A 57,671-nucleotide genomic window follows, 5' to 3' on the forward strand; every position below is an offset into this window, starting at 1 on the left:
TCGGCGCGGGCGAGCGCCTCATCGGCGGTGAGGTCGGGGACCTCATCGATCTGCACGCCGGTGGCCGGGTTGATCACAGCAAGGGTGGAGGTGCTCATCTGCGCTCCTTCGGGGGAAAGTCTCTGCACACGCGGCCGGCCGCCCCTGCGGTTCGCGGACGGCTCACTGCCTGGGGTCTCAGCCTGACACTGCCGCGCCCATACGGTCCAATACCTGTTTCTTATGACGCGTATGCTTACCAGGCATGGACACCCGTCTGCTGCGCTATTTCGCGGCGGTGGTGGAGGCCGGCACGGTCTCCTCCGCCGCTGATCAGCTGCACCTGACCCAGCCCTCGCTCTCCCGCCAGATCCGTCAGTTGGAGCGCCAGGTGGGGCTGCGCCTGTTTGCCCGGCAGCGCGGACGGCTGGTGCTGACCTCTGAGGGCCGGGCGTTCTATGAGGCGGCGCGGGCGCTGCTGGAGCATCACCATGAGACTGCCGAGTATGCCGCTCAGCTGGCGGGCGGGCGCATGACCACGGTGCGGCTGGCGGCCCCTGCCACCACGCTGACCGATGTGGTCGCACCGTTTGTGGCGACCTTCCTGCCGGAGGACCCGGTGCCTGCGGTCTCAGAGATGGAGATTGACGCTGAGCTGGGGCCTGCGCTGGCGGAGTTCGACATGCTGGTGGCACCGGTGCGCTGGCCCGCCGGGGCGCACAGCCTGCATCTGGTGAATCTGCCGGTGTGGGCCTATGTGCCCCGGCGGCACCGATGGGCCGGCCGGGAGGCGGTGAGCTTGGAGGAGCTGGCTGAGGAGACCCTGATCCTGCCGACTATGCAGTTCAAGGCACGCCGGGTGCTGGAGGCGGCCTTGGCTCAGGCGCAGACCGCGGGGAAGACGCTGGGCCCGGCCGCCACGGTGGAGACCCGGCACAGCCAGGTGGCACAGGCGCTGGCGGCGGCCGGGCGTGGGGCGGCGGTGCTCACCGATGATCCGCGCTATGACCTGCACGGGCTGCGCATCCTCAGTGCGGGCCAGCCCCTGGAGATTCAGCTGTGGGCCGGCTGGCGTGCAGGCCACCACGCCGCAGCCACCCTGGAGGCCATGGCGCAGCGGCTGCGCGAATTCTGCCGAACCCGCTACCCGCAGTGAACGCCCGGGTGGACTCAGCGAGCACCGGGGTGGGCGCCGGGCCGATGCTCAGCGTCCCAGCAGGGCGCAGGCGTGAGCAGTGGTCTGCTGGATCAGCCGTTCGGCCTCACTCTGCAGCTGGGCAAGCTCTGCGGGGCCATCGGCAATGGAGAACGCCGCTGTCAGCCCGGCGTCGCGGCATTCGGCGGGGCTGAGCTGCAGGGCTCCGGCGATGACGACGACGGCGGCGCGCTGGGGGGCCCGGGAGGCGACGGCGTCGACGACTTTCCCGCCCAGGGACTGACTGTCCAGCCGGCCCTCGCCAGTGAGCACCAGGTCAGCTTCCTCCAGGGCCTCCTGCAGCCTGACGGCTTCGGCGACCATGGCGGATCCGGGCACCACCTCAGCGCCGAACAGGGTGACCAGCGGCAGCGGGATTCCTCCGGCGGCCCCGAAGCCGGGCACGGTCTCCAGCTGCGCTGGACCGGTCTGCGCAGGGCTGGTTGGCTCTGGGCTGGTTTGCGCTGGGCTGGGCTGCTGCGCTGCCTCGGCATCTGAGTTCTGCTCAGTCTCGGTGTGCTCGGCCAGCACAGCGGCCAGCTGGCGCAGTCCGGCGTCGAGGACGGCGATGTCCTCAGCGTCCGCACCCTTCTGCGGGCCGAAGACTGCGGCCGCCCCGCGCTCACCGGTGAGCGGATTGTCCACGTCCACCGCGATCCGCCAGCGCACCTGCCGAGCACGGGGATGCAGCCCGTCCAGATCGATCCGGACGATATCGGCCAGCCCCTGGCCTCCCGGCGCTACCGGGGCGCCGTCGTCGTCGAGCAGCTCGGCCCCCAGCGCGGAGAGGATCCCGGTGCCGCCGTCGGTGGTGGCCGAACCGCCGATGCACAGCAGGATCTCCTCCACTCCGGCGTCGAGCACATGGGCCAGCAGGCGCCCCACCCCGTAGGTGTCGGCGCGCAGGGGCTGCAGCGGAACGTCGGAGACCTGGGGCAGCCCGTTGGCCTCGGCGGCCTCCACCACAGCGGTGCGCCCGTCCGGGGAGAGTCCGTAGCGGGCGGTGGTGGGTCTGCCCAGCGCATCGACGGTCTCCACCTGCGCGGCCGGCCGACCCCAGACGGCCAGCAGCGCGTCCAAGGTTCCCTCGCCGCCGTCGGCGAAGGGCAGTTCCAGGATCTCTGCGGCGGTGCAGATCTCGCGGGCGCCGCGGGCCATAGCGGCGGCAGCCTCCGCGGCGGTCACCGAGCCTTTGAACGAGTCGGGGGCGCAGACAATACGAGTGACCTCCATGGCTAGAGCATCACCACCGTGAGCAGCAGAACCACCACGAAGGCAGTCACGCCTTGGATGGCTGTGGCCACCGTCAGGGTTCGGTAGGCGGTGGCCACCGGAATGCGTGAGAGCTGGGAGACCACCCAGAAGAAGGAGTCATTGGCGTGGGAGACCACCATCGCCCCGGACCCGATGGCCAGCACGGCCAGCACCGAGCCTGCGGTGGAGTCCAGACCCAGAGAGCCCAGCATCGGGGAAACCAGGGCCGCGCTGGTGACAATCGCCACGGTGGAGGAGCCCTGCGCGGTCTTCAGCGCCGCGGCGATGAGGAACGGCACCGCAACGCCCAGGCCCATAGTCGCAATGTTCTCCGCCAGATAGTCAGTCAGCGGGGAGGCGTTGAGCACCGCGCCGAATGCTGCGCCGGCCCCGGTGATGAACAGGATGGGTGCGGCCACACGGATCGCCTCGGTGATCTGCTCGTTGAACTGTCCCAGCCGACCGGGCCCGGAGAGCAGGGCGGTGGCGATGAGCAGACCGATGATCAGGGCGATCACCGGGGTGCCAAAGAACACCAGGGTCTCGGTCAGCGCGCCGGCGCCGAAAGGCTCGCCGGGCAGCTGCGCCACCGAGCCGAAGCAGATCAGCAGCAGCGGGACCCCGATGGGAGCGAAAGCCGCGGCCGGATGGGGCAGCGTCCCGTAGGAGGCGCGCAGCTGCTCATAGTCCTGGACCTCGATATCGTCCTCCCGTTCAGCCGGAAGGGCAGCAAACTCGCGGTGGCTCAGCCGGGAGGCGAACAGCAGGGCGGCCATCGCTGAGATGAGCGAAACCACCAGACCCAGGCCGATCACCAGGCCCAGATCAGCCTCTGCGCCCAGCTCGGATGCAGCCGCCAAGGGCCCCGGGGTGGGCGGCACCAGCGAGTGGGTGGCGAAAAGCCCGGTCATCAGCGCCGTGGCGGTCGCCAGTCCAGAGATCCCGGCGCGGGTGGTGATCGCTTTGCGCAGCGAATTGAGGATCACATACCCGGAGTCGCAGAACACCGGGATGGAGACGATGTAGCCGATCAGCGACATCGTCAGGTTCGGGAACCTGTTGCCGATGACCCGGATAATGGCATCGGCCATGGAGATCGCCGCACCCGAGCGCTCCAGAATGACTCCGATCATGGTGCCGAAGATGATCACCAGTCCGATATTGCCCAGGGTGTTCCCGAAGGCCTCGGTGACGGTGGGCACGCTCTCGGCCAGCGGGATCCGGTAGAGGAAGGTGGCCAGCAGAGCCGCCCCCAGCAGCGCCAGGAACGGGCTGATCTTCCAGCGGGCGGTGACCAGCACGATGCCGGCAACCAGCACCAGCAGTATGAGCAGATCGATCATGCGGCGGCGTCCTTGCGTCGAAGGGGCAGAGCAGCCCTGAGACGGGCATCACAGCCAGCCTAGACCACCTCGGAGCCTGCTCGGCGGCACTCGTGCGACCATAGTGTGCGTTGTATTCCTACCCCATAGGGCAAGAGAGGACTGCATGCCGGCACTGCACATCATCACCCTGGTCAAGTGGGTGCCCGACGCCCAGCTGGAGCGCGGGTTCACCGCCCAGCGGCGGATCGACCGCACAGAAGGCATCCTCGGGGAGCTGGACGAGCATCCCCTGGAGGCTGCCCTGCAGATCAGCGAGTCCCTGTCCGACCGTCAGGTCCGGGTCTCTGCGCTGACAATCGGCCCCGCGGGCGCCTCAGCAGCGTTGAAGAAAGCCCTGCAGATCGGGGCCGACGACGGCTACCACCTCACCGACGACGCCCTGGCCGGGGCCGATGTCTCCGCCACTTCCGCGGCCGCTGCGGCTGCCATCCAGCATGTGCGCAGCCTGGCCGGGCTGGACGCCGAGTACCTGGTGCTCACCGGTATGGCCAGTGAGGACGGCGAGACCGGGGCGGTGCCGGCCCAGCTGGCGCAGCGGCTCGGAGTCCCGGCACTGACCCAGGCTACGGCGCTGGGGATCGACGGGGCGCGGCTGAGCGTGACCCGCACCGCCGGCACCCGGCAGCAGAAGCTGGCCTGCGCCCTTCCGGCGGTGGTCTCGGTGACCGACCAGGCCAATGAGCCGCGCTACCCGAACTTCCGGGCGATCATGAAGGCCCGGAAGAAGCCGGTGACCACGTTCAGCCTGGCGGAGACCGGCCTGGACGCCGCGGCGGTGCAGCCGAAGGTGCAGCTGCTCTCCGCCGCTCCCCGTCCGGCCCGTGAGCCCGGGGAGATCATCCACGACGACGGCACCGCCGGCCGCCAGCTGGTGGACTTTCTTCAGAAGGAGCGTCTGCTGTGACACAGGTTCTGGTTTTCTTCGAGGAGCTGGGCGCCGAGCTCAGCATCAGTCAGCAGGAGCTGCTGACCCTGGCGGGCCAGCTGGGCGAAATCAGCGTGGTCACCACCTCGGCCGAGCCGTCCCCGGCGCTGGCCGTCCAGGGCATCGGCTCGGTCTACGCTCCACAGGCTGATGTGCCGCCCGGGGATCCGGCGCTGGCCGACCTGCTGGCTGAAGCCGCCGCCCAGGCAGCTCCCGATCTGGTGCTCGGCGCTGATACCGCTGATGCCACCGACGCTCTGGCGCGGTTGGCCGTCCGGCTTGAGGCGGGCCTGATCACCTCGGCGGAGAGCATCGAGGGCACCACAGTGACCAAATCGGTGCTGGCCGGGGCCTACACCACGTCCGCGCAGCCGGTGGGCGGTCCGCTGATCGCCACGCTGCGGCCCAACAGTGTGCCCGCCGCCGTGCAGCCGGGGAGCCTTCCGCAGATCACCACGCTGCCGGTCTCCCCCAGCGGTGCGGTGGAGCTGCTGGAGGAGACCGAGCTGCCCAGCACCGGGCGCCCGGCGTTGTCCGAGGCGCGGGTCGTCGTCGCCGGCGGCCGCGGTGTGGAGGGCGACTTCAGCCTGGTGGAGCAGCTGGCCGACGAACTCGGCGGGGCGGTGGGTGCTTCCCGCGCAGCCACAGACGCCGGCTGGATCGACCATTCCGCCCAGGTGGGCCAGACCGGGGTGATCGTCTCCCCGCAGCTCTACATCTCGGTCGGGATCTCCGGGGCGGTGCAGCAGAAGGCCGGCATGCAGACCTCCGGGACCATTGTGGCCATCAATAAGGACGAGGACGCTCCGGTGTTCGAGATCGCCGACTTCGGAATTGTCGGCGACCTCACCGAGGTGATTCCACAGGCGATCGAGGAGCTGCGGGCCCGGCGGCAGTCATGAGACGGATGTTCAGCGCCCTAGGCGTCCGGAACTACCGGATCTATGCCCTGGGGGCGCTGATCTCCAATGTGGGCACCTGGCTGCAGACCACGGCCCAAGCCTGGCTGGTGCTGGAAATCACCGGCAGCGGCACAGCACTGGGAGTGACCCTGGCTCTGCAGCTGGTGCCTTCGCTGCTGTTCTCGCCGGCAGCCGGCGTGCTGGCCGACCGGTTCCCCAAACGCACGCTGCTGCTCTGGTGGCAGGCGGCCATGGCCCTGCCGTCGGCGGCCCTGGGGACGCTGGCCATCACCGGGGTGGTGGAGCTCTGGCACGCCTATGCGCTGGCGTTCCTCTTCGGCACCGCCCGAGCCTTCGAAGCTCCGGCCCGGCAGTCTTTCGTCAGCGAGATGGTCGATGCGGACCGGCTCTCCAATGCGGTGGCACTGAACTCGGCCTCGTTCAACTCAGGCCGCCTGGTGGGTCCGGGGCTGGCGGGGCTGCTGATCGCCGCCCTGGGCTCGGGAGTCGATGCCACCGGCTGGGTGATCACCGCCAACGCGGTCAGCTACGGCTTTGTGGTGCTGGCCCTGGTGCTGCTGGACTCCAACCGGCTGCAGCCGGCACCGGTGACCGGCAGAGCGCGGGGGCAGATCCGCGATGCCGTGCGGTACGTGGTGGGCCGCCCCGATCTGCTGCTGCTGTTCAGCTGCGTGTTCTGTCTGGGCGCATTCGGCATGAACTTCCAAGTCACCTCTGCGCTGATGGCCACCCAGACCTTCGGCAAGGGTGCCGGGGAGTTCGGGATCCTCGGCTCGGTGCTGGCCATCGGCTCCCTGGCCGGGGCGCTGCTGGCCGCCGGGAGGCAGCGGCCCCGGCTGCGGTTCGTCGTCGGGGCTGGACTGGTCTTCTCTGCCGCGCAGATTCTCTCCGGCCTCATGCCTTCCTACCTCACTTATGCCGCCATGCTGCCGCTGGTGGGTCTGAGCGTGCTGACCACGGTGACGACGGCGAACGCGCTGATCCAGATGACCTCAGCACCCTCGATGCGCGGCCGCGTGGTGTCCCTGTACCTGATGGTGTTCCTGGGCAGCTCTCCGCTGGGAGCTCCGATCATCGGGGCTATCGGCGAGCACATCGGTGCCCGGTGGGCGCTGGTGATCAGCGGTCTGGCCGCCGGCCTGGGGGTCGCCGCGGCCGGACTGGCCTATACCCGGATGCGCCGGATCAGTCTGCGCTCAGTGCTTCGCCGCGAACCGCGGTGACTGACTCAGGCGCCACGATGCGTGGGGAGTCGGCTCCCTTCGGAGCTGCCCGGTTCAGCGCCGCTCGCCTCACCAGTGACGCCGCCGGTGGTGTGGGCCACAATGGGTGCATGAGTCACAGCCGCTTCGATGAGCACGGCAGAACGCACCGGGGGTACGCGCCGTCCGGCTACGGCTACTCCGGGCACCACCAGCAGTCTCCTCAGCCCAGTCAGTATCCGACCTACGCCGACGGCTCACCCGCTGGGTACGCCGCCGGTGATGTGCACCACCCGGTGCGGCAGCAGGAACTGATGCAGGCCCAGTCCTGGGCGACCGCCGCCCTGGTCCTGGGCATTGTGGGGCTGTTCACCGTGCCGTTCATCCTGGGTCCGCTGGCGCTGTGGCAGGCGTCCAAGGCGCGCCGAGTCGGTCACGACGCCTCAGCCGGCTGGGTCCTCGGCTGGATCTGCACCCTGTGGGGCGCTGCCGTGCTGCTGGCGCCCCTGATCCTGGCCGCACTCTTCCTCGGAGCGGTCTCCTCCTGAGTCAGGCCGCTCAGCGGCTGCGCGGCACCAGGCGCTGCAGCTGGGTGACATGGCGCGGACTCAGCTCCTCCAGGCTGGAGACCTCCAGCAGCTTCATGGTCCGCACCACCTGATCGGTGAGGATCTGGATGGCGCGGTCCACGCCGGGGCGGCCGCCGGCCATGAGCCCGTAGAGGTAGGCGCGACCGACGAACGTGAACTTCGCCCCCAGGGCGACGGAGGCCACGATGTCGGCACCGTTCATGATGCCTGTGTCGAGGGTGACCTCCAGATCATGGCCGACCTCGCGGACCACCTCGGGCAGCAGGTGGAAGGGCACCGGCGCCCGGTCCAGCTGGCGTCCCCCGTGATTGGAGAGCACGATGCCGTCCACACCGAGGCCGGCAAGCTTCTTGGCGTCCTCCACGGTCTGCACCCCCTTGACCACGAGCTTGCCGGGGAAGAGCTCGCGGATGGTGTTGAGGTCCTCGAAATTGATGGAGGGGTCCATGGCCTTGTCCAGCAGCTCACCGACCGTGCCTCCGGTGGAGCTCAGGGAGGCGAACTCCAGAGGCGGGGTGGTGAGGAAGTCGTACCACCACCAGGGCCGGGGGATGGCGTTGACGATGGTGCCCAGAGTCAGCGCCGGGGGGATTGAGAACCCGTTGCGCTTATCGCGCAGGCGGGCCCCGGCCACCGGAGTGTCCACGGTGAACAGCAGAGTGTCGAATCCCGCGGCAGCGGCCCGCTCGGTGAGGTCATAGGAGATCTGCCGGTCCTTCATCACGTAGAGCTGGAAGAAGTTTCGGCCTTCGGGGTTGGCTGCCCTGACGTCCTCGATCGAGGTGGTCCCCAGGGTGGAAAGGCAGAACGGGATGCCCGCGGCGGCAGCTGCGGAGGCTCCTGCGGTCTCTCCCTCGGTCTGCATCAACCGGGTGAAGCCGGTGGGCGCGATGCCGAACGGCAGGGCGGAGGGGCCGCCGAAGATTTCGCAGGAGGTGTCGACTTCGGAGACGTCCCGCAGGATCGAGGGGTTGAACTCCACGTCCTGGAAGGCCTGCCGGGCCCGGGCCAGGGAGATCTCTGCCTCGGCGGCGCCCTCCGTGTAATCATAGGCGGCCTTGGGGGTGCGTCGTTTGGCGATGCTGCGCAGATCCTCGATGGTCAGGGCAGCGGCCAGGCGACGGCGTGAGGCGTTGAAGTCGAACTTCTTGAACTGCATCAGCGGGGCCAGATCCTTCGGCTTGGGCACCCGGCGCTGCACTCGCCGTCGTGCCTGCCGCACAGGGTTGTCAGGGCCGGCAGTGTCTGGGCCCGGAGTCTGCTCTGTCATGGGTTCTCCTCGCTGACAAGGACGCCGTGGACCGGCGCGCGGTTCAGGATCCGGTGGATCGGGGGCGGTAGGTGATGAGGTTATGGGTACGCGCGATGAGGCTGCGCAGCTCGGCCAGCCCGCCGCTGAGAGTCCCGGCGGTACGGGCCTGGACGAGCAGGTTGCCCAGCGCGGTGGCCTCAACGGGCCCTGCGATCACAGGGTACCCGGAACGGTCCGCAGTGGCCTGGCAGAGCAGCGCGTTGAGGCTTCCGCCACCGACCATATGGACCACGTCGATGCTGCGCCCGGAGAGGCGGGAAGCCTCGGCGAGCGCCTCGGCGAACTTCACGGCGATGGATTCGACGATGCTGCGCACAATCTGCGCCGGGGTCTGTGGTGCCTGCTGGTCGCGTTCGGCGCACAGCGCGGTGATCCGGGCCGCCATGTCTCCCGGCGGCAGGAACCGCTCGTCCTGTACATCGAAGACGACGACCTCGGCATCGGGGACTTGCGCGGCCGCGTCGAGCAGCAGCTGGAGGTTCTGCTCGACGCCGGTCTTCTGCTGCCAGGCACGCAGAGTCTCGGAGAGCAGCCAGGTGCCCATCACGTTGGTGAGGAACCGGGTACGGCCGTCGACACCGCCTTCATTGGTGAAGTTCGCCTTCCGGCTGGCCTCGGTGACCACCGGTGAATCCAGTTCGAGTCCGACGAGCCCCCAGGTGCCGCAGGAGATGTAGGCCGCATCGGGGGTGGAGAGCGGAGTGCCGACGACGGCGGATGCGGTGTCGTGGGAGCCCACCAGGGTCACCGGGAGCCGGTGCCCGCCGAAGCGGTCGGACAGATCCTCGCGGGTCTCACCCAGGGCGGTGCCGGGCTCGGCGACCGCGGCGAAGAGAGCCTCGTCCAGGCCCAGCCGGCTCATCAGCTCGGTGTCCCATTGACCGGTGTGGACGCTCAGCAGTCCGGTGGTGGAGGCATTGGTGGCCTCGGTGCGCTGGACGCCGGTGAGCCAGTAGCCGAGCAGGTCGGGGACCAGCAGCAGCTTTTCGGCCTGGGCCAAGAGGTCCTCTGCAGCCAGCTGGTAGAGGGTGTTGAAGGGGAGGAACTGCAGACCGTTGCGTCGGTAGAGCTCCTCGAACGGGGCGATGTCGTGAACCCTCTGCACCCCCTGAGCGGTACGGGAGTCCCGGTAGTGGAAGGGCGTGCCGAGCAGTCGCATCCGCTCTGGGTCACCGCCGCTCAGCAATCCGTAATCCACCGCCCAGGAGTCGATGCCCACCGAGGCGAGTCCGCCGTCCTCGCCGGTCTCACGCACTGCGGCGGCCAGGCCGTCGAGGGCATGGGCATAGAGTCCCACAAGGTTCCAGTGCAGTCCGTCAGGCAGCGGAACCGCTCCATTGGGGAATCGGGCTGCTTCGCGGATCTGCAGAGTGTCGGGACCGATGCGGCCCAGGACCACCCGCCCGGAGGAGGCGCCCAGGTCGACAGCGGCGTGCCAGCTCGTCGCGCGCGAGGTCGTGGTGCTCATCGCAGGCTCTCAGCGCAGGAACGCGGCAGCCACGCCGGCGTCGACCGGAACGTGCAGACCGGTGGTGTGGGAGAGATCCTGGCTCAGCAGCGCGAAGGCGGCGTTGGCCACGTTCTCCGGCAGCACTTCCCGCTTGAGGATGGTGCGCTGGGCGTAGAACTTGCCGAGGTCCTTCTCCTCGATCCCGTAGGTCTTCGCACGATTGGCGCCCCAGCCGGAGGCGAAGATGCCGGAGCCCTGCACCACGCCGTCGGGGTTGATGCCGTTGACCCGGATCTGGTGTTCGCCGAGCTCAGCGGCCAGCAGGCGGACCTGGTGCGCCTGATCGGCCTTGGTGGCGGAGTAGGCGATGTTGTTGGGCCCTGCGAAGACGCTGTTCTTCGAGGAGATGTAGATGATGTCACCGCCCAGTCCCTGGTCGATCAGCACTTTGGCGGCGGCTTTCGAGACCAGGAAGGAACCCTTGGCCATCACGTCGTGCTGCAGGTCCCAGTCGGCCGCTGTGGTCTCCAGCAGAGACTTCGATAGCGAGAGTCCGGCGTTGTTGATCACGATGTCGAGTCCGCCGAAGGCCAACAGGGTCTCGTCGATCGCCTGTTTGACCGCCTCCTCGTCGGACACATCAGCGGCGACTCCGATCGCCTTGTCCGGTCCGCCGATCTCCGCGGCGGCCTGGCGCGCCTTCTCGAGGTTGAGGTCGGCGATGGCCACCACGGCCCCTTCGGCCGCCAGCCGCTTGGCGATGGCCTTGCCGATGCCCGAGGCGGCACCGGTCACCAGGGCAATGCGGGTAGCCAGTTCTTTGGGCTGCGGCATCCGCTGCAGCTTGGCCTCCTCCAGCGCCCAGTACTCGATGCGGAACTTCTCGCGCTCGTCGATCGGGGTGTAGCGGGACAGGCCCTCTGCCCCGCGCATCACGTTGATGGCGTTGATGTAGAACTCCCCGGCCACCCGGGCGGTCTGCTTGTCCTTGCCGAAGCTGAACATGCCGACCCCGGGAACGAGGACGATGGCCGGATCGGCGCCGCGGAGAGCGGGCGAATCGGGTTCCGCGTGGCGGTTGTAATAGGCCTGGTAGTCCTCGCGGTAGCTGGCGTGCAGTTCTTTGAGCCTGCTGATGGAGTCCTCGACGCTGGCCGTGGCGGGCAGATCGAGGACCAGCGGCTTGACCTTGGTGCGCAGGAAGTGGTCGGGGCAGGAAGTGCCGAGCGCGGCCAGGCGCGGATGCTCGGCATGGGCGAGAAAATCAAGGACGACGCCGTCATCGGTGAAGTGCCCGACCTGCGGCTTGTCTGCGCTGGCGATGGCGCGGATGGTGGGGATCAGCGCGGCCGCCTTGGCCCGCCGCTCAGCCTCGGGCAGCGGAGCGTAGCCCTGGAGGGCTGGACCGAATGGTTCCGGCTTGGAGTGCTCAGCGATATACGCCTGGGCGGTGCGGGTGATCCACAGCGAGTTCTGCTCGGATTCCTCGGAGGTGTCGCCCCAGGCCGTGATGCCGTGGCCGCCGAGGATGCAGCCGACGGCCTGCGGGTTCTGCTTCTTGATCTCGGCGATGTCCAGTCCGAGCTGGAAGCCGGGACGGCGCCAGGGCACCCAGACGACCTTGTCGCCGAAGATGGTCGATGTCAGCTCCTCGCCGTCGGCGGCGGTGGCGATGGCGATGCCGGAGTCGGGGTGCAGGTGGTCCACATGGGCAGCGTCGACCAGCCCGTGCATGGCTGTGTCGATGGACGGGGCCGCCCCGCCCTTGCCGTGGGCGCAGTAGTCGAAGGCGGCCACCATCTCGTCCTCGCGCTCCACTCCGGGATAGGTGTTCACCAGGGCACGCATCCGATCCAGGCGGAGGGTGGCGAGGCCAGATTCCTTCAGCGTGCCGAGGTCGCCGCCGGATCCCTTGACCCAGAGCAGTTCGACGTCCTCGCCGGTGACCGGATCACGGTCAGTACCTTTGGCGGAAGTGTTGCCACCGGCGTAATTGGTGTTCCTCGGGTCCGCACCGAGCCGGTTGGAACGGGTGATCAGTGCGTCGACGACGGGGTGACCGGCCATGAGAACTCTCCTGAGCAGTTGGTCCGATGGGCAGCGGACGGGAAACCTGGCCCGCGCACCTGAGATGTTCGATAGCGATTAATCGAACACAAAGTATCACGCAGCTGTGTGGGATACAACACCCCAGCGCACCCAGCACCGGGCGGACCCGCTAGCGGATCTCTGCGCTGCGACGATAGGGATCCAGGCGGGCGTCGTCGGGGTCAAGGTCGGTGATCAGCACGTCGACGTCGTCGAGCGCGAGCGCCCGGGCACTGGCCTGCGAGCCGAGCTTGGAGGAGTCAGCGAGCAGGATCGTCAGGTCGGCATGCCTGCTGAGCGTCCGTTTGAGCGCGGCCTCCTCGGCGGTGGCCTCGGAGGTGCCCCATTCAGGGTCGACCGCGGCCGCCGAGGTGAAGAATTTGCCGTAGTGCAGTGAGGAGGCAAGCAGATCGGCCAGCGGCCCCACAAAGCTCTGCGTGGTCTCGTGGCGGTGGCCGCCCAGCAGAATCGGGGAGATGCCGGGCTTGCCGGAGACTGCCTCGAAGTTCTCCGCCGAATTGGTCACGGCGGTGAGTTCGGCAGCATCACCGATCGCGGACAGCAGCACCCCCGCGGTCGAGGACGCGTCGAAGGCGCAGGTTCCCTGGGAGGGGACCAGCGGGAGAGCTTTCTGCGCGATGGCCTTCTTCGCCGCTGACCGGCGGGCACTGCGCTCAGCAAAGCTGCGTGGCTGGAGGGGTGCCACAGCTCCCCCGCGGACCCTGCGCAGCTGGCCCATGCCTTCGAGGTCGGCCAGGTCCCGGCGCAACGTCATCTCGGAAACACCGAGCGCGCCTGCCGCCGCACTGACCGTGATCCGCCCCTGGGCGCCGAGCATCTGCAAGAGATGCGCACGCCGTGCCTCAGCGTCCAGCGAGGAAGAGATAGCCATGGCTCCGCATGCTACCGGAGCCCGCGGAGACGGCAGGGAGGGCGACGCTGCGCTTGATTCAATAAACCACATCCTGCACGAATGCTTTCTTGTCCTCCTCATACTTCCCTGCGACCACGCACACGAAGTCTTGACATGATCCGACTTCTGTGACTAAGGTCACTCGCATATCGAGGTTCAATGAACCAGTCCTAGTACCGCTAAGGGGATCACAGATGACCACAGCAGGGCCGTATGAGGGACTCACGTCCTCGGAGAAGGCCATGGAACGCGCTATGCAGGCCGGCAACGGCGTGCTCCGGCTGGCGCCGGCCTGGGTGCCGCGAGCCTTCTGCACTCCGGGCAAGCGCATCCGCCTGCATCCCGATGACTATTACCCCCTGGGCAAGGACCGGGGCGGCATCGATGAACGCTGGCTGGCCTCAGCCATCCGTGCAGAGAACGGTCCGCGCACCGACCCCTTCGAGGGACTCAGCCTGGTGGTCGACCCCGAGGGCGGGGTCATCCCCTTCGACGAGCTCATTGCGCACTTTCAGCACCAGGTGGTGGGCACACTGTGGGACACGCATACCGGATGGCCCATGTACTCGAAGTTCTTCGACAACCAGGCACCGCTGCCCTTCCACATCCACCATCGGGACGAACATGCGGCCCTGGTCGGCAAGCCGGGCAAGCCGGAGGCCTACTACTTCTCGCCCCATATGAACAACCACATGGGGGAGTTCCCCTACACGTTCTTCGGCCTGCACCCGGAGACCACCAGAGAAGATGTCCTGGACAAGCTCGAAGCCTTTCTCTCCGGTGGCGACAACAACATCACCAGCCTCTCCCGGGCCTACCGCATCACCTTGGGCACAGGGTGGGACGTTCCGGCCGGCATCCTCCATGCCCCGGCCAGCGTGTGCACCTATGAGCCGCAGGCCGCCTGCGACGTCTTCGCCATGACTGAATCCTGGTCCAACCACCGCGAAGTGCCCGACGAGCTGCTCTGGAAGGACGTTCCCGAGGACCGCCACGGCGATCTGGACTTCATCGTGGAGCTCATCGACTGGGAGCGAAATGTGGAAAGCACCTTCTACACCAGCCGCCTCACTCCCCCGGTGGAGACCTCTGCCTCACGCGCACAGTCCGGGTGGACCGAGAAATGGATCACCTACCGGTCGGAGAGCTTCAGCGCCAAGGAGCTCACGGTCCCGCCGGGCTCCTCGGCGACCGTCACCGAGTCCGACGCCTACGGGCTGATCTGTGTGGGCGGGGCCGGGACCATCAACGACCAGCCACTGCTGACAGCCACGACCATCCGCTACGGGCAGCTCAGCAGCGACGAGTACTTCGTCACAGCGCCCGCAGCTGATGCAGGAGTGCAGATCACCAACACCCACCCCACCGAAGACCTGGTGATCCTCAAGCACTTCGGACCCGGCAACGTCGAACTCTCCGCCGACCGCGCCAGGCTGGGACTGCGCTGATGACCAGCGGCACGGAAATATCCCATGACCTCTACGGCGCCACCCCCCAAGAGGTCGCCCGCCGGACCGGGTCCCTGGACCAGCTGGCCCGGATCGATCAGTTCACCGAGGAAGACGGCAAGGCCCGCGGGGCGCGTCGGCTGCGGTTGGTCACCGGAGGAGGGCTGGAGGCCGACATCCACCCCGACCGGGCACTGGACCTCGGCCAGGTCACCTACCGCGGCGTGCCGATGACGTGGGTCTCTCCGACAGGGACCACCGCACCCGCCCTGGCGGAATCCCGCGGGACCGAATGGCTGCGAAGCTTCGGAGGCGGGTTACTGGCCACCTGCGGGCTGGACACCTTCGGCCCGCCCTCGACCGTCGACGGCAGGGACTTTCCCATGCACGGCCGGATCGGCGCCACCCCCGCCTCGCTGCAGGAGACCAGCGTGGACGCTGGCTGGCTGAGGGTCCGCGGCGAGGTCCGCCAAGCCTCGGTCCTGGGCGAGAATCTGGTGCTGCAGCGCACCATCAGCGCCGAGATCGGAGACTCCCGCCTGACGGTGGAGGACAGGGTGACCAATCAGGGCCTCGACCCGGCCGGGCACATGGTGCTCTACCACGTGAACCTCGGATGGCCGCTGCTGAGCGAGCGCGCCCATCTGGAGATCTCCTCCAGCAAGGTGACCCCGCGGGATGAGGTCGCCGCCGCCGGCGTGGCCCGCTGGCACGAGCTGGAACCACCGCAGGAAGGGTTCCGCGAGCAGGTCTTCCTTCACGACGTCACCCACACCACCGAAGCCGTCGCCGGCATCGACAACCCGGAATTGGGCATCTCCTTCACCCTGCGCTTCGACACCACCGCGCTTCCGGCGCTGCACCAGTGGAAGATGGCCGGAGTCGGGCACTACGTCATGGGGCTGGAGCCGGCCAACACCGCCCATATCCAAGGCCGGCGCAGCGCCCAGGAGACCGGAAGCCTTCCCCTCCTGGGAGCGGGGGAGAGCATCACCTATCGGATGAGCTTCGAGTTCGGCCCGGCCAGAAGGGAGCAGCCGTGACCAGAGAAGACAGCTCTGCACCAGCTTTGGTGATGGAAGGGATCACCAAAGCCTTCCCCGGGGTCAAAGCCCTCACCGACGTGGACCTCACGGCGCGCGCCGGAGAAGTCCACGCCATCGTCGGTGAGAACGGGGCGGGGAAATCCACGCTGATGAAGATTCTCGCCGGAGTCCACACCCCGGACGAGGGAACCATCACGCTCGACGGCGAACAGGTCCGCTTCGGCTCCCCCCTGGAGGCCAAGCAGAACGGGATCGGCATGGTCTACCAGGAGATCAACCTGGTGCCTGATCTCAGCGTGGCCGAGAACATCGGCCTGGGAAACATGCCGGCCTCGGGCGGCATGATCAGGCGCAAGGCACTCCATGACCGCGCCCGGGAGGTGCTGGAGGAGCTGCACACCAGGATCCCGCCACAGGAGCTGGTGGGCCGGCTCTCGGTGAGCCAGCAGCAGCTGGTGGAGATCGCCAAGATCTACGCGCGGCAGCCGCGCATCGTGGTCCTGGACGAGCCCACCTCCTCGCTCAGCCACCATGAGGCTGAGGCACTGTTCGCAGTCGTTGAACGCATGCGCAACAGCGGCATCGCCATCATCTATATCAGCCACCGCCTGCGGGAAGTGCTGGAGATCTCGGACCGGGTCACCGTGCTGCGCGACGGCCGCATGATCGACTGCCGCAGCGCCCAGGGCCTGACACCCAAAGAGATGATCAGCCTGATGGTGGGGCGAGACCTCGATGACGTCTTTCCCAAACAGGCGGTGGAGATCGGAGAGCCGGTACTCGAAGTCCGCGGTCTGACCAGGCTGGGGGTCTTCGAGGACGTCTCGCTGACGGTACGCGCCGGTGAGATCGTGGGCCTGGCGGGCCTGGTGGGCGCCGGTCGTACCGAAGTCGCCCGTGCCATCTTCGGCCTGGACCGGCTCGACGCCGGCCAGATCCTGGTCGGGGGTGAGGAGATCCGGGTCCGCAGTCCCCGCTCCGCGGTCCGGGCCGGCATCGCCTACGTGCCCGAGGACCGCAAGCGGGACGGCGTGGCCCTGTCACTGACGGTGAAGGACAATATCGCCCTGCCCGTCCTGCATCGGGTGTCGACGCTCGGCTGGGTCCTCAGGCGACCGGAAAGGGAGCTGGCACAGCAGAAGGCGGAGGATCTGCACATCTCTCCGCCGGTCGTCGACCGCCCAGCCGCCACGTTCTCCGGGGGCAACCAGCAGAAGGTGGTCCTGGCCAAGTGGCTGGCGACCAATCCCAAGGTCCTGATCCTGGACGAACCAACCCGCGGCGTGGATGTGGGAGCCAAAGCCGACATCCACACGATCATCGGTGAACTCGCCGCCCAGGGAGTGGCGGTGCTGATGATCTCTTCCGAGCTGCCTGAGGTGCTGGCTGTCAGTGATCGGGTCTATGTGCTGCACGAGGGACGGCTCACCGCCGAACTGTCACGGGACGACGCCGACGAGGAGTCCGTGATGACCGCAGCCACCGGGGAAGGAGCAGCAGCATGACCTCCGCACATACCCTGCCCCCGCGGGTGACCGATGAGAAGAGAGGGCGCAAGCTGCTGGGCGGCATCGCCCTTCCTGTGGGCATCCTCGCGCTGCTCATAGCCGGATCGGTGCTGAGTGAGCAGTTTCTCACCGCCCGCAATCTCACCAACGTCCTGATCAACATGTCGATCGTCGGCATCATCGTGGTGGGGATGACGTTCGTCTTCATCGTCCGGGGGCTCGCCGACCTCTCGGTGCCAGCGATGGTGGCGATCGGCGCGCTGCTCGCGCTGGGGCTGCAGCCGGCACTGGGCAGTCTGCCGGCCGCCATGTTCGGAGTGGCGGCCGCCTCCTGCGCCGGGCTCATCAACGGGCTCCTCATCGGGTACGCCCGGTTGAACCCGGTGATCACCACGCTGGCCACCGGCACCATCGTGCTGGGCGTCGCTCAGGCAGCAGTGGGCGGCGTCATCGTCTACGGGGACAGCCCCGGACTGCAGTCCTTCCTCACCGGGCGTCTGCTCGGGGTCCCCGTCATCGTCCTGATTTTCCTCGCCGTGGCGCTCGGCGGTCATCTGCTGCTCTCCCGGACGACTTTCGGCCGCTGGGTCTACGCCACCGGAGCCAACCCCGATGCGACGAAGGCCAGCGCGGTGCCGCTACGGTTCACCAAAGGGGCCGCATTCTGGATGACGGCGACCCTCTCGGGCTTCAGCGGCGTCCTCCTCGGGCTGACCCTCCAGACCGCACGACCCGGAGTGGGAACCGGCTATGAGTTCGACGCCATCACGGCGGTGGTGGTCGGCGGGGTGAGCCTGCTGGGCGGTTTCGGCAATATGCCGCGCGCACTGGGCGGGCTCCTCCTGGTGACCCTCTTGAGCAACATCATGGTGCTCAACGGCATCGCCACAGAATCTCAAGGGCTGGTGATGGGCGCTCTGATCGCCGCCGCGGTCGCCCTGGACGTCTACCTGCGGCGCCGGGGAGGTGCATCATGAACGCTCTGAAGAAAATCTGTGAAAGTCCGGCGGTTCTGACCCTGATTCATTACCGGGTGGTTGTCATTCTGGTCGTGGCAGTGATTCTGTCCGCCTCATTGGTACCGGGACTGACTGAGTTCAGGACCTTGAGCCTCAGCCTTGACCGTGCAGCCACCCTGGGGCTTGTGGCCGTGGGTCTGACTGTGGTCCTGCTGCTGGGAAAGCTGGACCTTTCGGTGGGTTCGATCCTCGCGCTCTCAGGCATCGCCGCCATCGGCCTGCAGCCTCAGCTGGGCCAGCTCGGTGCCGCGGCCTTCGGCGTCTGCGTCGGTCTGCTGGCCGGAGTGCTCAACGGTGTCCTTGTCGTCTTGATGCAGATCAACTCCCTGGTAGCCACTTTGGCCTCGATGATCTTCCTCAGGGCAATGTGCCATTTCGTCACCGAATCCAACCCGATCAGCGGAGCCGATCCGTTGTTCGGCCTGGCGGTGTCACGTTCACTGGGCGGCACCTTTTCCCTGCGCACCTTCATATTCCTCATCGCCATCGTGCTGCTCTTCCTCTGGCTGACCTACACCGTGGCCGGACGCCATGTCTATGCCGTGGGAAGCAACGAGGACGCCGCCACGGCTTCCGGCGTCCGCTCCGGGAGGTACATCTTCGGAGCTTTCGTCTTCAGCGGGCTGATGGCCGGCACCGCCGGAGTCATGCAGTCCCTGGCGACGAACACCGGCTCCCCGGTCTTCGGCAGCACCGTCACTCTTACCGCCATCGCCGCCGTCGTCATAGGTGGTACGCGGCTGGAAGGCGGTCGCGGCTCCGCGCTGGGCACGCTCGGAGGTGTACTGGTGCTGGCCGCCATCACCACTGCACTGGAATACGAGTCGGTGCCCTCCTACTACCAGAACATCGTCACCGGCAGCATTCTGCTGCTGCTGATCCTGCTGGATCGGATCGCTTCCAACAGCCCGCGTTCTGCGCTGTCACTTTCCTCCTTGCTTCCCGTTCGGAGCAAGGAACAATCACCCGCCCGTTGAGAAAGGGAATGTCATGAAATCATCACTCCACGCAGGAGCCGTCGCCGCCGCCGGTGCTCTGCTGCTGACCAGCTGCGGCGGCAGCGGAGAGGACAGCCCCGGCGCTGAATCTGCCGAAGGCATGGACATCTGTTACGTCGCCGCCGCGGAATCCCACGCCTATGCCTCACCGGCCAATGAGGCGTTCCAGAACGCCGCTGACGAGCTCGGGGTGAACGTCACCCTGTTGAGCCAGGAATTCGACGCTCAGACCGGCACCGACCAGCTGCGGACCTGCATCGGCCGCAACCCCGACGGGATCGTGCTCTGGCCTCTGGATCCACAGGCGTACATCCCGGGGCTGGTGGAGGCGCAGGACGCCGAGGTACCGGTGGTGCTGATCAACTCGCCCATGGACGAAGAGGCGGAGGGCCTCTACACCTCGTTCACCGGCCCGGACACCTACGAACAGGGCCAGCTCGCCGCCGAGGTCATGGACGAAGCGCTCGGCGGTGAAGGCAGCGTCGTCATCGTCGCAGGCCAGGCAGGCAACGGGACCACTATCGGTCGTACCGGCGGGTTCCACGACAAACTGGAGGAACTCGGCTCGGGCATCGAGGTCCTGCAGACCGTCAATGCGGACTTCGACCAGCAGCGTGCCCTGGAGCTGAGCCGCGACCTGATCTCGCAGCACGGCGACGACCTCGACGGCGTCTACGCCAATGATGACACCATGGCCCGCGGTTTCATCGACGCCTGGACGGAGTCCGGTCGAGCACTGGAGGACATGCCTGCCATCGTCGGCATCAACGGGCAGCGGGACGCCTTCGCAAGCATCGAGGACGGACATTACACCGCCACGATCGTGCAGTCTCCCGAGGAGGACGGACGCCTGGCCTTGGAGACCATCGTGGCAGCCGCCACCGGGGAGGAGGTCGAGAGCCGCATCCCGATCCCGCTGACCGTGGTCACGGAGGAGAACGTCGCTGAGGAGGAACCCGCGTTCTGATCTTCCAGCACTGACTCTCCGGCCTCCGTGGGGGCGGGTTCCGGTCAACCCGTCCCCACGACTCAGGCCGACTGCCGGATCACCAGCTCGGGCTGCAGCACCACGTGGTTGTTCTTCGGCCTGGGATTTCCCTCGCGGAACAGCTCGAGGATCATGCGGACCGCTGTGGCTCCGAGGAGCTGCCGGGGCTGGCGAATCGTGGTCAGGGAGGGGGATGAGACGGCTGACCACTCCAGATCGTCGTAACCGATCACGGCAATGTCATCGGGAATCCGCAGACCACGACTGGTCAGTGTCTGCAGCGCGCCCAGCGCGAGCAGATCATTGGCGCAGATGATCCCGGTGGGCCGGTCCGCGGGGTCCATATCAGCGATCCAATGCCCCGTCTCGCGCCCGGTGTCCACGGTCCATGAGTCGGTCTCCAGCACCTCGAAGATCACCTCCGGGGCTCTCTCCACCACACTGAGCACCCCCTTAAGGCGCGCCTTGACCTTCGGAGAGGTGTGGGGGTGACCGACCAGGGCGATGCGCCGGTGACCGGTGCTCACCAAATGATTCGCAGCCAGGGCTCCGCCCCGCTCGTCATCGACGATCACGCTCCACCCCTGGGTGTCACCGATCCCCACCCTGTCAACGAACACCATCGGCACCCCCCGGTCATGCAGCGCCTGCAGACGCGAGGAGGTCTCGTCCACCGGGGAGATGATCAGTCCCTGCACACGCTGCTGCACCAGCAGATCGAGGTTCTGATTCTCTATGCGCGCATCATAGGCACTGTTGGCGATCACGACGCCGATGTCGTTCTGCCGGGCGACCGTCTCGGCCCCGATGGCGACATCCACGAAGAACGGATTGTTCAGATTCGCGACTGCGATGCCCAAGGTCCGCACCCGCCCCGGACGGAACTGGCGGGCCTTCTGCTGCGGTTGGAAGTCCAGCTCGTCGATCGCAGCGAGGACCCGCTCACGCGTAGCGTCCTTGACGTAGAAGGGACGGTTGAGCACATTGCTGACCGTACCGGCGGAGACGCCTGCGAGTCGGGCAACATCGCGGATGGTGACCGATCCCTCGGTCTCCGTGCTGCCTTTGGGGCTATCGTTCATCGCACAACATCCTACGGCGCGGCCGACATGCTCTACGCCGGAGCCTATAATGACCCGAATGGGCTCACTGGCCGGCGAGGAAAGACGCAAATGGTTACTGGACGAATTGCAGACGTCCCAGTCCATTGCCCTAACCGAGGCCGCCGCTGCTCTCGGCGTCAGCGAGATGACAGTGCGACGGGATCTCGGGGAACTCGAGAAGACCGGCATCGCCCGCCGAGTCCGGGGCGGAGCCGTCTACAGCGGGCCTGTCAGCTTCGAAGGTCGCGAACGTTCTCATGCGGCGCAGAAACGGGCCATCGCCGAGAAGCTTCTCCCCCTGGTGCCCACTCGCGGGGTCATCGCCATGGACTCCTCCACGACCATGCACCGTCTGGCCCAGTCGATCACAGGAAGCGACGACCTGACCGTCGTCACCAATGGCTTGATCACCTTCCAAGTACTGCAGGACAGACCAGGAGTCACCGCCATCCTGACCGGAGGCGCCGCCGATAAGCGCTCGGACTCACTGGTCGGCCCGGTGGCCACTGCCTTCCTCGACGACATGCGATTCACCAGTTTCTTCGCCTCCGCAGCCGCAATAGACGAGAAGGCCTGCTACGAGGACACGCTGGAAGAGGCGCAGGTCAAACGTGCCTTCGCCCGCTCGGCCGCCCAGATAGTCATCGGGGCCCACTCCGAGAAGCTGGGGCGAAATGCCACGGCCACCGCGCTGAAGCTCCCCAGCATCGATGTGCTCGCCACAGAGCTGTCTGCCTCTGATGAGAACTTGGCGCCCTACCGCGCGCTCATCGCCACCGTGCGCTGAACCGGTTCGGCCTTCTCGTTCCACCCAGCTCAAGCGCCGTCTCCACCCATGACCCCACGGCTCGAACCTGCTCTTCGCGCTGCGCTTTCTACCATAAGTTGACAACTTCTAACATTTCATAACATGATGTACCTCACATTGTGCATCGCATCACATAAGGGGGTCGCTATGACCGCGGCTGTCGAAGACTCTGTCTCCACTGCTGACCCGCACAGAACCGTGCTCGAGGTCAGGGGGTTGTCGAAGAGTTATCCGGGAGTCACCGCTCTGGACGCCGTGGACTTCGAACTCCGGGAGGGCGAAGTCCACGCTATCGTCGGCGAGAACGGCGCAGGAAAATCTACGCTGATCAAGATTCTCGCCGGAGCGGAGGTGCCCAGCTCGGGGCGCATCACCATCAACGACACCACCTATGACCGCCTGACCCCGGCACTGGCATTGGAACTCGGCATCGCTGTCATCTACCAGGAGTTCACCCTCGTCTCCACGCTCACAGCAGCTGACAACGTCTTCTTGGGCGACTACCTCACGAAGGGTCCGGTGCTCGACACCAAAACCATGAACGCTCGCGCCGCCGAGCTGTTCGCCCGGCTCGAAGTGGACATCCCCCCTCAGGCTCAGGTCGAAGACCTCACCACCGGCTATCAGCAAGTCGTCGAGATCGCCAAGGCCCTGTCGAAGAACGCCCGCGTGCTCATCATGGACGAACCGTCGGCACCGCTGACAGCTGCGGAGGTGGATGCGATGTACAACGTCATCGACACCCTGAAGCGCCAGGGAATGACGATTGTCTACATCTCCCACCGCATGGATGAGATCTTCCGGCTCTCCGACCGCGTATCCGTTCTGCGCGACGGCAAACATGTCGCCACCCGGAAGACCGGCCAGACCACGCGCGAAGAACTCATCACGCTCATGGTCGGCCGGGAGCTGAAGAGCGGATATCCCGAGCGCGATACACCGCCGGGCGAGGTCTCCCTCGAGGTCTCAGGACTCACCGGCAACGGAGTGCAGGACATCACCTTCCAGGCGCATGAAGGGGAGATCCTCGGCTTCGCCGGACTGATCGGCGCGGGCCGCACAGAGCTCATGGAGCTGCTCTTCGGCAGTAAGCCCGTCGAGTCGGGGGAGGTCTTCTTTCAGGGCCGGCCGGTGATCTCGCGCAGTCCCGAGCACGCGATCAAGAACCGCATCGCGCTAGTTCCCGAAGACCGGAAGCGGCACGGTGTGATCCTGGATTTCTGCATCAAGGACAACATCGCCCTGCCGCTGCTGAAGAAGATGTCACGATCCGGGGTGGTGTCCGCCGGACGCGTCTCCCGACTCGCCGAGGAATACATGGACAGTCTTCGGATCAAGGCCCCCAGCTCCTCCCAGCTGGTGAAGAACCTCAGCGGCGGCAACCAGCAGAAAGTCGTCCTGGGCAAGTGGTTGGCCACCGAGCCAGAGGTACTGATCTTCGACGAACCCACCCGGGGGATCGATGTGGGAGCCCGGAATGAAATCTATCTGCTGATGAACAAACTGGCCGAAGCAGGAAAGACCATTCTGATGATCTCCTCGGACATGGAAGAGCTCATCGGCATGTCGGACCGCGTGATCGTTCTTCGCGAAGGCCGTCAGCAGGGCACTCTGACCCGCTCCGAAATCTCCCAAGAATCCATCTTGTCGCTCGCAGCTGAAGGGAACGTGGAATGAACGCAAAGTTCACCCCAAAGGTGAAGGACATCGGGCTCATCGTGGTGCTCGCCGGTCTGGTGATCACATTCAGCGTGCTGTCACCGAACTTCCTGGATGTCAACAACATCTACAACATCACCCGACAGGTGGCCACCCTCGGCATCTGCGCCGTGGGGTTCACCTTCATCCTCATCACCGGGGGCATCGACCTCTCCATCGGCTACCAGATCTCGGTCAACGTCGTGGTGTGCGGAATGCTGATGGCCAACTACGACCTCCCCTGGTACCTCGCCGTCCTCGCCGTTCTCGCGCTGGGCACGCTGATGGGCATGATCAACGGCATCATCATCACAGTCACCGGGGTCTCTCCCCTCATCATCACTCTGGCCATGATGACCGTGCTCAACGGCGTCAGCTACCTCCTCTCGCGGGGCCTGCCCATCTTCGGCTTCCCCAGCGAATTCTCGTTCATCGGACAGGGCACGGTCGCCGGCATCCCCGTCGCGCTCATCATCCTGCTTCTCGTATGCGCCATCGGCCTGTTCATCCTGAACAAGACCTACCTGGGCAAGTACTTCTACGCCATCGGCAACAACCGAGAAGCCGCGCGGCTCTCAGGGATCAACACCCCGCGGGTCCTCATCCTGGTCTACGCGCTCAGCGGCTTCTTCACCGCCATCGGCTCTGTGGTGCTGCTCTCCCGGCTGAGCTCCGCCCAGTCGGCCACCGGCTCCGGCTTCGAGTTCATGGTCATCACTGCCTGCGTCCTCGGCGGGGTCAGCGTGATGGGTGGGCGGGGCACCCTGTTCGGGGCTTTCCTGGGCGTGGCCATCATCGGTGTGCTGAACAACGGGCTGGTGCTCCTGAACGTCAACGAGTATGTGCAGCTGGTGATCACCGGCGCCATCCTGCTGATCGCCGTGAGCTACGACGCGCTCTCCAAATCCTCGAAGGGCCGGATCACGCAGATCAGCGCCATGGTGCTCTCGGGGTCCAAGAAGTCTTCTGCGAAAGCTGTCTAAAGGTTCCGGCGATGAGGCCGGGCACTCCACCGTGAAAGGAAAAACAATGGAAAAGGTCATCAGAAGCGTCGGCATACTGGGGGTTTCCGCACTGGCCCTCACCGCATGCTCCAACTCCGCCGGGGAAGGCGGGGAGGATGCCTTCACTGTCGGGGTCACATTTGCCGACCTGAGCAACCCAGTATGGGCCGAACTGGTCCAGGAGGCCGAGTCCTACGGGGCCGAGCAGGGCTTGAACATCAATTACGTCGACGCCGGAGACGACTCCTCCCAGCAGGTGACTCAGATCGAGAACTTCATCCAGCAGGGAGTGGACGCCATCATCATCTGCGCCGTGGAGTCCAACGCGGTCGCTGGGGTCACCCAGACCGCTCAGGAGGCCGGCATCAAGGTGGTCGGCTACACCCAGGTGCTCGAGCACTATGACGCCCAGTACCTCGTCGACGCCTACGAAACCGGCTACGCCAACGGTGAGGCTGCTGCCGCCTGGATCAACGAGAACTACGGGGATGAAGACGTCGTCGAATGGGGTCTGATGGATCTGCCCACCTTCCCGGAGATCATCGAACGCGCCCAGGGCATCAAGGACGCCGTGGAGGAACACGCTCCGCACGCCGAACTGGTGGCCACGGCCCCCGCCCTGACCGCCGAGGACGGCGTGGCCAATGCCGAGAACTTCCTGCAGGCCAACCCCGAGATGAAAATGATCGCCACCATCGGCGGAGGCGGTGCGGTCGGAGGCAATGAAGGGGTGAAGTCCGCCGGGGTCACAGACTACGACTCCTTCGGGCTCTTCGGCATCGACGCCACGGAGAACGAGATTCAGAACATCATCAACGGCGATCCGCAGAAGGCCTCCATCAGCCTGGGAGGCGGCCGGCAGCATGGCCGCACGCTGGTGGACATCACCGCTGACCTCCTCAACGGCGAAGACGTCGAACCCGACCAGTACATGCCTATCGAGGTCATCGATGCCTCCAACGCCGAGGAGTACTACGAGGAAATCTTCGGAGACTGACCCCTGCCCGTTCCCGCTGTGTGCCGGTCGCCCGGCCGGCACACAGCCCGCTCTTGCAAAGCCCCGCCCGGGGAGAAAGACGGAAAACTGTGACTCGAGTACTTGTGGCTGGAGATCGTTTCATTCGTCCGGCCGTGTTCCGCGCTTCTCTGGAGAACAAGTTAGGCGATCGCATCGTGATCTCCGAGCTGGAGTTTCCCTGGCCCGATGAGCCGTTCGGCACGGTGGGCGAAGTCGACGAAGCCTCGGGGAGCGAAGAGGCGGTGATCTCCGCCCTGGAGGGTGTCAGCGCGGTCGTGACGCAGTTGGCTCCGCTGACTGAACGAGTGCTGGAGGCCTCCCCCCAGCTCAAGCTCATCGCCGTCTCCCGCGGGGGCCCCACCAACGTGAATCTGGAGGCGGCGCGGCGCAGAGGGATCCGGGTCGCCAACGTTCCTGGGCGCAATGGCATCGCCACCGCGGAGATGACGGTGGGGCTGGCGCTGGCTCTGCTGCGCAGGATTCCTCTCGCCCATCAGAGCATGATGGAAAATCAGTGGCGCGGAGACCTCTATCGCTGGGATGCGGTGGGGCAAGAGGCTGCTGGATCAGTCATCGGCCTGGTCGGCGCCGGAGCAGTGGGGCTGCACGTGGCCAAGATCTTCCGTGCCATGGGGGCCGATGTCCTGGTATACGACCCTTATCTCCCGGACGAGGTGCTGCACGGGGTAGGCCGGCGAGCGGCTTCGTTGGAAGACCTCTTCCGGCAGAGCAGCCTGGTCTCGATCCATGCTCGCCTCACCCCCGAGACCGCCAATATGGTGAATGCAGAGCTGCTGGAGCGGATGCCACCGGGCGGGCTGCTGGTCAATGCTGCCCGCGGCGGAGTGGTGGACTACGATGCCGTGGCTGAGTCCCTGCAGCGGGGGCACCTGGCAGGGGCTGCCTTCGACGTCTACCCTGAGGAACCTGTGGACTTCGGGCACAAGCTCTTCGAACTCGCACGGAAGGGACACGACCTGGTGCTCACCCCGCACATCGCCGGAGCCAGCAGGGAAACTGCCCGCCGGGCGGCTGAGGGCGTCGCGGAGGAGGTCCGGCGTTTCCTTGACGGTGAAGCGGCCCTCAACCCGCTGGTGGAGCCTGAGTCCCCGGACCCTATGTTCCAGGCGGCGCGGTGAAGCTGCTCCTCGGCATCGACATCGGCACCAGTGGGGCCAAGGCGGTGGCCACCGACCTGGCCGGCCGCAGAATAGCGGATGCCTCCGCTCGGTACCCCACCAGTACTGACGGGGCCGGTGCGGAGCAGAACGCCGAGCACTGGTGGGAGGCGGTGGCACAGATCGTGCCTTCCGTGGTGGCAGGCGGGGAGGTTCTCGCCGTCGCCGTGACCTCCCAGGCGCCGACCCTGGTCCCCGTGGATGCCGTGGGCAGCCCTACCGGTCCGGCGCTGACCTGGCTCGACCGCCGGGCCGTCACCGAGGGGCTGGAGCTGGCCGAGACGGTTCCCGAATCACGAAACGGCGCAGATCCGTTCTTCGGGACGGCCAAACTTCCTTGGATGGCCCGGCACCGCGCCTCTGCTCTCAGCCGAGCGGCATACGTGCTCTCCTCCAACGGATTCCTCGTCCATCGCCTCACCGGGAAAGCCACTCTAGACGACACTACGGCCTCCCTCATGCAGGGCTTTGACGAGATCTCCGGCACCTTCGACGACCGGTTACTGCGCCAGGAACCCTCCGTGGGCCTGCTGGCCCCCGTCGTCCCTTCGACCTCGGTGGTCGGGACTGTCACTGCGCGGGCGGCAGCTGCCCTGGGTTTGGCCGAGGGGACCCCCGTGGTGGCCGGAGGAATCGACTCCATCGGCTCTGCGCTGGAGGCCGGCGCGCTGAGACCGGGGGACCCGCTGGTCGATATGACGGGTTTCTCCAGCGTCACCATCAGCGCGGTGCCGGCGGGGATCCACGTCCCAGGGTTCATTCACTGCAGGCACTGCCTTGAGGGCACGGATCTGTTGATCACGGCTCAGGTCACGGCGGGAGCTGCGGTCGACTGGGTGAACAGCCTCGACTCGACCCGTGACCTGAGAGACGACGAGGCGCTGCTCAGCAGACCCAGGCCGGGCCGTCTCACCATGGTGCCCAGTCTTGCGGGGGAACGTACGCCTTCGTGGAACCCTGCAGCCCGGGGCATCATCGCCGGTATCGATCTGAGCACGGACGGGACCGACCTTCTGCTCGCCGCGATGGAGGGCAACGCGCTCGGACTCGCCGCCGATGTGGCCACCATGACCCGCCACGGTTACCCGGTGGACCGGGTGCTCAGTACCGGCGGGGGCGCTTCTTCCCGTGCCTGGCTGCAGATCAAAGCAGACGTCCTGGGGCTTCCCGTCATGAAACCGAAGAACGGCCACGGCGCCGCCCAGGGGGCCGCGGCGCTGGCCGGGCTCGGGGTGGGCGTCTATACCTCCGCAGAGGATCTCTACGAGCTGACCCGAAGAATCGATGAGGAGTTCCTCCCCGACACCGGGAAACGGGAAGCCTACCGAGCCGCCCGCCGGCGGTACCGCGAGCTCACTGCGCTGAACCGCCCCCGACCCAGACCGTAAGGGGCGGTGGATCACCTCGCACAGTGCCGCCGCCGGCCTCTCACCAGGACATCTGGGTTCCGCCGACGCGATCGGCCTCGATCTTCTCCTGGTAGCCCGATGCTGCGTAGGCGCCCATGGGGTCGCCAGGCAGACCCCGAGACTCGCGCCAGGCGGCCAGGTCAGCACGCACATCGGTGTAGAACGCGTCCATGAAGATCTGGTGGGCGCTGAGCACATCACCGGCCTGCTGCGCGGCGGCCAGGGCCTCACGGTCCACCAGCAGGGCCCGTGCGGTCATCTCCTGGACGTTGAGCACGCTGCGGATCTGGCCGGGGATCTTCTTCTCAATGTTGTGGCACTGATCCAGCATGAACGCGACATCGGAGTCCGGGCCATAGCCGCCGCCGCGGATGACCTCGAAGAGGATGCGGAAGAGCTGGAACGGATCGGCGGAGCCGACGATGAGGTCGTCGTCGGCGTAGAAGCGTGAGTTGAAGTCGAAGGAGCCGAGCTTTCCCACCCGCAGCAGCTGGGTGACGATGAACTCCACATTGGTGCTGGGAGCGTGGTGGCCGGTGTCCAGGCACACCACTGCCCGCTCCCCCAGTGCCTGCACGTGCACCAGAGCCGTGCCCCAGTCCGGCACATCGGTGTGGTAGAAGGACGGTTCGAAGATCTTGTACTCCAGCACCAGGCGCTGGTCCCCGCTCAGCTGTGCGTAGATCTGCTGCAGGGAGTCGGCCAGCCGATCCTGCCGGGCACGCATATCGGCCTGTCCGGGGTAGTTGGACCCGTCGGCCAGCCAGATCTTCAGATCCTGTGATCCGGTGGCGCCCATGATCTCGATGCACTGCAGGTGGTGGTCGATCGCCTTCTGCCGCACCGCCGGATCGTGGTGGGTGAGACCGCCGAGCTTATAGTCCTCATCCTGGAAGGTGTTGGAGTTGATGGTGCCGATCTCGATGCCGGCATCCTGGGCGTACCTGGCCAGTGCGGCGAAGTCGTCGACCATATCCCAGGGGATGTGCAGCGCCACCTTCGGCGCCAGCCCGGTGAACCGGTGCACGGCTGCGGCGTCGTCGATCTTCTCCTCCACGGTGCGCGGGGTGCCGGGCGAGCCGAAGACTTTGAAGCGGGTGCCGGAGTTGCCATAGGCCCAGGAGGGAACCTCGATGGCCTGGTGCTCCAGCTGCGGGGCGATCTGTTCGAATGTGGTCATGTCTCCTCAGTTCTGTTCGACGTCGGCCAGCTGGTCCTCCAGATGGAAGACCTCGGTGAGCTCCACAAACCCGGTGTCCGGCCTGGCGCCGTCCAGGTCCACAAAGAACTCTGCCATCTCAGCCTGCCAGCGGGCGTTGACGTCCTCGGCCTCCATGGCAGCCTGGGCGGCCTCCAATGATTCGGTTTCGAAGTACCCGATCAGCAGCCCGTCCGGCCGCAGAAACAGGGAATAGTTGTGCCATCCGGCGTTCTTCAGGGCGCGCAGCATCTCCGGCCACACCTGCCGGTGCCGCAGCACGTACTCCTCCAGCCTCTCGGGCTTGACCTGCAGCTGGAAGCAGACTCGTCGCATTGCGGTGTTTCCTCTCTGGTCTCCGGTCCGGCGTATACCCTCGCCGCTGCGCCGGACCGGAGAGTCTCTAGAAGTCGAAGTCGTCGATGTTCTCGGCGTCGAAGACGAAGGGATCATCCAGGATGATCTCTCCCTCGGCACCGACGGTGTATTCGCCGAGCCTGCCGGCTTCGAAGGTGTCGCCCTCTTCTCCCTCGATCTGACCGGTGGCCACAGCATGCGCCGCCCAAGCTGCCAGGTAGCCGAGGTCCTCCGGGTTCCACAGTGCGAAGGCCTCTACGGTGCCGTCCTCCACATATTCACGCATCTGGTTGGGTGTTCCCAGCCCGGTGAGGGCGACCTCGCCCGCATAGGCTGAGTCGGAGATGTAGCGGGCTGCCGCGGCAATGCCGACCGTGGTGGGTGAGACGATCGCGTCCAGATCCGAGTGGGTCTGCAGCAACGCAGCCGTCTGGTCGAAGGAGCGCTGGTCGTCGTCGTCCCCATAGACGATGTCCACCAGCTCAATCTCCGGGTAATTGGCCTCGAGTTCGGCCTCCATCAGTTCGATCCAGTGGTTCTGGTTGGTCGCGTTGGCGGCCGCGGAGAGGATGGCGATCTGCCCTGAGCCGCCGATCTGCTCGGCCACCAGCTCCACCTGCGTCTGGGCGATGCCCTCAGCGCTGGCCTGGTTGACGAAGACGTCGCGGCACTCGGGGTTGGTGTCCGAGTCGAAGGTCACTACCGCGACTCCCACCTCGCGGGCCTCATTGAGGGCATCGCAGATCGCTGAGGGATCGTTGGCGGAGACCACCAGAGCATCTTCGCCCTGCTGGGCTGCCGTGTTGATGTACTGGACCTGCCCGTCCGGCGTCGCCTCCTGGGGGCCGACCTCGGAGAAGGTGCCGCCGAATTCGTCCACGGCCTCCTCACCGCCGGCGTTGGAGGTGTCGAAATACGGGTTGCCGAGGTTCTTCGGCAGGAAGGTGATGCTGAGGTCCTCTCCGCCGGCGTCGCCGTTTCCTCCGTCCTCGCCCCCGCCTCCGCAGGCGCTGAGCATCAGGGCGGCTGAGAGCCCGACGGCGGCGAGCGCGCCGGGGCGCTGTACCGGATGGTGTGTCATTGTGGGGTTCCTTTCATCGGGTCGCCTTCTGCGGCGTCGGTGGTCGGTGGGGGTGGTCTGCGGCGCCGGTTCCGGATTCCGGCCGCCACACTGGGGGCGATCACGGAGGCGATCAGCAGCACACCGATGATGATGCTGATCAGGTTCACCGTCACGCCCTCCAAGCGCAGGGCGGAGGAGATCACTCCGATCAGCAGCACACCGGCGATGACCCCGTGCAGTGCGCCGCGACCGCCGAAGATCAGGACTCCGCCCAGCAGGACTGCGGCGATCACCTCCAGCTCCAGGCCCATCGCGTTGTCGCCCCGGGAGTTGCCGTAGCGCAGAGCGTAGAAGATCCCGGCGGCAGCGGAGACCACACCGGTCAGCAGAAATGTGGTCAGCTGACAGCGGGCCACATTGACTCCGCTGAAGCGGGCAGCCTGCTCGTTGTGGCCGATGTCGTAGAGGCCACGGCCGAACGGCGTGGCATGCATCAGCACGGCGAAGACGGCGATCATGGCCACCAGCACCAGACTGATGGCGGGAATGCGGGTCTCTCCCAGTGAGGACTGCGCCAGAGAGGTCCAGTCCGGGTCGAAGTCGGTCAGCGCGGTAGTGCCCAGCAGTCCCACGGCGATGCCGCGGAACAGCGCCATGGTGCCGATGGTCACCGCCAGGGAGGGCAGGCGCACATAGGCGACCAGGAAGCCGTTGACTGCTCCGCAGGTCAGGCCCACCAGCAGGGCCAGAGCCGCGGCGGCGGGCACGGGCATGCCCAGTTGGACGTGGAGGATCCCCATCACCACTGAGGACAGGCCCATGATGGAGGCTACGGAAAGGTCGATCTGTCCGGTGATGATCACCAGGGTCATCGGCAGAGCGATCATCATCAGTGGAGCGATGTCCAGGATGAGGTAGCGGACGGTGAGCGGACCGTCGAAGTTGTCCACGCTCACCGTGGCCCACATCCAGACCAGCGCCAGCAGGGCGATGATCAGGAACTCTGCGGTGACGAACGTGCGGAACCACCAGGGCCTGTGGTGGCTGCGCGGCGCGGCGGAGGCCGCTGCCTGCAGGGGGGTCTGCTGGGCTGTGCTGCTCATTCCGGCGCCTCCCTGACCTGCTCCAGACGGCGCCGCTGCCGAGCAGCGAGCCAGCGGTCCAGCACGATGGCGGCGATGATCAGGGCGCCGACCACAGCCCGCTGCCAGAAGTCCGGGACACCCATGATGGGCAGGGTCCGGTTGATGGTCATCAGCAGGACTGCTCCGAAAGCTGCACCCCACACTGTGCCGGATCCGCCGAAGATCGCCACACCGCCGATCACTGCTGCGCCGATGGCCTGCAGCTCCCAGGCGGTTCCTGCTCCGGCGCTGACTGTGCCGTAGCGGGCGGCGTACATCACCCCGGCCAGTCCGGCCAGGGCCCCGGAAGCGATGAATGCACTGATCACCCGGCGTGTGACCGGAAGCCCATAAAGCACCGCGGCCTCAGGGTTGGACCCGATGGCGTACATCTGACGTCCTCCGCGGCAGCTGCTCAGGTAGTAGGCGGCGCCCAGCAGCACCGCCACCGCCACCAGGGTCAGCAGCGGGATGGAGCCGATCTGCAGGGTGCCCAAGCGCAGGAACTCTCCCGGCATATCAGAGGCATTGATGCGGTCCGAACCGGCCCAGGTGAGCACGATGCCGCGGTAGATGTACATGGTGCCGAGGGTGACCACCAGTGCGGGGACCTTTCCGAAGGCGACCAGCAGCCCGTTGATCAGCCCCAGGCCGGCTCCTGCGGCGACGCCGATGACCACCACCGCCGCAATGGGTATGCCGGGCAGATCGATGAACAGCCGTCCGGTCATATAGGCGGTGATGGCCAGCACGGAACCGACGGAGAGGTCCACATTCCGGGTGATGATGACGATGGCGGAGCCGACGGCGAGCACCATCAGCAGCGAGGGAGTCAGCAGCAGGTCGCGCCAGCCTTGGGCGCTGAAGAGGAAGGTCTGGTTCATGGCGGTGGCCGTCACCACTACCGCCAGAATGACTGCCACGATGGCTACTTCCCGGGAGGCGAGCAGGGAGTGCACCAGGCGCTGGGCGGAGCGCATGCGGCTGGGAGCCACCAGGGAGGCCGTCCTGGAGCCAGAGGCGGGGGCCGGCACGCGCGGCTCCTCTCCGCCCGGACCTGACCTGGAGACAGTCATAGGGCGCCCTCCCTCCGCAGCTGCTCGTGGCGTGAGGTCGCAGCATCCATCACGGCCTCGGCAGAGGCTTCGGCGCGGGAGAATTCGCCGGTGATGCGGCCTTCCGAAACCACCAGCACCCGGTCAGCCATGCCGAGGATCTCGGGCAGCTCGGAGGAGATCATCAGGATCGCCATTCCCTGCCCAGCCAGCTCGGAGAGCAGCCGGTGCACCTCCGCCTTGGTGCCCACGTCGATGCCGCGGGTGGGTTCGTCGATGATCAGCAGGCTGGGGTCGGTGGCCAGCCATTTGGCGATGGCGACCTTCTGCTGGTTGCCCCCGCTCATGGTGAGCGCCTCCATGGAGAGCGCACCGGTCTTGACCTGCAGCTTCTGCGCCCACGGGGCGGCGGCACGGTGCTCGGCGGCCGCGGTGATCAGCCCGAAGCGGGTCAGCTGACCGCGGATCGCCGCTGCGATGTTGCGTCCCACTGAGGCTTCGACCACCAGACCCTGCTGGCGGCGGTCCTCGGGCACCAGGGCCATACCGGCGCGGATGGCGGCCTGCGGGCGGCCGGGCTGAACTCTGCGGCCGTGCATAGTTACGGCGCCCTCGTCGTAGGGGTCCACTCCGAAGACGGCTCGGACGATCTCGCTGCGTCCGGCACCGACCAGGCCGGCCAGTCCGACGATCTCTCCGGCTCGGACGGTGAAGCTGATATCGGAGAAGATGCCGGCACGGGTCAGCTGCTGCACCTGCAGGACCTCTTCTCCGACTTCAACCGGCGTCTTGGGGTAGAGCTCGGAGACTTCGCGGCCGACCATCATGGTGATCAGCTCCTCCCGGCTGGTCCGGGATGCGTCCACAGTGTCCACGTAGGCGCCGTCGCGCATCACCGTGATCGTGTCGCAGAGCTCAAAGACCTCATCGAACCGGTGGGAGATGAAGACGACGCCGCGGCCCTCCTGACGAAGACTGCGGGCCACGGCGAAGAGCCGCTGCACCTCCACTCCGGAGAGCGCGGCAGTCGGCTCGTCCATGATCAGCAGGTGGGCGTCCAGGGAGATGGCTTTGGCGATCTCGATGATCTGCTGGTCAGCGATGGAGAGCCCCTGGGCCGGGCGGCGGGGATCCAGGTCCACTCCCAGGCGGGCGAAGATCCGCTCAGCCTCGGTGATCATGGCCTGGGTGTCGATCCGACGTCCCCACCGCAGCGGCTGCCTGCCCATGAAGATGTTCTCGGTGACCGAGAGATCGCCGAAGAGTGTGGGCTCCTGGTAGATCACAGCGATGCCGGCGTCCTTGGCCTCCGCGGTGGAGGTGAAGTGCACATCCTGGCCGCGGAACCGGAAGGTGCCGGCGTCGCGAGGGTGCAGTCCGGAAACCACCTTGATCAGGGTGGACTTTCCGGCCCCGTTCTCCCCCACCAGGGCATGGATGGAGCCCGGCATCACGCGCAGACGGCCGTCAGAGAGGGCAGTAACGGACCCGAAGGACTTGCGCACACCGTCCAACTCCAGCACTGGCTCGGCGGGGCGGGGTTCCATGAGGTGCCTCCACGGCGGAAAATGGCGCGACTAAATCGATTCAAGCTACGCCTCAGATCATATGGCGCAGCTCACACTTGCGTCAATTGGGCCCTGTCACACTCAGCCGGCTCTCGGCGGGCTGTCCGGCCTAAGCGGATGCCCGCGCGTCCAGCCTCCAGCTGACCCACCCGCAGGCTGCAGCCAGCCCGGCGATCCACAGCAGCTGCAGCACCATCGCCAGCGGAGCCCACAGCATCCCGAAGGTGACCATCAGTCCCAGCGCAGCCGCAGCGCCGGCCGACTGAGCGGCGGTTCCCTGCGGACTCGTGCTCCACATCCACCGGCCAGCCCCGGAGACCGCGGCCGCCAGCAGACCGGCCAGCAGCGCCACCGGCCCCATACTCACCAGATAAGCGCCCAGCCCCCACAGCAGCTGGTCGGCGCTCAGATGCCCCAGCACCAAATCCACCGGCAGGGCGATGACGGCCGCCACTGCGGTCACGGCAAGGGCTGCTGCGGCGCTGCGCAGCACCCGGCGGCTCCACTGCGGAGGGGGCACGGTACAGTCCATAGCGGACATCATGCCTGAATCTGCGCTGTATTCTGAACCGCATGGCCTCGGCACAGGTTCGGGACGTAGCCGCCCGGGCGGGCGTCTCCCCAGCAACAGTCTCCAATGCGCTCAACCATCCCGAGAAGGTCTCCCGGGCCACCTACGAGCGCGTGCAGAAGGCCATCGAGGAGCTCGATTACGTCCGCAACGACGCCGCCCGTCAGCTCCGCCAGCGCCGCAACCGCGCCGTGGGCATGATCGTGCTGGATGTGGCCAACCCCTTCTTCGCCGGCGTCGCCCAGGGGGCGGAGGACACGCTCACCGAGCTCAAGCGCCCTCTGCTGCTGGGCAACTCCGGCCAGGCGCGGGCCCGGGAACTGACCCACCTGCGGCTGTTCGAGGAGCAGCGTGTCTCCGGCATCCTGATCTCTCCGGTGGGCGATGTGCTTCCGCGGCTGCGCCGCATCAAGCAGCGCGGCACGGCCGTGGTGATCGTGGACCGCAAGTCCGGGGCCGGGGAGTTCTCCTCGGTCTCAGTGGATGATCTGCTCGGCGGGCAGCTGGCTGCCGAGCATCTGCTGGCCCAGGGCAGACGCCGCATCGCCGTGATCGGCGGCCCGGCCACCATCCGCCAGGTCTCCCACCGCTACGCCGGAGCGCAGCGGGCTGCCGAGGAGTTCGGGACCGGCCGGGCGCAGGTGGAGTTCTTAGACACCGGGGCTATGAACATCGACGCTGGGCGCCGCGGCATCCGGGAGCTGCTCGAGCGCGGGAACCGCTCCCGGCCCGACGCCGTCTTCGCCACCAATGACCTAGTGGCCCTGGGAGCTCTGCAGGAGCTGACCCGCTCAGGAGTCCCGGTGCCCGACGACGTCGCCCTGGTCGGATACGACGACATCGAGTTCGCCGCCTCCGCCACGGTTCCGATCACCTCGGTGCGTCAGCCTGCGGTGGAGATGGGCGCGCGGGCCGCCGAGCTGCTCACCGCCGCCATCGAGGACCCTCAGGCGCCGGTGCAGCATCCGGTCTTCACCCCCACCCTGGTACCGCGCGAATCCAGCCAGACCACCTGAGCCCGCCTGCTGCGCGGGGATCCAATCTATCCCGCAGAGGCTGCCGGCTGCGCGGGGATCCTGCCAGCGCCCCCTGCGGCACAGGGGCCGCAGACCTGCGCACATTCTCCGGTCGCTGGGACAGCACGTCTTGTTCTGGGCCGCAGAAGGTGCCAGTATGATGCTCACCTAGCCGAATCCGTGACCGTACTGATACTCGGAGTGCATCCTGTTTACCCTCGACCAAGTACGCTGCTTCGTCACCGTGGCTGAGGAGCTCCACTTCGGCCGTGCTGCCGAACGGCTGAACATGACTCAGCCGCCGCTGAGCCGGCAGATCCAAAAGCTGGAGAAGTCCGTGGGCGTTCAGCTGGTGGAGCGGGACAACCGCCGAGTAGCGCTGACCCTGGCGGGTGAGGCCTTCCTGGACGAGGCGCGCAAACTCATGGTCACCGCCGACCGCGCCCCGCAGACAGCCCGGCGGATCGCCTGCGGACAGGCAGGGGTGCTGCGCATCGGCTTCACCGCCGTCTCCGGATTCAGCGTGCTGGGGACGCTGCTGGCTGATGTGGCAGCCGCCGCCCCGGATGTGGAGGTGGACCTGCGGGAGATGGTCACCAGTGAGCAGATCGATGCCCTGGCCACAGACGAGATCGACGTCGGCCTGGCCCGGCCGCCCTTCGACTCCGATCAGTTCGCCTGCCGCCTGCTGCATGCCGAGCCCCTGGAGCTCGCCGTACCGGCGGACCATCCGCTGACCCGCCTGCAGAGGCCGGTGACCTCGGACGACCTCGCCGAGACCCCGCTGATCATGCACGCTCCCACCAAGGCGCGCTACTTCTATGATCTGGCGATCCGCCATGTGCCGGTGCATCACGGCAATGTGGTGCACACCGTCAGCCAGATCCTGACCATGCTGTGCCTGGTGGCCGCCGGCCGGGGAGTCGCCTTCGTACCGGCCTCCTCCCGCACCCTGCGCATCGAGGGAGTGGAGCACCTGCCGCTGGCCGCCATGCGCGACGACGTCGTGGAGCTGCACCTGGTGTGGAGCCGCACCCGGGTCAACCCGGCCCTGCGCCGCCTGCTGCACCACCTGGACCGTGATGCTGCAGACACATAATCTCATTCCAAATATGGCTTAGACGGCATACCGTCCGGTGCCTAGGGTGTGGTGAGGACATCCATACCCGGTTCCGCGCAGCGGAGTCCGGCCCACCAGTCATCAGGAGAAACACGTGCCCCACTACACACCGCAGGAGCTGGCGAGCTACCTGAAGGACGGGCTGCTGTCCTTCCCGGTCACGGCTTTCACCAGCGATCTGCAGCTGGATGAGCAGCGCTACCGCGAGCATGTCAGTTGGCAGGCGCGTCAGGGTGTGGCCGGCCTCTTCGCCGCCGGCGGCACCGGCGAAGGGTTCAGCCTCTCACCGGAGGAGAACGCTCTGGTGGTCCGGGCCGCTGTGGAGGAGGCTTCCGATCACGTCCCGGTGCTCGGCTCCGCTGGGGGCCCCACCTATCAGGCCGTCCAACACGCCCAGGCCGCCGAGGCTGCCGGATGTGAGGCGGTCCTGCTGCTGCCGCCCTACCTCACCGAATGCGACCAGCAGGGACTTGCCGCGCATGTGCAGGCGGTCTGCGAAGCCACCCGGATCGGCGTGATCGTCTACAACCGCGCCAACGCGGTCTACTCCGCCCAGACAGTGGCGCGGCTGGCGGAGCGGCATGAGAACTTTATCGGCTTCAAAGATGCCACCGGGGATATTGAGGCGGTCACCCGGGTGGTCACCACCGCCGGGGACAGGCTGTTCTACCTGGGCGGGCTGCCCACCGCTGAGACCTTCGCCCTGCCGATGCTGCAGCTGGGCATGAGCACCTACTCCTCCGCCATGTACAACTTTGTCCCCGAGTTCGCTCTGGAGTTCTACGGCGATGTGCGCCGTCAGGACACCGCCGCGGTGACCGAAAAGCTGCGCCGGTTCGTGCTGCCCTACCTGGAGATCCGCGACCGGAGGAAGGGCTATGGCGTCTCGATCGTCAAAGGCGGCCTGTGCGCTGTAGGACGCGACGCCGGCCCGGTGCGGCCTCCCCTGCAGGACCTCACGGAGCAGGACGTGCAGGACCTCTCCGATCTGATCGACGCAGCCGGCATCCGGCCGGCCGAGCAGAGCCCCAAGCTGAGCAGAGTGTGAACCCTGAAGACCAGAATGCGGCCGCACCGGCCGGTGAGGAGCAGTTGAGCATGGCAGAGACACTGACAGGCACATCGATCATTGCAGGTAAGAGCGTGCCCGGCACTGCCGGTACAGTCACCGGAGTCAACCCGGCCACCGGGGAGCAGCTTCAGCCGGAGTACTCGCTGCTGGAGACCGACCAGCTGGCCGAGGCCACCGCAGCAGCGCGTCAGGCCTACGAGTCATTCTCCCGGCTGGACCCTGAGACCCATGCGGCGTTCCTGGAGCGCATCGCTGAGAAGATCGAGGACCGGGCCGATCAGCTCACCCCCCGGGTGATGGCCGAGACCGGGCTGCCCGAGGCGCGGGTGACCATGGAGCGCGGGCGCACCGTGAACCAGCTGCGGCTCTTCGCCTCTGTGGTGCGCCAGGGCGACCACCGCGGCGTCCGGTGGGACCCGGCTGTCCCCGACCGCACCCCGCTGCCCCGTCCTGACGTCCGGCAGCGCCGGATCCCGCTGGGGCCGGTGGCCGTATTCGGCGCCAGCAACTTTCCGCTGGCCTTCTCGGTGGCCGGCGGTGACACCGCCTCCGCCCTGGCCGCAGGCTGCCCGGTGGTGTTCAAGGCTCATAACGCCCATCCCGGCACCTCGGAGATCGTCGGGTCCGCCATTGCCGAGGCGGTGGCTGAGTCGGGGCTGCATCCAGGGGTGTTCAGCCTGGTCTACGGGCCCGGCACAGTGATCGGCCAGGCCCTGGTGTCCGACCCGGCCATCACTGCCGTAGGATTCACCGGCTCCCGCTCGGGAGGAACTGCACTGATGGCTGCTGCCGCGGCCCGCGAGGTGCCGATCCCGGTCTATGCGGAGATGAGCAGCATCAACCCCGTCTTCTTCTTCGACGGCGCCCTCAGCGGCGACGACGACTCCGTTGCGGAGCTGGCCGGGGCCTACCTGACCTCTGTGACCGGCTCCTCCGGTCAGCTGTGCACTCAGCCGGGGCTGGTGTTTGTGCCCACCGGGGAGGCCGGCGACCGGTTCGTCTCCGCTGTCGGGGAGGCGGTCGCCGGTATACAGGGACAGACGATGCTCACCGCCTCCATCTGCCAGTCCTGGAACTCCGGGGTGGAGAAGCTGGCCGATCAGGCCGGAGTGGAGCTGGTGGGCCGCGGCTCCGACGGCGAAAGCCGGAACGCGCCTGCGCCCGCTGTGTTCCAGACAAGTGCAGAGCAGTTCCGCAGCAATCCGGTGCTGCATGAGGAGATCTTCGGCGCAGCCTCGCTGGTGATCCGCTATGACTCGCCAGAAGACCTGGTCCAGGCGGCCGAGCAGCTGGAGGGCCAGCTGACCGCCACGCTGCATGTGGCCGAATCGGACTACGCTGCGGCGTCCCCGCTGGTGCCGGTGCTGGAGCAGAAGACCGGACGCATCCTGGCCAACGGGTGGCCCACCGGCGTGGAGGTCAATCACGCCATGGTCCACGGCGGACCGTTCCCGGCCACCAGCGACTCCCGCACCACCAGTGTGGGCACCCTGGCGATCGAACGGTTCCTGCGCCCGGTGGCCTACCAGAATATGCCCGAGCAGCTGCTGCCGGCCCCAGTGCGCAGCGACAACCCGTGGAACCTCACCCGCCGCATCGACGGCGAACTGCAGCTGGACTCCTGAACCAGTCTCCGCAGCCGGCGGCCCGCACAGTCCGCTTGGATGACACCGACGAGGTCAGCGGGCAGTATGTAGCCATGGTCACCACGCAGCTCACCAATGATCCGAATGACGCTGCCCAAGCGTCTAGGCCAGCCCCTGACATGGTGCTTGCGCATGAGGCCGGTGAGGTGATTGTTCATATGCTCGGCGATGAAAGGTCGGTGATCGACCCGGCGGCGATGATCTGGACCGCTGAGGCCGCTGCCGATCTGCGGGCAAGAGTCGGTGACAACCCCATCGTTGGTACCGGACAGAGCCAGTGGGAAAAGCTCGATCATCAACTCCAGGGCGCATCCCGGGAGGTAGTCCTCCTGACCGCCGAACTGGTGTTCCTGCGCGAGCACCCGGTGCGATCAGCCCGGCCGGATACCCGCTCGGCACATGTTGAGCGAGTTCTCTCTCACCTCGATTCCCAGCATTTCGTCCCGGAGCCGATGTCAACGTGGCTGGCTCGCCCTGCCGGGACTGCGGGCTTCGAACCAGGCTCTTGGTACAACGGAGCGATGTGGCGGCACCTCATCTGGGCATCGACGTTCATCCTGCACTGGAATGACTTGTCGGAGGCCGAGCGTGAGACAGCCCGCACCGACCCATGGGAGCTGCAGAGGGTAATGCTCGCCTCCGGAGAAGACCGCTCCGACATCCGCAACGCACTACAGTTTCTAGCCCGACCAGACGTTTTCGAACCAATCTCGTCGGCGAAGATGAAGGCTCAGATCCGCGATGGCCTTGCTGACCGCATCGGGGGTGCCACGGGCAGCACCCCGGCGTCGATAGATCGCGACCTGCTCGCCATCCGTACCGCACTAGCTCGGGAAGTTGAAGGACCATTCCACTTCTGGAGTCCCGGGGTAGTTGAGCTCTGGGACCCTACTGCACACGAACTACGCTCGACAGACGTTGCGACTGCCGAGTTGGCCGAACCACGCCCCCGGCACTACTGGCTCTACTCCCCCGGGGCTCAAGCTTCCGAATGGGACGAGTTCTCCTCCAGCGGTGTCATGGCAATCGGCTGGGACCAGCTCGGTGATCTTGCTGCGTATCCGAGCCGCAAGGCAATCCGGCAGGCTCTCGATGTCGAGGGAACCGGCGGGTCGATGAAGAACGCATCTCTAGCACTGTGGCAGTTCCAGAACGAGGTCGCTGTCGGCGACATTATCTACGCTAAGCGCGGTCGGCGAGAGATCGTCGGTCGCGGTGAGGTCACCTCCGACGCTCGATTCGAACCAGAGCGCGCTTCATTTCGCCATATCCGGTCGGTGAAGTGGACGCATACGGGGTCATGGGAGCACCCGGGGCATGCCGCGACCAAGACACTTACCGACATCACCGCTTACCACGACTATGTCGAGCAGCTCGAGGAGCTTGTCACCGGTGAGTCCGAACCAGAACTGCCTCAGCAGTCCGAAACGCCGCGCCCCTACGACAGCGCGGCATTCGTCAAAGAGGTGTACCTGCCTGAGGAGCGCTGCATACGGCTGCGCTCACTCCTAGCCCGCAAGAAGAACATCATCCTCGCCGGACCCCCCGGTGTGGGGAAGACTTTCGCCGCTAAGCGCCTGGCCTATTCGATCATGGGTGTCCAGGATTCAGGCCGGGCCCAGATGGTCCAATTCCATCAGAGTTACTCCTACGAAGACTTCATGATGGGCTACCGACCCACCGAAGCCGGCGGATTCAAGCTCGCCGAAGGACCCTTCTACCAATTCTGCAAGAAGGCACAGGCCGATGACGACCGCCCATACTTCTTCATCATCGACGAGATCAACCGCGGAAATATCTCAAAGATCTTCGGCGAGCTGCTCATGCTCATTGAAGCCGATAAGCGCGGTCATAAGCTGCGCCTCCTCTACAAGAACGAGGACTTCTCTGTTCCTGCAAACGTCCACATCATCGGCATGATGAACACCGCCGACCGCAGCCTGGCCGTACTCGACTATGCACTGCGCCGCCGCTTCGGCTTCTTCGAAATGGCCCCGGGCTTTGACTCAGCTGGGTTCACTCGATGGCAACAAGATATAGGCAGCCCCACACTCGACCGTCTGGTTGAGGTCGTCATTGACCTCAACACCACGATCGCCGACGACCCGGCGCTCGGCCAAGGTTTTGCCATCGGGCACAGTTATCTCTGCAGCTCTGCTGAGGCTGAGGACGATACGTGGTTATCCTCCGTCGTCGACGATGAGCTCATACCCCTGCTCGAGGAGTACTGGTTCGACGAACCGACCAAAGCCGAGGAGTGGGCGGGCAAGCTCCGAGCTGCCGTCGCATGACGTCCCTGTCCATTCCCATCCGCAATGTGTACGTCATGATGGCGTATGCATTCCGGGCCATCCGCAGTGACAGCCATGACCATATCGCTGCCGAGCGCTTCGATCATCTTCACGACCTGTTCGCGGAGATTCTCCTGCGCGGTGTGGGGACCCAGGTCAAGCGCGGTCTTCACCACGACTATCTTCAACGCAGCGACGAACTCGCCACAGTCCGCGGCCGTATCGATGTCAATGGCACTATCGCCAGCCGCTCGACCGTACGAGGCAAGTTAATCTGCGAGTTCGACGAGTACTCGACTGACACGCCCCACAACCAGGCGTTGAAGTCGGTCCTCGTTCTCCTTGTCCGCCATGGGGAAGTCACCCAGAGTCGTAGGAACGCGCTCCGCCGGTTGCTGCCCTACCTGGATGCGGTGACGCTAGTCGCTCCTACCTCGATCCGCTGGAACGCACTCACATATCACCGCGCCAATGCCACGTACCGGCTGCTGCTCGGAGCCTGTGAACTGATCGTGCGCGGTCTCTTGCACACACAGGTCTCCGGCAGCACCAAACTCGCTTCCTGGATATCTGATGAGTCCATGAGCAGTCTCTATGAGAGATTCTTGCGCGAGTACTACAGCATTCACCACCCTGAGCTTTCCCCGGGCGCATCCGCCGTCGCCTGGGACTACGACGCCGGAAAAGCCCACGGCGCCGAACACCTCCCTGCAATGCGCACCGACATCACCCTCCGGAGTGGTCAGCACACGCTCATCATCGATGCGAAGTATTACAGCCAATCGATGCAAACTGGGTGGTTCGGCAAGAAGACCATCCACTCAGCCAACCTGTACCAGTTGCTGACGTATACAAAGAACGCGGATGTGGACCGCAATGGTTCAGTAAGTGGCCTCCTGCTCTACGCACGTACCGAAGGAGCAGAACAGCCGGACCTGGACGTAGTAATTCAAGGCAACCGCATCGGAGCTGCCACGCTCAACCTCAACCGCCCCTGGGATCATCTCCGCTCACAACTCGAACACGTGATCAGTTGGCTGGAGAGTTGAAACCCTGCTCTGCCGTGATTCGGTTCGAGCTGCTCAGCGCTCCTCCACCACGGCGACCTCGCCGGAGGCGACCTCCAGACGGCCGGTGACTCTGGTGCCGCTGAGCAGCTCCGAGCCTGAGGCCTTCAGAGTCACCGGCTGTGGTGTGTGGTTGAGCACGAACAGGTAGCTGGCACCGTCAGGGTGCCGCCGGCGGACCACGTCCACGCCTTCGGGTGCGTCCTGGTGCACCGGCGGCACACCGGCTTCGATGAGCACCTGGCGCACCAGCGCATCCAGGCTCGGCTCATCCAGCCGGGTCGCGGCGTACCAGGCCGCCCCCTTACCCACAGTATTCCGGGTGATCGCCGGTGAGCCTTCCAGCGGGAACTGTCCAGTGGGCGCCAGCGACGGTGGCATCTGGGAGGAGCCGTCGGCCATCCGCAGCTCGGCGAACCGGGCCAGCACCTCCGCGGCCCCCGCACCCGAGTCGGCGCAGTGGACCTTCTCGCTCCAGAGGTCTGCGCGGCCGCCGTCGTCGAGCAGCAGCTGCTCCCCGCGCTGCAGCGGCCAGAACTCCTCGGTCCGGATTCCCAGCATGCGGCGGAACGCACCGGGGTAGCCGCCCAAGTGCACTGCGTCGTTCTCGTCGACGATGCCGCTGAAGAAGCTCACCAGCACCTGCGCCCCGTTCTCGGCGGCCTGTGCGATCCGCTCAGCATCCTTCTGCCGCACTAGGTAGAGGACCGGAACGATGACGGCTCGGTAGCCGCTCAGATCGTGGCTGGGGTGCACGACGTCGGTGGTGACCCCGGCTTTCCACAGGCTGCGGTAGAAGTGCAGCACCTCTTCGGGGTAGCTCAGCTCATTGGTGGGGTGGGAGTCCAGCTCGGCGCCCCACCAGGCCTCATAGTCGAAGAGCAGGGCGACCTCGGACTGCACCTGGGATCCCTGGACCGGCCGCAGCTGCCTCAGCGCCTCGCCGAGCCGCACTGCGGTGCGGTAGACATCGGTATCAGGTCCGGCATGCGGGACCATCGCCGAATGGTACTTCTCCGCCCCGGAGGCGGACTGCCGCCACTGGAAGAACATCACGGCATCTGCTCCGCGGGCCACATGCCCCAGGGAGTCGCGCAGCATCTCCGCCGGTGACTTGGTGTGGTTGCGCGGCTGCCAGTTCACTGCTGAGGTGGAGTGCTCCATGAGCATCCACGGCCTGCCCCGGGCCACACCGCGGGTCAGGTCTGCGCTGAAGGCCAGCTCAATGTGGCGGTCGGGGTCCTCGGCGACGGTGTAGTGATCGGTGGCGATGACGTCCATCTCCTCCGCCCAGGCGAAGTAGTCCATATTCTTCGACCGGGTGGTGCACATGAAGTTGGTGGTCACCGGAATCTGCGGGGTGGCCTCACGCAGGATGTTCTTCATCTGGCGGTAGTAGTCCAGCAGCTCATCGGAGCTGTACCGGTGGAAGTCCAGCTGCTGAGTGGGGTTGACGAACATCGGAGCCGTCCGCGGGGGAAGGATCTCCTCGAAGCTGGAGTACCGCTGGGACCAGAAGGCGGTCCCCCAGGCGGCGTTGAGCGCCTCAGCGGTTCCGTAGCGGCGGGCCAACCAGGTCCGGAAGGCCGCCGCGGCGTCGTCGGAGTAGTCGTGGCCGTTATGGCAGCCCAGCTCGTTGTCCACGTGCCACAGCGCCAGAGCGGGGTGATCGGCATAGCGCTGCGCCACAGCCCGGGTCATGCGCAGCGCGTACTCGCGGAAGACGGGGTTGGCCACCGAGTAGGCCTGCCGGGCCCCGGGCCAGAGGACAGTCCCGTCGGCGGTCTGCGGCAGGATCTCCGGATAGCGGTGGGTCAGCCACGGCGGAGGCGAGGCGGTGGCGGTGGCCAGAGCGGCTGAGATGCCTGCTGCGGCCAGCCGGTCCATCGTTTCGTCCAGCCATCCCCAGTCGTACTCCCCCTCCCGGGGTTCGAGCATCGCCCAGGAGAAGATGCCCACACTGACTAGGTTGACCCCGGCCCCGGTCATCAGCTCAATGTCCTCTTCGCGAGTGGCCTCCGGCCACTGCTCGGGGTTGTAGTCACCGCCGTAGGGCAGCCCGGATATCCGGGACGGCCATCGCCAGTTCGATGAGGGACTGCTGGTGGGGTGCGGGCTGCGGTGGCTCATACCTCTCCTGATGGTGGGGCAACGGGGCTGAAAATGCGCACTGTACCTCAGCAGGCGCCGGCGGGGGCGACCCCTGGCTGAGCAGGTGCCGCCCCCGCCGGCGCGCAGGGTGTGCAGCTACTGAAGCTCGGACTCCATTTCGGGGATCATCTGCTCTGCGGCTTCCTCCGGTGTCAGGTTCTCGAAGAAGACCTCGATCTCATAGCGGTAGAGGATCTCCTGCAGTGCGGAGAAGCCGAGGGCGGGCACCGGCTCGGCCGGCTGGGCCATCACATCCTCCTCAATGGCGGCGATGAAGTCGGCAGACTTCTGGTCGGCGGGCTCCAGATCGCTCATGATGGACTCGCGGACCGCGCTGTTGGCCGGAAGCCCGCGGTCCATCTGGTTGAGCTGGCCGGCGGTCTCGGAGTTGACGAAGAAATCGATGAATTCCTTGACCTCCTCCGGATGCTCAGTGGCGGCCGAGGCGGAGAGCATCATCGAGGACTTGTACCACAGGCCGTTCTCCGCCGAGTTGCCGCTCTGGCTGGGGAAGCGCAGCAGCTCCAGCTCAGCGCCGGAGGCAGAGGTCAGGGCCGGCAGCTGGTTGGTCCACCAGGGGGCCATGGCCACCTGGCCGGTGCCGGTCAGCGACTGGTCGGGGCCGGCGCTCTGGTTCTCGGAGATCTCTGTGGCGGTGGGCATGCCGGTGCCGACCATATCCAGGTAGTACTGGAAGTACTCGGCGGCGTCTTCGGCGGTGAAGCCCAGCTCGCCCTCGGCGGTGGTGAAGTGCTTGCCCTGCTGACGCAGCCACACCTGGAAGCCGCCGGGTTCGTTGGGATCGTTGGTGCCGAAGGCCGAGTCGTGATTCTCGCTGATCTCCGCAGCGATCTCTGCGAAGTCCTCCCAGGTCCAGGTGGTGTCATCGGGCATCTCCACACCGGCTTCGTCGAAGATGTCCGGGTTGGCCACCAGGGCCAGCGCATTGATGCCGGTGGTGATGCCGAACAGGCCGTCCTCAGTGCGACCGTTGTCCACCGCCCCCTCGTCGAATTCGGAGAGGTCGATGTCCGAGAGGTCCAGCAGCGCGCCGCGGTCGGCGTACTCCCGCAGGTACTTGTCATCCATCTGAATGATGTCCGGAGCGTCTCCTCCTGCCGACTGGGTGGCCAGCTGGTCCCAGTAGCCGGACCAGTCGCCGAACTCACCCTCGATGGAGATATGCGGATTCTCATCCTCGAAGGCGTCGATGATCTCCTGGGTCATCTGGTGCCGGGAGTCCGAACCCCACCAGGAGAAGCGCAGCTGCACCTGCTCCTGGGAGTCACCCTCGGTGTCTGCGGCATCGCCTTCTCCTTCGGCTTCGCCGCCGCAGGCGGTCAGCACCAGGGCGGCGGTCGCCGCCGCGGCGGCCAGACGGGTGTAACGGGTGTAGTGCGTCATCGTGTCCCTCTTCAGTGAGCGAGCAGTTCCAGGTGCCCACGGCCTGGGCCCTGTGCGGCGCCCAGGCCGGGCAGCTGAGGCGAGCCTAGAATTGTGACCTGAATCACGTCAATTGAAAAACCGCTGAATCTCTGTGCCGATTCAACATCTCTCCATTCCGCAGAGGAATGATCAGCTGTACACCAGGTGCGGAGCGGCCAGCAGTCCGGAGGACACATCCGCCAGGGCCAGCTCCAGGGCTTGGATGCCGAAGCGCTTTCCGAAGTTCTCCTCGGCCTGCGCCACACGCCTGCGCAGCCCCTGATCCTCGGCGAGGGTATGGCTGGTGACGTTGGAGACCACCAGCTGCAGCTGATGGCGCGCGCCGGGTCGGACTGCGTCAGTGATCTCCAGGCGGTAGGGGGTCTTCCACACCACGCCGGCCGGCGCGGAGTCGATGAGCACAGCGGCGACCGTCCCAACCGGGGGCCGCACCTCGGCAGAGAAGGATGCTTCCATCAGCCCGGCGGAGGCCGGGTCCTCCAGAGTGTGGGGCTCGGCGGCGCCGAAGTCCAGGACGATGCGCTTGGCATCGGCGGGGATCTGCACCTCGGTGGTGTAGATCGCGCTGCCGGAGTACCTGGACCGCTGAGGGTCCTGCTCCCACTGGTGCGGCAGGGTCACCGGCTGGGGCTGCGTCTGGTCGGGAAACTGCACGCTCCACCGGCTCAGCTCCTCACGCCGCTGGCCGGAGAGCTCCGGCTGGGCCGCCGGCAGGTTCCGACGGCGCTGAGCGTCAGTATGCTGCACCAGCACAGCGGCCTCATACGCCTGAAGGCCCAGGGTGATCTCAGCGGTGTCCCAGTGGGCCCTGACCTCTCCGGTCTCCGGGTCCCAGCGCTCCACGACGGTGCCCTCCGCGCCGCCCAGGCTCAGCTGCACCGGCTGGGTCTCGGCGGAGGTGTTGACCACCAGGTGGATGCGCGCACCTGAGGGAAGCTGCCGGGTGGTCACCGCGACGGCTGTGTTGGTCTCCGGCTGCCCACCGGCCTCCGCGCCGGACACCCGTCGCAGGCCCACGGCCGGCCGCAGCAGCGCAGCCAGCCCTGCTGCATCGGACAGCGGCTGCCCGATCCCGGCAGTGCCTCCCAGGTCCACTACGGTGCCGCCGGCACGGGCGACCTGCTGAAGCCACTGCCGGGTCGGCTCCGGAATATCGGAGGCGCAGGGCAGCACCACCACGGGGAACCGGGCCGGGTCCAGGTGCTCCACGGCGTCGTCGTCGAAGAGGTCGAAGTCGCTTCCAGCGGTGCGGATGGTCTCCGGCAGCTCACCACCGATGTACAGCTGCGCCTCCTTGAACAGGTCTATCCGCCCCGCGGCGGAGAAGCCGGCATAGATATCGCGGGCCGGAACGTAGATTCCGACGTCGGAGATCCGGGTTCCCTGCCGCATCAGCCAGGCCAGCCGGTGCAGTGTCCCCCACAGCGACGGTGCGGCGTCCCACCAGGCGTTTCGGGAGTCCAGGGCCGCAGAGGCGTAGAAGATCCTGCCCAGTTCCCGGGGATCCTCAGGGTGGTCGGTAGTGGGCCACCCGTGGCCGACGAAGTGGTTGATGCCCATCAGCAGGTGGTCGTGGGCCTCGCCGAGGAGGTCCAGCGGCGTGGAGCGGAAAGAGGGCGAATGGTTCCAGGTCCAGCATTCGGAGGAGACCACGTCCCGGCCGTAGATCTGTGCGGCGGAGGAGGCCCAGCGGCATGCGGTGATCCGGTTCCACCCCCAGCCCTCGCCTTCGAAGGCGTGAGCATAGCGGTAGGAGCTCACCGTGGCCGGCGGCTGGCCGTAGGCCTGTATGCGGAACCGCAGGCCGCGGGATTCCGCCCAGCGGCTCATCACCGCGATGAAGTTCTCCTCTAGCAGCTCCGTGGCGGTGCGGTGATAGTCGGCCCGCAGCTGGCGGGTGGCCTCGTCAGTCTGCGGCAGCTTCCACAGCTGCGGGAGCAGATCGTAGCCGCGGCGGCGGCGGAACTCCTCCGGCATGCGGGGAGTCCAGCCGGCGTCGTAGACCTCCAGCGAGTCGCAGAAGACGGTGCCGATCCGTTCGGAACCGGCCGCATCCACCAGGGGTTCGGCCACGGCATCGATATGGGCCCGGGTGGCCTCGGCGGAGAGATGGTCCAGCACCCAGCCCTCGGCTCCGCGGGCGGCGCGCTTCAAGGTCTGCCCGGAGATGCGCGAGACCACCGTCAGCAGCACCCGGGGGCCGCGCCCGGCGGGGACCAGCAGGTGCTCACCGGTGTCATCGGTGGGCACCGGGGTGAAGCCGTCGTAGGTCTCGGCCGGAGTGCCGTCGGCGATGAAGGCGGCGACGAACTCATCGCCGGGCCAGCAGGTGGGCACCGGGATCCGGGCCGGCTCCATGCGGACCTCGTGACGTTCGAAGTGCAGCCGCCGGGAGGCGGTGCGCTCATCGATATGCGGACCGCCGTAGGGCCAGCCCGAGCCCAGGGTGAGGTCGAACCTCAGCCCCCGGGCTTCGGCGGCGGACGCGGCGTAGGCGACGTCGTCGAGGAACTGCTGGGAGCCGAACGTTCCGGCAGTGGCCCCCATCGGGTAGACGAAGGCGCATTCGACCCCGCCCAGCCCGGCTGCGGCCATATGGTCGAGGTCGCGGGTGAGATCATCCCGGTCGACGTCGGGGCCGAACCACCACCAGCGCATCATCACCCGGGCGTCCGGATCCGGGTTCCGGAATCCGGCGTGCAGCTGGTCAGGGCGCATGGTCCTCCTCTGCGGTGGGCAGGCGCTGCTTCCGCCGGCCGGTGGTGTCAGCCGATCGCATCCTGCAGATCGGTGAAGGCAGACTCTGCCGCCTCCTGCGGGCTCATCCTGTCGAAGAATATCTCCTCCTGGTAGCGGTTGAGGATTTCGGCCACATTGCCGAAGCCGGTGGCGGGCACCGGTTCGGGCGGGCCGAGCTCGTCCTCAATATCGGTGATGAACTGTGCAGCCTCCTGATTGGCCTCGTCCATCTCCTCCATGAGCACCTCACGGATCTCGGTGTTGGCCGAGAGGCCGCGGTCTGTCATGTTGATCAGTGCCGAGCGTTCGTCATTGACGAAGAAGTCCAGGAAGGTGATCACTTCCTCCGGGTGCTCGGTCTGCGCCGAGGCGGAGACCATCCCGGTGTTGTACCACTGCTGAGCGTCGGCCATATCCCCGGTGGGGCTGGGCAGCCGCAGCAGGGTCAGCTCCTCACCGGCGGCGTCGGTGAGCGCGCCGAGCAGGTTGGTCCAGCTGAAGGCCATCGCTGCCTGGCCGGTGGCCTCAAGGGACTGGTCCTGGCTGCTCGAGGCCTGCTCCACCATCACTTCCGCCGGTGGGAAGACGCCGTCGGCCAGCAGCTGGTCCTGCCAGCTGAAGTATTCCTGCAGGTCCTCAGCGGTGAAGCCGAGCTCGCCGTCGTCGTCGTTGAAGAACAGGCCCTGCTGGCGCAGCCACACCTGGAACAGCTGCGGCTCCGTGGGCCCGGAGGAGCCGTAGACCCCGTCGAGCTCGGTGCTGATCTGCTCGGCGATCTGCTCCCAGTCATCCCAGGTCCAGGTGGTGTCATCCGGCATCGGGATTCCGGCCTCCTCGAACAGGCGCGGATTGGCCACAATTGCCACCGCATTGACCCCGGAGGCCAGGCCGTAGTACTCGCCGTCGATGGTCCCGGAGTCGACGATCTCATCCGGGATGTGGCTCAGATCCACATCGGAGAGGTCCAGCAGAGTGCCCCGCTCGCCGTACTCACGCAGGTACGGGGCGTCCATCTGGAAGATGTCCGGGGCGTCCCCGGCGGCCATCTGGGTGTTCAGCTGGTCCCAGAAGCCGCTCCAGTCGTTGAACTCGATCTCCACCTGGATATGCGGGTAGTCCTGGTTGAACTCCTCGATGATCTCCTCGGTGTTGCGGACCCGGGTGTCCGATCCCCAGAAGGCGAAGCGCAGCTGCACCTCCTTCTCCTGGTCTGCCTGGCCACCGCCGCCGTCGCCGTCAGACCCGCAGGCGGTGACGACGACGGCGGCGACCAGCGCAGTCGCAGCGGCACGGGCAGCTGCGCGCATCCTCATCGAATCAGCCCTCGCTCTCCAGGATGGACTCGATCTCGCTGACCAGGGACTCGGCGGCCTCGCGCGGGGTGGCGCGCTCGAAGAAGACATCTTCGCTGCGCAGGGTGATGGTCTCCACCACGCCGGTGAAGCCCACCGGCGGCATGGGCTCGGACTCGGTGATCTCGTCCTGCAGCTCGGTGATGAGCTCGGCGGCGACCAGGTCCGGTCCCTCCACCTCGGCCATGACAGCCTCGCGCACCTGCTGGTTCACCGGCAGGCCGCGGTCCATCATGTTGTGCATACCGGCTTCTTCAGAGTTGATGAAGTAGTCGATGAACATCTGGGCCTCTTCGGGGTGCTCGGTCTGGGCGGTGGCCCCGATCAGCATGGTGTTCTTGAACCACAGCCCGTTGTCCTCAGCGTTGCCGGTGTAGCTGGGGAACCGCAGCGGAATCAGGTCCAGCCCGGAGGCTTCGGTCTGGGCGGGCAGCTGGTTGGTCCAGGACAGACCCAGCGCTGCTCCGCCGGTGGCGATCAGGGAGTCCTCCATGACCGCGGCGTTCTCCTCCACCAGCTCAGAGGCTGAGGGCAGAGCGCCGACGTCCATCATGTCCTTCAGCAGCGTGAAGTACTCCTCCGCCTGATCCACGGTCATGGCCAGCTGACCGTCCTCGGCGAAGAGGTGTCCTTCCTGCTGACGCATCCAGATCATCAGCACCTGGGGGATCGGGTTGTTGATGCCGTAGGCGCCGGTCTCCTCATGGATGGTCTGAGAGATCTCCATAAAGTCGTCCCAAGTCCAGGTGGTGTCGTCGGGGATCTCCACCCCGGCTTCCTCAAACAGCTCCGGGTTGGCCAGCATGGTCAGGGCGTTGACGCCGGTGGGGATCGCGTACTGCACCCCTTCGGACTGTCCGCCCTCCACTACGGCTTGATCGAGTGCGGAGAGATCCACTTCGGTCAGCTCCAGCAGGGCCCCGCGGTCGGCGTACTCGCGGATGAACTCATCGTCCAGCTGCACGATGTCCGGCGGGCTGCCTCCGGCCACCTGGGTGGCCAGCTGGTCCTGGTAGCCGGTCCAGTCGTTGAATTCGCCTTCGATGGAGATGTGCGGGTGCTCCTCCATGAAGTCGTCGATGATGGCCTGGGTGTTGGCGTTGCGGTGCTCAGAGCCCCACCAGGCGAAGCGCAGCTGCACCTCCTCCTGCTCGCCGCCGGCCTCACCGCCGCCGTCAGTGCCGTCGGCGTCTCCTCCACAGGCGGTCAGGGCCAGCGCCCCGACCAGGCTTAAGCCTGCGACCTTTGTCCAGGTGCTTCGTCTCATCTGGGTCCCCTTCATTCGGTGTGTGATTCGGCGGCCTTCGCCGCTGGTAAATCGATTCAATCGCGGGGTGTGCGGCATCCCGGATATCTTTCGGAGCACCACTGTATGTGATGCTCCCCACATTGGGGAAACGTTTGCACGAAAGTTTCCCCCTGGCACCGCCGGGATGCGGGTGCCCTCCGCCGCCCGACGACCCGGGACTGCAGGTCAGCGCAGCAGCGGCCGCAGGCGCTGACGATCCGGTCTTCGACCAGCGCCGGCGGCTACTGAATTTCGGCCTCCATCTCGGCGATCATCGCCTCGGCCGCCTCCGCAGGGGTCATGCGTTCGAAGAGCACCTCATCGTGGTAGCGGTACAGGATGCTCGGGAATGTCGATCCGCCCATGGCCGGGACCGGTTCGGCCTCGCCCAGGTCATCAGCGAGGTCTTCGATGTACTCGGCCACGCGCAGCTGAGCGCCGTCGAGCTGCTCGGTGATCGTCTCCCGGATCTCCGCATTGGGCGGAATACCGCGCTCAGCCATATCGATCATGGCCGCCTCCTCCGAGTTGACGAAGAAGTCCACAAACTCCTGAGCCTCTTCCGGGTGCTCCGTGCCGGAGCTGACGGAGAGGAACATGGAGGACTTGTACCAGGGCGCGGCATCGGCGGCCTGCCCGGTGTGGCTGGGGAAGCGCAGCAGCTCCAGTTCCGCACCGGAGGATTCGGTCAGCGCCACGGCCTGATTGCTCCACCAGGGACGCATGGCCACCTCCCCGGTGGTGGTCATGGACTGGTCCGGGCTGACCGCCTGGTCCTCGGACATGGCAGAGGCCGGTGGGGCCGCACCGTCGTGCATCATGTCCAGGAACAGCTGGAAGTAGCTCTCCGCGGTGGCGGCGTCGAAGCCCAGCTGGCCGTCCTCGTCACTGAGGTGGCCGCCGTGCTGCCGCGCCCAGGTCTGGAAGCCTCCGGTCTCGTCGAAGTTGCCTGAGCCCCAGGCGCCGTCGAGGTTCTCGCTGATCTCACCGGCGATCTGCTGATAGTCCTCCCAGGTCCAGGTGGACTCGTCGGGCATCTCCACTCCCGCCTGCTCGAACAGGTCCGGGTTGGCCAGGATGGTGAAGGCGTTGATGCCCAGGGTGACGCCGTAGAGCCCGCCGTCGGCGCTGCCGCTTTCCACCACGGTCTCATCGAACTGGGAGACGTCGACGTCGGTGAGCTCCAGCAGCGCGCCGCGGTCGGCGTATTCGCGCAGGTACAGCTCGTCCATCTGGATGATGTCCGGGGCGTCGCCGGCGGCGGTCTGGGTGGCCAGGGTGTCCCAGTAGCCGTCCCATTCGCTGTAGGTCGGCTCGATGGTGATGTTCGGGTGCTCATCTTCGAAGGCTGCGATGATCTCCTCGGTGTTCTGGTGGCGAGCATCTGAGCCCCACCAGACGAAGCGCAGCGTGACCTCCTCCTCACCGCCCTGGCCGCCCCTGTCACCGTCGCCGCCGTCGCCGCCGTCGCCGCAGCCGCTGAGCAGCACAGCGGCGGCGCACAGGCCCGCCACCAGCTGAGGGAGTCGGCGCCGCGATCGGCGGGGGCGCGGCAGCGGCGGGACTGACCGCCTGGCGGCGCCGGGTGGGGATGTCTGCGTCTGAGGTGCTCTTGAGGTCACGGCGGGCCCTCCTTGTCTGCGGCGCCGAGGCTGCGAGCGCGCCCGCGTGAGGATCCGGTGCGGACTTCTGCGGCCGCGCTTGGGTGATGTGTATCACTGGGGTCTGGTAGTTTCAAGAGGTTGCGGCTCGGCTGCCGCCAGGTGCGCCCCGCCGCAGAACCACCGCCGCCGAAACATCGTCACTGACCCAGGGGAATGATGTCCGCTGACGCCCAGACTGTCCTGCTGATCGGCCTCGACGGCTACGGCCGCCAGCACCTGAAGAACCTGCAGCGGCTGGCCGAGCGCGGCACCGCCCGGCTGGTCGCCGGGGTCTCGCTGAGCGATCCCGGGCCCGAGGTGCGCGGAGATATTCCGGTCTACCGCACCCTGGCTGAGGTGCAGCAGGCAGGCCACCAGCCGGACGTGGTGATCGTCTCCACCCCGATCAGCACTCACTTCGAGCTGGCGCTCAGTGCGGTACAGATGGGCGCCGATGTGCTGCTGGAGAAGCCGCCCACGGCCACCCTGGACCAGCACCGGAGGCTCTGTGCGGCGGCGGAGGAGGCAGGACGTCTGGTGCAGGTGGGCTTCCAGTCCCTGGGATCCCACGCCCTGGAAACGATCGAGGCGCTGTTCGACGGAGTGTGGGCCCCGCCCGGGCTGGGCAGCGGCGCCGGTGCTGGCCCGAGCGGCACTGGTGCTGAGGCGAGTGAAGACCGGCAGCCCGAAGCCGGCAGCCGGCCCGGCAGCGGCTTGCCCGAGCATCGGAGGTCGGAGGGGAGCACGCTCGGCCGGGGCACCTTGGGGGCACTGCGGGCGGTGGGCGCCACCGGCCTGTGGCTGCGCACCGAGTCCTATTACCAGCGGGCCCGGTGGGCCGGCCGGCGGGTGCTGGACGGCCAGCAGGTGGTCGACGGGGTGGTCACCAACCCGCTGGCCCACGCGGTGGCCACCGCCCTGCGGATTGCTGGGGCCGCGGCCGAGGAGGATCTCGACCAGCTGGAGTGCGAGCTGCACCATGCCCACCAGATCGAGGCCGACGACACCTCGCTGGTGCGCATCCGCACGGCATCGGGCATCCCGGTGACCGCGGCGCTGACCCTGTGCGCCCCCGAGCAGCAGGACCCGTGGGTGAGCATCTACGGCACTGAGGGCTATGCCGAGTTCTTCTACACCCGGGACGAGCTGGTGGTCCATCCGAACGGTCAGTCTCAGCAGCGGCTGAGCTTCGGGCGCACCGATCTGCTGGAGAACCTGCTGCAGGTCCGCCGCGGCGAGGCCGAGCGGCTGCTCTCCCCGCTGGAGGGGCACGGCCCCTTCATGCACGTGCTGGAGGCGGTGCGCACCGCCGACGATCCGCGGCCCATCCCCGCCGAGCTGCTTCAGTTCGCCGGGGACGGGGGCGAGCGGCATCCCATCGTGCCGGGCATCGAGCGCTTCGCCGCCCGCGCGGTCAAGGCGCCGTCGTCGTTCTCCTCACTGGGCGCGCCATGGGCCGCCGAACCGGAGCTGGAAGGCTCCCTCAGTGTGCGCACACAGGGCCGCAGCGTGCCAGTAGCCGATCTGCGCAGCGGCGCCGACATCTCCCCCACAGATTCGCCGCGGCCGTTCCTGGACGCCGTGCGCACGCTGGGAGAGGTGATCGTCTCTGATCAGCAGCCGGAGGACCATACCTGGCACCTGGGTGTGGGCGTGGCGCTGCAGGACGTCTCCGGCAACAACTTCTGGGGCGGCCGGACCTACACCCGTGAGGCCGGGCGCTATGTGTGGCGGAGGGACCACGGCAGGATCCTGGCCACCGGCACACAGATCGAAGAGCACGACGGCGGCCAGCTGCTTCGTCAGCAGCTGGACTGGATCGCAGCCTCCGGCAGCGCTGTGCTGCGGGAGCAGCGGGAGGTCCGGGTCACCGCCGGGGGCGAGGAGGGCTGGAGCATGGACTTCAGCTTTGCCCTGACCCCGGCTGCCGATCAGCCGGTCTCACTGGGCAGCCCCGGATCCAATGGGCGGATCGGCGGCGGGTACGGGGGATTCTTCTGGCGGCTTCCCCACCTGGAGGACGCCCTGATCCTCACCGCGGAGGCCGAGGGCGAAGACGGCGTCCACGGCACCGTGACCGACTGGCTGGCCATCAGTGCCGAGTTCGCTCCGCTGCCCCACCGCCGCGGCCACGGCGGCCCGGCCACTGTGCTGCTGCTGCGCGGCGCGGGCGAGGGTCCGGGCGCATCCGGCAGCTGCGGGGACCCTGGCAGCTTCGGGGATCAGCCGCCGGCGCCCAATCCCGACCCCTGGTTCGTCCGGCACTCCGGCTACCCGGGGGCGGGCATGTCATTGGCGTGGGACACCGCGCTGGAACTGGCCCCCGGCCAGCAGGTGCGGCGGAGTCTGCGGGCCGTAGTGCTCGACGGCCGGCGCACCGTCCAGGAGCTGGTTCGGCTAGCAGATTCGCTGCTCTGATCCGCTCCGCTGGTCTCACCAGCCCCGCCCTGGGGACGGGGCGATGAGACCCTGGGGGCGGGGGGATCGACCCTGCATCGCATCACTGCTGGTCAGAGCCGCGATGTGAAGCAGGGAACGGGAGCCCGGCCGCGGTGATCCACTTCACAGACCGGCGCCTGCGCCGCTATTATTGACGCACCATAAGACAAACCATGGATGCAAGGGGTACACCACGATGCGCAGATCAGCAGTGCAGACGGCTGCGGCCCTCTCGGCCGCCGCCCTGGCCCTCAGCGCCTGCGGGAGCGGCGACGGCGGCGACGGCGGAGACGAGAACGTCACGCTGACCATGACCTGGTGGGGCGGCGACGTCCGTCATGACTACACCCAGGAGATGATCGCGCTCTTCGAGGAGGAGCACCCCAACATCACAGTGGATGTGCAGTACACCGAGTGGGACGGCTACTGGGACCAGCTGGCCACCCAGACCGCTGCGCAGGACACCCCGGACGTGGTGCAGATGGACCTGGTCTATCTGCGCGAGTACATCGAGAACGGCGTGCTGCTGGAGCTGGATGAGTCGATCATCGACACCAGCGAGTTCACCGAGGAGCTCATCGACACCGGGCGCCATGAGGACGCCCTCTACGCCATGCCGGTGGGGTCCACCTCGCTGACCTACGCCTCCAATCCGGACCTCTTCGAAGAGGCCGGGGTAGAGATGCCCGACGACACCTCCTGGACCTGGGAGGACCTGCTGGAGATCACCACGGAGATCTCTGAGAACACGGATGCCTACGGAGCGGCCGGCCCGTTCGACAGCGCCGGCCTGGAAGCGTGGATCCGGCAGAACCTGGGCACCAGCATGGTCGATGAGCAGGGCCAGCTGACCTGGGAGCCCGAGGACATCGTCCCCTACCTGGAACGTCAGCTGGAGTTCCAGGAGGCCGGCGCCTACCCGGAACCGGCGGAGATCGCCGAGCAGCGCGGCATCTCCCGCGAGCAGACCCTGGTGGCCACTGGGGAGGCGGCCCTGTTCCCCGCCTGGGACACCATGCTGGTG

Annotated in this window: 46 protein-coding genes (2 of these 46 cut by a window edge); 25 read left to right on the forward strand and 21 right to left on the reverse strand. The window is 66.8% G+C overall.

From position 1 onward, the window contains the following. Window positions 1-98: the 5' end (the start) of an NAD-dependent succinate-semialdehyde dehydrogenase gene (locus Q1K09_RS01385; RefSeq protein ID WP_300342583.1), read on the reverse strand. Its footprint begins 1,297 nt before the window's first position; the window shows 98 of its 1,395 coding nt (coding positions 1-98); the start codon lies at window positions 96-98; its stop codon lies off the left edge, out of view. A 146-nt stretch (window positions 99-244) separates the two neighbouring features. Between Q1K09_RS01385 and Q1K09_RS01390 the strand changes: the two genes are divergently transcribed. Further along, window positions 245-1,135 carry a LysR family transcriptional regulator gene (locus Q1K09_RS01390; protein WP_300342584.1) on the forward strand — a complete coding sequence of 297 codons (891 nt, stop codon included), beginning with the start codon at window positions 245-247 and terminating at the stop codon, window positions 1,133-1,135. Between the two features lie 48 nt (window positions 1,136-1,183). Here the strand turns inward: Q1K09_RS01390 and Q1K09_RS01395 are convergent, their stop codons facing one another. Further along, complete coding sequence (locus Q1K09_RS01395) at window positions 1,184-2,407, reverse strand: glycerate kinase (RefSeq protein ID WP_300342586.1); 1,224 nt, start codon at window positions 2,405-2,407, stop codon at window positions 1,184-1,186. Window positions 2,408-2,409: 2 nt separating this feature from the next. Then, window positions 2,410-3,771 (reverse strand): GntP family permease, encoded by a 1,362-nt coding sequence (locus Q1K09_RS01400; RefSeq protein ID WP_300342587.1) that lies wholly within the window; start codon window positions 3,769-3,771, stop codon window positions 2,410-2,412. A gap of 145 nt (window positions 3,772-3,916) precedes the next feature. Here Q1K09_RS01400 and Q1K09_RS01405 point away from each other — a divergent pair, with 145 nt between their 5' ends. The 4 genes from Q1K09_RS01405 (at window position 3,917) to Q1K09_RS01420 (ending at window position 7,411) form a co-directional block, all read left to right on the forward strand. Continuing rightward, complete coding sequence (locus tag Q1K09_RS01405; RefSeq protein ID WP_300342589.1) at window positions 3,917-4,717, forward strand: electron transfer flavoprotein subunit beta/FixA family protein; 801 nt, start codon at window positions 3,917-3,919, stop codon at window positions 4,715-4,717. Then, window positions 4,714-5,640, forward strand: coding sequence for an electron transfer flavoprotein subunit alpha/FixB family protein (locus Q1K09_RS01410; protein ID WP_300342590.1), 927 nt, complete (start codon window positions 4,714-4,716; stop codon window positions 5,638-5,640). Before Q1K09_RS01405 ends, Q1K09_RS01410 begins: the two co-directional genes overlap by 4 nt. Window positions 5,641-5,645: 5 nt before the next feature. Continuing rightward, the gene (locus tag Q1K09_RS01415) at window positions 5,646-6,884 is read left to right on the forward strand and encodes an MFS transporter (protein ID WP_300342592.1); all 1,239 of its coding nucleotides are present in this window, start codon (window positions 5,646-5,648) and stop codon (window positions 6,882-6,884) included. A gap of 110 nt (window positions 6,885-6,994) precedes the next feature. After that, window positions 6,995-7,411, forward strand: a complete 417-nt coding sequence (locus Q1K09_RS01420) for a DUF4190 domain-containing protein (protein ID WP_300342594.1) — start codon at window positions 6,995-6,997, stop codon at window positions 7,409-7,411. Window positions 7,412-7,421: 10 nt separating this feature from the next. On the opposite strand, the gene Q1K09_RS01425 is transcribed toward Q1K09_RS01420, so the two are convergent. The 4 genes from Q1K09_RS01425 to Q1K09_RS01440 all read right to left on the reverse strand — a co-directional run bounded on the left by Q1K09_RS01425 (window position 7,422) and on the right by Q1K09_RS01440 (window position 13,195). Beyond that, window positions 7,422-8,612, reverse strand: a complete 1,191-nt coding sequence (locus tag Q1K09_RS01425) for an alpha-hydroxy acid oxidase (protein ID WP_300342660.1) — start codon at window positions 8,610-8,612, stop codon at window positions 7,422-7,424. 154 nt (window positions 8,613-8,766) lie between these two features. Next, a complete protein-coding gene (locus Q1K09_RS01430; RefSeq protein WP_300342596.1) occupies window positions 8,767-10,233 on the reverse strand; it encodes a rhamnulokinase family protein in 1,467 nt (488 codons plus the stop codon). 9 nt (window positions 10,234-10,242) lie between these two features. Beyond that, window positions 10,243-12,282 carry a bifunctional aldolase/short-chain dehydrogenase gene (locus Q1K09_RS01435; protein ID WP_300342598.1) on the reverse strand — a complete coding sequence of 680 codons (2,040 nt, stop codon included), beginning with the start codon at window positions 12,280-12,282 and terminating at the stop codon, window positions 10,243-10,245. A 151-nt stretch (window positions 12,283-12,433) separates the two neighbouring features. Continuing rightward, entirely contained in the window at window positions 12,434-13,195 is a 762-nt protein-coding gene (locus tag Q1K09_RS01440) for a DeoR/GlpR family DNA-binding transcription regulator (protein WP_300342600.1), read from the reverse strand. A gap of 215 nt (window positions 13,196-13,410) precedes the next feature. Here Q1K09_RS01440 and Q1K09_RS01445 point away from each other — a divergent pair, with 215 nt between their 5' ends. From Q1K09_RS01445 to Q1K09_RS01470, 6 genes are all read left to right on the forward strand, one after another. Further along, a complete protein-coding gene (locus Q1K09_RS01445; protein ID WP_300342601.1) occupies window positions 13,411-14,664 on the forward strand; it encodes a hypothetical protein in 1,254 nt (417 codons plus the stop codon). Next, window positions 14,664-15,707 carry an aldose 1-epimerase family protein gene (locus tag Q1K09_RS01450; RefSeq protein WP_300342603.1) on the forward strand — a complete coding sequence of 348 codons (1,044 nt, stop codon included), beginning with the start codon at window positions 14,664-14,666 and terminating at the stop codon, window positions 15,705-15,707. The genes Q1K09_RS01445 and Q1K09_RS01450 overlap by 1 nt, the downstream gene beginning before the upstream one ends. Next, window positions 15,704-17,215, forward strand: coding sequence for a sugar ABC transporter ATP-binding protein (locus Q1K09_RS01455; RefSeq protein ID WP_300342604.1), 1,512 nt, complete (start codon window positions 15,704-15,706; stop codon window positions 17,213-17,215). Before Q1K09_RS01450 ends, Q1K09_RS01455 begins: the two co-directional genes overlap by 4 nt. Beyond that, window positions 17,212-18,195: an ABC transporter permease gene (locus Q1K09_RS01460; RefSeq protein WP_300342606.1), complete on the forward strand. Its 984-nt coding sequence runs from the start codon at window positions 17,212-17,214 to the stop codon at window positions 18,193-18,195. The genes Q1K09_RS01455 and Q1K09_RS01460 overlap by 4 nt, the downstream gene beginning before the upstream one ends. Window positions 18,196-18,323: 128 nt before the next feature. Continuing rightward, the gene (locus Q1K09_RS01465) at window positions 18,324-19,214 is read left to right on the forward strand and encodes an ABC transporter permease (protein ID WP_300342608.1); all 891 of its coding nucleotides are present in this window, start codon (window positions 18,324-18,326) and stop codon (window positions 19,212-19,214) included. A 13-nt stretch (window positions 19,215-19,227) separates the two neighbouring features. Then, entirely contained in the window at window positions 19,228-20,202 is a 975-nt protein-coding gene (locus Q1K09_RS01470; RefSeq protein WP_300342610.1) for a sugar ABC transporter substrate-binding protein, read from the forward strand. Between the two features lie 62 nt (window positions 20,203-20,264). Here the strand turns inward: Q1K09_RS01470 and Q1K09_RS01475 are convergent, their stop codons facing one another. Next, window positions 20,265-21,305 (reverse strand): LacI family DNA-binding transcriptional regulator, encoded by a 1,041-nt coding sequence (locus Q1K09_RS01475; protein ID WP_300342611.1) that lies wholly within the window; start codon window positions 21,303-21,305, stop codon window positions 20,265-20,267. Between the two features lie 58 nt (window positions 21,306-21,363). On the opposite strand from Q1K09_RS01475, the gene Q1K09_RS01480 reads away from it, so the two are divergent. The 6 genes from Q1K09_RS01480 (at window position 21,364) to Q1K09_RS01505 (ending at window position 28,420) form a co-directional block, all read left to right on the forward strand. Further along, the gene (locus tag Q1K09_RS01480) at window positions 21,364-22,113 is read left to right on the forward strand and encodes a DeoR/GlpR family DNA-binding transcription regulator (protein ID WP_300342613.1); all 750 of its coding nucleotides are present in this window, start codon (window positions 21,364-21,366) and stop codon (window positions 22,111-22,113) included. Window positions 22,114-22,281: 168 nt separating this feature from the next. Further along, window positions 22,282-23,811 carry a sugar ABC transporter ATP-binding protein gene (locus Q1K09_RS01485; protein WP_300342615.1) on the forward strand — a complete coding sequence of 510 codons (1,530 nt, stop codon included), beginning with the start codon at window positions 22,282-22,284 and terminating at the stop codon, window positions 23,809-23,811. Beyond that, window positions 23,808-24,815 carry an ABC transporter permease gene (locus Q1K09_RS01490; RefSeq protein ID WP_300342616.1) on the forward strand — a complete coding sequence of 336 codons (1,008 nt, stop codon included), beginning with the start codon at window positions 23,808-23,810 and terminating at the stop codon, window positions 24,813-24,815. The genes Q1K09_RS01485 and Q1K09_RS01490 overlap by 4 nt, the downstream gene beginning before the upstream one ends. 46 nt (window positions 24,816-24,861) lie before the next feature. Beyond that, a complete protein-coding gene (locus Q1K09_RS01495; RefSeq protein ID WP_300342618.1) occupies window positions 24,862-25,833 on the forward strand; it encodes a sugar ABC transporter substrate-binding protein in 972 nt (323 codons plus the stop codon). A gap of 134 nt (window positions 25,834-25,967) precedes the next feature. Next, complete coding sequence (locus tag Q1K09_RS01500) at window positions 25,968-26,993, forward strand: 2-hydroxyacid dehydrogenase (RefSeq protein WP_300342619.1); 1,026 nt, start codon at window positions 25,968-25,970, stop codon at window positions 26,991-26,993. Further along, window positions 26,990-28,420 (forward strand): FGGY family carbohydrate kinase, encoded by a 1,431-nt coding sequence (locus Q1K09_RS01505; protein ID WP_300342621.1) that lies wholly within the window; start codon window positions 26,990-26,992, stop codon window positions 28,418-28,420. The genes Q1K09_RS01500 and Q1K09_RS01505 overlap by 4 nt, the downstream gene beginning before the upstream one ends. Before the next feature lie 40 nt (window positions 28,421-28,460). Here the strand turns inward: Q1K09_RS01505 and rhaI are convergent, their stop codons facing one another. From rhaI to Q1K09_RS01540, 7 genes are all read right to left on the reverse strand, one after another. After that, a complete protein-coding gene (rhaI, locus tag Q1K09_RS01510) occupies window positions 28,461-29,621 on the reverse strand; it encodes an L-rhamnose isomerase (protein WP_300342622.1) in 1,161 nt (386 codons plus the stop codon). Window positions 29,622-29,627: 6 nt separating this feature from the next. Next, window positions 29,628-29,975 (reverse strand): L-rhamnose mutarotase, encoded by a 348-nt coding sequence (locus Q1K09_RS01515; RefSeq protein ID WP_300342624.1) that lies wholly within the window; start codon window positions 29,973-29,975, stop codon window positions 29,628-29,630. A 67-nt stretch (window positions 29,976-30,042) separates the two neighbouring features. Then, on the reverse strand, window positions 30,043-31,077 hold the full coding sequence (rhaS, locus tag Q1K09_RS01520; RefSeq protein ID WP_300342625.1) for a rhamnose ABC transporter substrate-binding protein: 1,035 nt from the start codon (window positions 31,075-31,077) through the stop codon (window positions 30,043-30,045). Continuing rightward, window positions 31,074-32,162: an ABC transporter permease gene (locus Q1K09_RS01525; protein WP_300342627.1), complete on the reverse strand. Its 1,089-nt coding sequence runs from the start codon at window positions 32,160-32,162 to the stop codon at window positions 31,074-31,076. The genes rhaS and Q1K09_RS01525 overlap by 4 nt, the downstream gene beginning before the upstream one ends. Then, window positions 32,159-33,163: an ABC transporter permease gene (locus Q1K09_RS01530; RefSeq protein ID WP_300342661.1), complete on the reverse strand. Its 1,005-nt coding sequence runs from the start codon at window positions 33,161-33,163 to the stop codon at window positions 32,159-32,161. Before Q1K09_RS01530 ends, Q1K09_RS01525 begins: the two co-directional genes overlap by 4 nt. 92 nt (window positions 33,164-33,255) lie before the next feature. Beyond that, on the reverse strand, window positions 33,256-34,785 hold the full coding sequence (locus Q1K09_RS01535) for a sugar ABC transporter ATP-binding protein (RefSeq protein ID WP_300342628.1): 1,530 nt from the start codon (window positions 34,783-34,785) through the stop codon (window positions 33,256-33,258). A 130-nt stretch (window positions 34,786-34,915) separates the two neighbouring features. Then, window positions 34,916-35,326, reverse strand: coding sequence for a hypothetical protein (locus Q1K09_RS01540; RefSeq protein WP_300342630.1), 411 nt, complete (start codon window positions 35,324-35,326; stop codon window positions 34,916-34,918). 53 nt (window positions 35,327-35,379) lie between these two features. On the opposite strand from Q1K09_RS01540, the gene Q1K09_RS01545 reads away from it, so the two are divergent. The 6 genes from Q1K09_RS01545 (at window position 35,380) to mcrC (ending at window position 43,571) form a co-directional block, all read left to right on the forward strand. Then, on the forward strand, window positions 35,380-36,393 hold the full coding sequence (locus tag Q1K09_RS01545; protein ID WP_300342631.1) for a LacI family DNA-binding transcriptional regulator: 1,014 nt from the start codon (window positions 35,380-35,382) through the stop codon (window positions 36,391-36,393). Window positions 36,394-36,601: 208 nt separating this feature from the next. Further along, window positions 36,602-37,492: a LysR family transcriptional regulator gene (locus Q1K09_RS01550; protein ID WP_300342663.1), complete on the forward strand. Its 891-nt coding sequence runs from the start codon at window positions 36,602-36,604 to the stop codon at window positions 37,490-37,492. 115 nt (window positions 37,493-37,607) lie between these two features. Beyond that, complete coding sequence (kdgD, locus tag Q1K09_RS01555; RefSeq protein ID WP_300342632.1) at window positions 37,608-38,561, forward strand: 5-dehydro-4-deoxyglucarate dehydratase; 954 nt, start codon at window positions 37,608-37,610, stop codon at window positions 38,559-38,561. A gap of 50 nt (window positions 38,562-38,611) precedes the next feature. Further along, entirely contained in the window at window positions 38,612-40,210 is a 1,599-nt protein-coding gene (locus Q1K09_RS01560) for an aldehyde dehydrogenase (NADP(+)) (RefSeq protein WP_300342633.1), read from the forward strand. A gap of 74 nt (window positions 40,211-40,284) precedes the next feature. Next, window positions 40,285-42,522 (forward strand): AAA family ATPase, encoded by a 2,238-nt coding sequence (locus Q1K09_RS01565; RefSeq protein ID WP_300342634.1) that lies wholly within the window; start codon window positions 40,285-40,287, stop codon window positions 42,520-42,522. Beyond that, window positions 42,519-43,571: a 5-methylcytosine-specific restriction endonuclease system specificity protein McrC gene (mcrC, locus tag Q1K09_RS01570; RefSeq protein WP_300342635.1), complete on the forward strand. Its 1,053-nt coding sequence runs from the start codon at window positions 42,519-42,521 to the stop codon at window positions 43,569-43,571. The genes Q1K09_RS01565 and mcrC overlap by 4 nt, the downstream gene beginning before the upstream one ends. 33 nt (window positions 43,572-43,604) lie before the next feature. Here mcrC and Q1K09_RS01575 read toward each other — a convergent pair whose 3' ends face one another. From Q1K09_RS01575 to Q1K09_RS01600, 6 genes are all read right to left on the reverse strand, one after another. Next, complete coding sequence (locus tag Q1K09_RS01575) at window positions 43,605-45,719, reverse strand: beta-galactosidase (protein WP_300342636.1); 2,115 nt, start codon at window positions 45,717-45,719, stop codon at window positions 43,605-43,607. Window positions 45,720-45,836: 117 nt separating this feature from the next. After that, on the reverse strand, window positions 45,837-47,144 hold the full coding sequence (locus Q1K09_RS01580; RefSeq protein ID WP_300342637.1) for an extracellular solute-binding protein: 1,308 nt from the start codon (window positions 47,142-47,144) through the stop codon (window positions 45,837-45,839). A gap of 171 nt (window positions 47,145-47,315) precedes the next feature. Next, a complete protein-coding gene (locus Q1K09_RS01585; protein WP_300342639.1) occupies window positions 47,316-49,904 on the reverse strand; it encodes a glycosyl hydrolase in 2,589 nt (862 codons plus the stop codon). Between the two features lie 47 nt (window positions 49,905-49,951). After that, window positions 49,952-51,232, reverse strand: a complete 1,281-nt coding sequence (locus tag Q1K09_RS01590) for an extracellular solute-binding protein (protein ID WP_300342640.1) — start codon at window positions 51,230-51,232, stop codon at window positions 49,952-49,954. Window positions 51,233-51,242: 10 nt separating this feature from the next. Then, a complete protein-coding gene (locus tag Q1K09_RS01595; RefSeq protein WP_300342642.1) occupies window positions 51,243-52,544 on the reverse strand; it encodes an ABC transporter substrate-binding protein in 1,302 nt (433 codons plus the stop codon). 263 nt (window positions 52,545-52,807) lie between these two features. After that, window positions 52,808-54,079, reverse strand: coding sequence for a sugar ABC transporter substrate-binding protein (locus tag Q1K09_RS01600; protein ID WP_300342643.1), 1,272 nt, complete (start codon window positions 54,077-54,079; stop codon window positions 52,808-52,810). A 303-nt stretch (window positions 54,080-54,382) separates the two neighbouring features. On the opposite strand from Q1K09_RS01600, the gene Q1K09_RS01605 reads away from it, so the two are divergent. Beyond that, window positions 54,383-56,626 carry a DUF6807 family protein gene (locus tag Q1K09_RS01605; protein ID WP_300342644.1) on the forward strand — a complete coding sequence of 748 codons (2,244 nt, stop codon included), beginning with the start codon at window positions 54,383-54,385 and terminating at the stop codon, window positions 56,624-56,626. Between the two features lie 217 nt (window positions 56,627-56,843). Beyond that, a protein-coding gene (locus Q1K09_RS01610; protein ID WP_300342645.1) for an ABC transporter substrate-binding protein crosses the window boundary here: on the forward strand, window positions 56,844-57,671 show its 5' portion. 453 nt of this gene lie beyond the right edge of the window; 828 of the gene's 1,281 nt are visible here — the first part of the coding sequence; it begins with the start codon at window positions 56,844-56,846; its stop codon lies beyond the right edge, outside the window.

The sequence above is a fragment of the Nesterenkonia sp. genome (assembly GCF_029265375.1).
GTDB lineage: Bacteria > Actinomycetota > Actinomycetes > Actinomycetales > Micrococcaceae > Nesterenkonia.

Excerpts from the sequence above, each read along its gene's own strand:
- rhaS (WP_300342625.1), bottom strand. The coding sequence starts at position 31,077 with ATGACACACCATCCGGTACAGCGCCCCGGCGCGCTCGCCGCCGTCGGG.
- Q1K09_RS01565 (WP_300342634.1), top strand. The coding sequence starts at position 40,285 with ATGGTCACCACGCAGCTCACCAATGATCCGAATGACGCTGCCCAAGCG.
- Q1K09_RS01605 (WP_300342644.1), top strand. The coding sequence starts at position 54,383 with ATGATGTCCGCTGACGCCCAGACTGTCCTGCTGATCGGCCTCGACGGC.
- Q1K09_RS01445 (WP_300342601.1), top strand. The coding sequence starts at position 13,411 with ATGACCACAGCAGGGCCGTATGAGGGACTCACGTCCTCGGAGAAGGCC.
- Q1K09_RS01560 (WP_300342633.1), top strand. The coding sequence starts at position 38,612 with ATGGCAGAGACACTGACAGGCACATCGATCATTGCAGGTAAGAGCGTG.
- Q1K09_RS01535 (WP_300342628.1), bottom strand. The coding sequence starts at position 34,785 with ATGGAACCCCGCCCCGCCGAGCCAGTGCTGGAGTTGGACGGTGTGCGC.
- Q1K09_RS01460 (WP_300342606.1), top strand. The coding sequence starts at position 17,212 with ATGACCTCCGCACATACCCTGCCCCCGCGGGTGACCGATGAGAAGAGA.
- Q1K09_RS01435 (WP_300342598.1), bottom strand. The coding sequence starts at position 12,282 with ATGGCCGGTCACCCCGTCGTCGACGCACTGATCACCCGTTCCAACCGG.
- Q1K09_RS01525 (WP_300342627.1), bottom strand. The coding sequence starts at position 32,162 with ATGAGCAGCACAGCCCAGCAGACCCCCCTGCAGGCAGCGGCCTCCGCC.
- Q1K09_RS01480 (WP_300342613.1), top strand. The coding sequence starts at position 21,364 with ATGGGCTCACTGGCCGGCGAGGAAAGACGCAAATGGTTACTGGACGAA.
- Q1K09_RS01515 (WP_300342624.1), bottom strand. The coding sequence starts at position 29,975 with ATGCGACGAGTCTGCTTCCAGCTGCAGGTCAAGCCCGAGAGGCTGGAG.
- Q1K09_RS01475 (WP_300342611.1), bottom strand. The coding sequence starts at position 21,305 with ATGAACGATAGCCCCAAAGGCAGCACGGAGACCGAGGGATCGGTCACC.
- Q1K09_RS01490 (WP_300342616.1), top strand. The coding sequence starts at position 23,808 with ATGAACGCAAAGTTCACCCCAAAGGTGAAGGACATCGGGCTCATCGTG.
- mcrC (WP_300342635.1), top strand. The coding sequence starts at position 42,519 with ATGACGTCCCTGTCCATTCCCATCCGCAATGTGTACGTCATGATGGCG.
- Q1K09_RS01495 (WP_300342618.1), top strand. The coding sequence starts at position 24,862 with ATGGAAAAGGTCATCAGAAGCGTCGGCATACTGGGGGTTTCCGCACTG.
- Q1K09_RS01530 (WP_300342661.1), bottom strand. The coding sequence starts at position 33,163 with ATGCGCTCCGCCCAGCGCCTGGTGCACTCCCTGCTCGCCTCCCGGGAA.
- Q1K09_RS01390 (WP_300342584.1), top strand. The coding sequence starts at position 245 with ATGGACACCCGTCTGCTGCGCTATTTCGCGGCGGTGGTGGAGGCCGGC.
- Q1K09_RS01450 (WP_300342603.1), top strand. The coding sequence starts at position 14,664 with ATGACCAGCGGCACGGAAATATCCCATGACCTCTACGGCGCCACCCCC.
- Q1K09_RS01405 (WP_300342589.1), top strand. The coding sequence starts at position 3,917 with ATGCCGGCACTGCACATCATCACCCTGGTCAAGTGGGTGCCCGACGCC.
- Q1K09_RS01470 (WP_300342610.1), top strand. The coding sequence starts at position 19,228 with ATGAAATCATCACTCCACGCAGGAGCCGTCGCCGCCGCCGGTGCTCTG.
- Q1K09_RS01595 (WP_300342642.1), bottom strand. The coding sequence starts at position 52,544 with ATGAGACGAAGCACCTGGACAAAGGTCGCAGGCTTAAGCCTGGTCGGG.
- Q1K09_RS01420 (WP_300342594.1), top strand. The coding sequence starts at position 6,995 with ATGAGTCACAGCCGCTTCGATGAGCACGGCAGAACGCACCGGGGGTAC.
- Q1K09_RS01400 (WP_300342587.1), bottom strand. The coding sequence starts at position 3,771 with ATGATCGATCTGCTCATACTGCTGGTGCTGGTTGCCGGCATCGTGCTG.
- Q1K09_RS01585 (WP_300342639.1), bottom strand. The coding sequence starts at position 49,904 with ATGCGCCCTGACCAGCTGCACGCCGGATTCCGGAACCCGGATCCGGAC.
- Q1K09_RS01590 (WP_300342640.1), bottom strand. The coding sequence starts at position 51,232 with ATGCGCGCAGCTGCCCGTGCCGCTGCGACTGCGCTGGTCGCCGCCGTC.
- Q1K09_RS01575 (WP_300342636.1), bottom strand. The coding sequence starts at position 45,719 with ATGAGCCACCGCAGCCCGCACCCCACCAGCAGTCCCTCATCGAACTGG.
- Q1K09_RS01580 (WP_300342637.1), bottom strand. The coding sequence starts at position 47,144 with ATGACGCACTACACCCGTTACACCCGTCTGGCCGCCGCGGCGGCGACC.
- Q1K09_RS01415 (WP_300342592.1), top strand. The coding sequence starts at position 5,646 with ATGTTCAGCGCCCTAGGCGTCCGGAACTACCGGATCTATGCCCTGGGG.
- rhaI (WP_300342622.1), bottom strand. The coding sequence starts at position 29,621 with ATGACCACATTCGAACAGATCGCCCCGCAGCTGGAGCACCAGGCCATC.
- Q1K09_RS01440 (WP_300342600.1), bottom strand. The coding sequence starts at position 13,195 with ATGGCTATCTCTTCCTCGCTGGACGCTGAGGCACGGCGTGCGCATCTC.
- Q1K09_RS01425 (WP_300342660.1), bottom strand. The coding sequence starts at position 8,612 with ATGCAGTTCAAGAAGTTCGACTTCAACGCCTCACGCCGTCGCCTGGCC.
- Q1K09_RS01395 (WP_300342586.1), bottom strand. The coding sequence starts at position 2,407 with ATGGAGGTCACTCGTATTGTCTGCGCCCCCGACTCGTTCAAAGGCTCG.
- Q1K09_RS01430 (WP_300342596.1), bottom strand. The coding sequence starts at position 10,233 with ATGAGCACCACGACCTCGCGCGCGACGAGCTGGCACGCCGCTGTCGAC.
- Q1K09_RS01485 (WP_300342615.1), top strand. The coding sequence starts at position 22,282 with ATGACCGCGGCTGTCGAAGACTCTGTCTCCACTGCTGACCCGCACAGA.
- Q1K09_RS01545 (WP_300342631.1), top strand. The coding sequence starts at position 35,380 with ATGGCCTCGGCACAGGTTCGGGACGTAGCCGCCCGGGCGGGCGTCTCC.